General features: G+C 70.9%; 50 protein-coding genes and 1 riboswitch. Of the genes, 17 read left to right on the forward strand and 33 right to left on the reverse strand.

The genetic code is table 11. From position 1 onward, the window contains the following. Window positions 1-171: 171 nt before the first annotated feature. From ACFWYS_RS19150 to ACFWYS_RS19175, 6 genes are all read right to left on the reverse strand, one after another. Entirely contained in the window at window positions 172-912 is a 741-nt protein-coding gene (locus ACFWYS_RS19150; protein ID WP_384769878.1) for an SDR family NAD(P)-dependent oxidoreductase, read from the reverse strand. 38 nt (window positions 913-950) lie between these two features. Next, the gene (locus ACFWYS_RS19155) at window positions 951-2,537 is read right to left on the reverse strand and encodes a Na+/H+ antiporter (protein ID WP_384770172.1); all 1,587 of its coding nucleotides are present in this window, start codon (window positions 2,535-2,537) and stop codon (window positions 951-953) included. Window positions 2,538-2,624: 87 nt separating this feature from the next. Continuing rightward, window positions 2,625-3,041 (reverse strand): GNAT family N-acetyltransferase, encoded by a 417-nt coding sequence (locus ACFWYS_RS19160; RefSeq protein ID WP_384770175.1) that lies wholly within the window; start codon window positions 3,039-3,041, stop codon window positions 2,625-2,627. Window positions 3,042-3,106: 65 nt separating this feature from the next. Further along, window positions 3,107-4,051 (reverse strand): RluA family pseudouridine synthase, encoded by a 945-nt coding sequence (locus tag ACFWYS_RS19165; protein ID WP_384769881.1) that lies wholly within the window; start codon window positions 4,049-4,051, stop codon window positions 3,107-3,109. Between the two features lie 74 nt (window positions 4,052-4,125). Beyond that, entirely contained in the window at window positions 4,126-4,722 is a 597-nt protein-coding gene (lspA, locus tag ACFWYS_RS19170; protein ID WP_384769882.1) for a signal peptidase II, read from the reverse strand. 70 nt (window positions 4,723-4,792) lie between these two features. Next, complete coding sequence (locus tag ACFWYS_RS19175; protein ID WP_384769885.1) at window positions 4,793-5,821, reverse strand: TraR/DksA C4-type zinc finger protein; 1,029 nt, start codon at window positions 5,819-5,821, stop codon at window positions 4,793-4,795. Window positions 5,822-6,424: 603 nt separating this feature from the next. Here ACFWYS_RS19175 and ileS point away from each other — a divergent pair. Continuing rightward, window positions 6,425-9,562, forward strand: a complete 3,138-nt coding sequence (gene ileS, locus ACFWYS_RS19180; RefSeq protein ID WP_384769888.1) for an isoleucine--tRNA ligase — start codon at window positions 6,425-6,427, stop codon at window positions 9,560-9,562. Between the two features lie 209 nt (window positions 9,563-9,771). Here ileS and ACFWYS_RS19185 read toward each other — a convergent pair whose 3' ends face one another. The 16 genes from ACFWYS_RS19185 to rsmH form a co-directional block, all read right to left on the reverse strand. Beyond that, the gene (locus tag ACFWYS_RS19185; RefSeq protein WP_384769890.1) at window positions 9,772-10,917 is read right to left on the reverse strand and encodes a DivIVA domain-containing protein; all 1,146 of its coding nucleotides are present in this window, start codon (window positions 10,915-10,917) and stop codon (window positions 9,772-9,774) included. Window positions 10,918-10,972: 55 nt separating this feature from the next. Then, window positions 10,973-11,260: a YggT family protein gene (locus ACFWYS_RS19190; protein ID WP_004001943.1), complete on the reverse strand. Its 288-nt coding sequence runs from the start codon at window positions 11,258-11,260 to the stop codon at window positions 10,973-10,975. A gap of 58 nt (window positions 11,261-11,318) precedes the next feature. Further along, the gene (locus ACFWYS_RS19195; RefSeq protein WP_019755606.1) at window positions 11,319-11,960 is read right to left on the reverse strand and encodes a cell division protein SepF; all 642 of its coding nucleotides are present in this window, start codon (window positions 11,958-11,960) and stop codon (window positions 11,319-11,321) included. A 125-nt stretch (window positions 11,961-12,085) separates the two neighbouring features. Further along, window positions 12,086-12,805 carry a YggS family pyridoxal phosphate-dependent enzyme gene (locus ACFWYS_RS19200; RefSeq protein ID WP_384769893.1) on the reverse strand — a complete coding sequence of 240 codons (720 nt, stop codon included), beginning with the start codon at window positions 12,803-12,805 and terminating at the stop codon, window positions 12,086-12,088. Window positions 12,806-12,811: 6 nt separating this feature from the next. Further along, window positions 12,812-13,540, reverse strand: a complete 729-nt coding sequence (gene pgeF / locus ACFWYS_RS19205) for a peptidoglycan editing factor PgeF (RefSeq protein WP_384769896.1) — start codon at window positions 13,538-13,540, stop codon at window positions 12,812-12,814. Between the two features lie 10 nt (window positions 13,541-13,550). Beyond that, complete coding sequence (gene ftsZ, locus ACFWYS_RS19210) at window positions 13,551-14,756, reverse strand: cell division protein FtsZ (RefSeq protein ID WP_384769899.1); 1,206 nt, start codon at window positions 14,754-14,756, stop codon at window positions 13,551-13,553. Between the two features lie 287 nt (window positions 14,757-15,043). Then, window positions 15,044-15,841, reverse strand: coding sequence for a cell division protein FtsQ/DivIB (locus ACFWYS_RS19215; protein WP_384769902.1), 798 nt, complete (start codon window positions 15,839-15,841; stop codon window positions 15,044-15,046). Between the two features lie 23 nt (window positions 15,842-15,864). Continuing rightward, the gene (murG, locus tag ACFWYS_RS19220) at window positions 15,865-16,959 is read right to left on the reverse strand and encodes an undecaprenyldiphospho-muramoylpentapeptide beta-N-acetylglucosaminyltransferase (RefSeq protein ID WP_384769905.1); all 1,095 of its coding nucleotides are present in this window, start codon (window positions 16,957-16,959) and stop codon (window positions 15,865-15,867) included. A 6-nt stretch (window positions 16,960-16,965) separates the two neighbouring features. Then, the gene (ftsW, locus tag ACFWYS_RS19225) at window positions 16,966-18,327 is read right to left on the reverse strand and encodes a putative lipid II flippase FtsW (protein ID WP_384769908.1); all 1,362 of its coding nucleotides are present in this window, start codon (window positions 18,325-18,327) and stop codon (window positions 16,966-16,968) included. 103 nt (window positions 18,328-18,430) lie between these two features. After that, a complete protein-coding gene (gene murD / locus ACFWYS_RS19230) occupies window positions 18,431-19,855 on the reverse strand; it encodes a UDP-N-acetylmuramoyl-L-alanine--D-glutamate ligase (protein ID WP_384769910.1) in 1,425 nt (474 codons plus the stop codon). After that, complete coding sequence (gene mraY / locus ACFWYS_RS19235) at window positions 19,837-20,910, reverse strand: phospho-N-acetylmuramoyl-pentapeptide-transferase (protein WP_384769912.1); 1,074 nt, start codon at window positions 20,908-20,910, stop codon at window positions 19,837-19,839. Before mraY ends, murD begins: the two co-directional genes overlap by 19 nt. Beyond that, window positions 20,907-22,337: a UDP-N-acetylmuramoyl-tripeptide--D-alanyl-D-alanine ligase gene (gene murF, locus ACFWYS_RS19240; RefSeq protein ID WP_384769915.1), complete on the reverse strand. Its 1,431-nt coding sequence runs from the start codon at window positions 22,335-22,337 to the stop codon at window positions 20,907-20,909. The genes mraY and murF overlap by 4 nt, the downstream gene beginning before the upstream one ends. Before the next feature lie 4 nt (window positions 22,338-22,341). Next, complete coding sequence (locus ACFWYS_RS19245) at window positions 22,342-23,868, reverse strand: UDP-N-acetylmuramoyl-L-alanyl-D-glutamate--2,6-diaminopimelate ligase (protein WP_384769918.1); 1,527 nt, start codon at window positions 23,866-23,868, stop codon at window positions 22,342-22,344. A gap of 183 nt (window positions 23,869-24,051) precedes the next feature. After that, window positions 24,052-26,004: a peptidoglycan D,D-transpeptidase FtsI family protein gene (locus ACFWYS_RS19250; RefSeq protein ID WP_384769920.1), complete on the reverse strand. Its 1,953-nt coding sequence runs from the start codon at window positions 26,002-26,004 to the stop codon at window positions 24,052-24,054. Window positions 26,005-26,009: 5 nt separating this feature from the next. Next, window positions 26,010-26,591: a septum formation initiator family protein gene (locus ACFWYS_RS19255; protein ID WP_384769923.1), complete on the reverse strand. Its 582-nt coding sequence runs from the start codon at window positions 26,589-26,591 to the stop codon at window positions 26,010-26,012. Between the two features lie 79 nt (window positions 26,592-26,670). Next, window positions 26,671-27,627: a 16S rRNA (cytosine(1402)-N(4))-methyltransferase RsmH gene (rsmH, locus tag ACFWYS_RS19260; protein WP_384769926.1), complete on the reverse strand. Its 957-nt coding sequence runs from the start codon at window positions 27,625-27,627 to the stop codon at window positions 26,671-26,673. Between the two features lie 420 nt (window positions 27,628-28,047). On the opposite strand from rsmH, the gene ACFWYS_RS19265 reads away from it, so the two are divergent. The 4 genes from ACFWYS_RS19265 to ACFWYS_RS19280 all read left to right on the forward strand — a co-directional run bounded on the left by ACFWYS_RS19265 (window position 28,048) and on the right by ACFWYS_RS19280 (window position 33,628). Further along, a complete protein-coding gene (locus ACFWYS_RS19265) occupies window positions 28,048-28,596 on the forward strand; it encodes a beta-class carbonic anhydrase (RefSeq protein WP_384769929.1) in 549 nt (182 codons plus the stop codon). Between the two features lie 237 nt (window positions 28,597-28,833). Next, the gene (locus tag ACFWYS_RS19270; RefSeq protein WP_384769932.1) at window positions 28,834-29,874 is read left to right on the forward strand and encodes an AAA family ATPase; all 1,041 of its coding nucleotides are present in this window, start codon (window positions 28,834-28,836) and stop codon (window positions 29,872-29,874) included. Next, complete coding sequence (locus tag ACFWYS_RS19275; RefSeq protein WP_384769934.1) at window positions 29,874-31,247, forward strand: DUF58 domain-containing protein; 1,374 nt, start codon at window positions 29,874-29,876, stop codon at window positions 31,245-31,247. The genes ACFWYS_RS19270 and ACFWYS_RS19275 overlap by 1 nt, the downstream gene beginning before the upstream one ends. Further along, the gene (locus tag ACFWYS_RS19280; protein ID WP_384769936.1) at window positions 31,244-33,628 is read left to right on the forward strand and encodes a DUF3488 and DUF4129 domain-containing transglutaminase family protein; all 2,385 of its coding nucleotides are present in this window, start codon (window positions 31,244-31,246) and stop codon (window positions 33,626-33,628) included. Before ACFWYS_RS19275 ends, ACFWYS_RS19280 begins: the two co-directional genes overlap by 4 nt. A 105-nt stretch (window positions 33,629-33,733) precedes the next feature. Here the strand turns inward: ACFWYS_RS19280 and ACFWYS_RS19285 are convergent, their stop codons facing one another. From ACFWYS_RS19285 to ACFWYS_RS19295, 3 genes are all read right to left on the reverse strand, one after another. Further along, a complete protein-coding gene (locus ACFWYS_RS19285; RefSeq protein WP_272119311.1) occupies window positions 33,734-34,126 on the reverse strand; it encodes a DUF3040 domain-containing protein in 393 nt (130 codons plus the stop codon). Between the two features lie 289 nt (window positions 34,127-34,415). Then, window positions 34,416-35,240: a class I SAM-dependent methyltransferase gene (locus ACFWYS_RS19290; RefSeq protein WP_384769940.1), complete on the reverse strand. Its 825-nt coding sequence runs from the start codon at window positions 35,238-35,240 to the stop codon at window positions 34,416-34,418. A 203-nt stretch (window positions 35,241-35,443) separates the two neighbouring features. Then, complete coding sequence (locus ACFWYS_RS19295; RefSeq protein ID WP_384769942.1) at window positions 35,444-36,028, reverse strand: SAV_6107 family HEPN domain-containing protein; 585 nt, start codon at window positions 36,026-36,028, stop codon at window positions 35,444-35,446. Between the two features lie 166 nt (window positions 36,029-36,194). Here ACFWYS_RS19295 and ACFWYS_RS19300 point away from each other — a divergent pair, with 166 nt between their 5' ends. The 5 genes from ACFWYS_RS19300 to ACFWYS_RS19320 all read left to right on the forward strand — a co-directional run bounded on the left by ACFWYS_RS19300 (window position 36,195) and on the right by ACFWYS_RS19320 (window position 42,260). Then, the gene (locus ACFWYS_RS19300) at window positions 36,195-36,947 is read left to right on the forward strand and encodes an ATP-binding cassette domain-containing protein (protein WP_384769945.1); all 753 of its coding nucleotides are present in this window, start codon (window positions 36,195-36,197) and stop codon (window positions 36,945-36,947) included. Beyond that, a complete protein-coding gene (locus tag ACFWYS_RS19305; RefSeq protein WP_384769948.1) occupies window positions 36,919-39,003 on the forward strand; it encodes a YhgE/Pip family protein in 2,085 nt (694 codons plus the stop codon). The genes ACFWYS_RS19300 and ACFWYS_RS19305 overlap by 29 nt, the downstream gene beginning before the upstream one ends. A 23-nt stretch (window positions 39,004-39,026) precedes the next feature. After that, window positions 39,027-39,656: a TetR/AcrR family transcriptional regulator gene (locus tag ACFWYS_RS19310; RefSeq protein ID WP_384769951.1), complete on the forward strand. Its 630-nt coding sequence runs from the start codon at window positions 39,027-39,029 to the stop codon at window positions 39,654-39,656. Between the two features lie 410 nt (window positions 39,657-40,066). Then, window positions 40,067-40,693, forward strand: coding sequence for a DUF4126 domain-containing protein (locus tag ACFWYS_RS19315; RefSeq protein ID WP_384769954.1), 627 nt, complete (start codon window positions 40,067-40,069; stop codon window positions 40,691-40,693). A gap of 55 nt (window positions 40,694-40,748) precedes the next feature. Then, window positions 40,749-42,260, forward strand: coding sequence for a phytoene desaturase family protein (locus ACFWYS_RS19320; protein ID WP_384769957.1), 1,512 nt, complete (start codon window positions 40,749-40,751; stop codon window positions 42,258-42,260). Between the two features lie 30 nt (window positions 42,261-42,290). On the opposite strand, the gene ACFWYS_RS19325 is transcribed toward ACFWYS_RS19320, so the two are convergent. The 6 genes from ACFWYS_RS19325 to ACFWYS_RS19350 form a co-directional block, all read right to left on the reverse strand. Further along, window positions 42,291-43,271, reverse strand: a complete 981-nt coding sequence (locus ACFWYS_RS19325) for a hypothetical protein (RefSeq protein ID WP_384769960.1) — start codon at window positions 43,269-43,271, stop codon at window positions 42,291-42,293. Between the two features lie 57 nt (window positions 43,272-43,328). Continuing rightward, entirely contained in the window at window positions 43,329-44,252 is a 924-nt protein-coding gene (metF, locus tag ACFWYS_RS19330; protein WP_384769963.1) for a methylenetetrahydrofolate reductase [NAD(P)H], read from the reverse strand. A 175-nt stretch (window positions 44,253-44,427) separates the two neighbouring features. Then, window positions 44,428-45,090 (reverse strand): thiamine phosphate synthase, encoded by a 663-nt coding sequence (gene thiE, locus ACFWYS_RS19335; protein ID WP_384769966.1) that lies wholly within the window; start codon window positions 45,088-45,090, stop codon window positions 44,428-44,430. Window positions 45,091-45,335: 245 nt separating this feature from the next. Continuing rightward, window positions 45,336-45,701: an Rv2175c family DNA-binding protein gene (locus ACFWYS_RS19340; protein WP_384769968.1), complete on the reverse strand. Its 366-nt coding sequence runs from the start codon at window positions 45,699-45,701 to the stop codon at window positions 45,336-45,338. A 78-nt stretch (window positions 45,702-45,779) separates the two neighbouring features. Continuing rightward, window positions 45,780-46,943, reverse strand: a complete 1,164-nt coding sequence (locus ACFWYS_RS19345) for an NAD(P)/FAD-dependent oxidoreductase (RefSeq protein WP_384770178.1) — start codon at window positions 46,941-46,943, stop codon at window positions 45,780-45,782. Window positions 46,944-47,029: 86 nt separating this feature from the next. Continuing rightward, a complete protein-coding gene (locus ACFWYS_RS19350) occupies window positions 47,030-47,380 on the reverse strand; it encodes a hypothetical protein (protein WP_384769971.1) in 351 nt (116 codons plus the stop codon). Between the two features lie 52 nt (window positions 47,381-47,432). Further along, window positions 47,433-47,544, forward strand: a riboswitch (TPP riboswitch). Between ACFWYS_RS19350 and thiO the strand changes: the two genes are divergently transcribed. The 6 genes from thiO (at window position 47,542) to ACFWYS_RS19380 (ending at window position 53,273) form a co-directional block, all read left to right on the forward strand. Beyond that, a complete protein-coding gene (thiO, locus tag ACFWYS_RS19355; protein WP_384769974.1) occupies window positions 47,542-48,708 on the forward strand; it encodes a glycine oxidase ThiO in 1,167 nt (388 codons plus the stop codon). (Overlaps the previous riboswitch by 3 nt.) Next, a complete protein-coding gene (gene thiS, locus ACFWYS_RS19360; RefSeq protein WP_384769977.1) occupies window positions 48,705-48,905 on the forward strand; it encodes a sulfur carrier protein ThiS in 201 nt (66 codons plus the stop codon). Before thiO ends, thiS begins: the two co-directional genes overlap by 4 nt. 3 nt (window positions 48,906-48,908) lie before the next feature. Continuing rightward, on the forward strand, window positions 48,909-49,703 hold the full coding sequence (locus ACFWYS_RS19365) for a thiazole synthase (RefSeq protein ID WP_384769979.1): 795 nt from the start codon (window positions 48,909-48,911) through the stop codon (window positions 49,701-49,703). Between the two features lie 100 nt (window positions 49,704-49,803). Further along, window positions 49,804-51,747: a Stk1 family PASTA domain-containing Ser/Thr kinase gene (pknB, locus tag ACFWYS_RS19370; protein WP_384769982.1), complete on the forward strand. Its 1,944-nt coding sequence runs from the start codon at window positions 49,804-49,806 to the stop codon at window positions 51,745-51,747. Between the two features lie 57 nt (window positions 51,748-51,804). Further along, window positions 51,805-52,698, forward strand: coding sequence for a deoxyribonuclease IV (locus ACFWYS_RS19375; RefSeq protein ID WP_384769984.1), 894 nt, complete (start codon window positions 51,805-51,807; stop codon window positions 52,696-52,698). Window positions 52,699-52,787: 89 nt separating this feature from the next. Next, window positions 52,788-53,273, forward strand: a complete 486-nt coding sequence (locus ACFWYS_RS19380; protein ID WP_384769987.1) for a DUF4396 domain-containing protein — start codon at window positions 52,788-52,790, stop codon at window positions 53,271-53,273. Window positions 53,274-53,283: 10 nt separating this feature from the next. Here ACFWYS_RS19380 and ACFWYS_RS19385 read toward each other — a convergent pair whose 3' ends face one another. Then, window positions 53,284-53,916 carry a sulfite oxidase-like oxidoreductase gene (locus ACFWYS_RS19385; protein WP_384769990.1) on the reverse strand — a complete coding sequence of 211 codons (633 nt, stop codon included), beginning with the start codon at window positions 53,914-53,916 and terminating at the stop codon, window positions 53,284-53,286. A 177-nt stretch (window positions 53,917-54,093) separates the two neighbouring features. Here ACFWYS_RS19385 and bfr point away from each other — a divergent pair, with 177 nt between their 5' ends. After that, window positions 54,094-54,570, forward strand: coding sequence for a bacterioferritin (gene bfr / locus ACFWYS_RS19390; RefSeq protein WP_384769993.1), 477 nt, complete (start codon window positions 54,094-54,096; stop codon window positions 54,568-54,570). Here bfr and ACFWYS_RS19395 read toward each other — a convergent pair. Next, window positions 54,567-54,800: a bacterioferritin-associated ferredoxin gene (locus ACFWYS_RS19395; RefSeq protein WP_272119364.1), complete on the reverse strand. Its 234-nt coding sequence runs from the start codon at window positions 54,798-54,800 to the stop codon at window positions 54,567-54,569. The genes bfr and ACFWYS_RS19395 overlap by 4 nt on opposite strands. Between the last annotated feature and the right edge of the window lie 107 nt (window positions 54,801-54,907).

A 54,907-nucleotide genomic window follows, 5' to 3' on the forward strand; every position in this document is an offset into this window, starting at 1 on the left:
ACCCGCGGGCGCCCCGCCGGCACCGCCCATGACGGGGGGGGCAGGCCCGCGCCCCGCCGTTCAGGGGCGCGGGGCTGTTTCGATCTGCGGCTCCGCCGCGCGGGCGCGACCAGCCACAACGCCGCCGCAGACAACCGACGGCCTGCCTGTCGCGGCCCTGTGGCGGAGCGCCTAGTGCCCGCGCTCGGCCCCGCCGTTCACCTGGATGATCTGCGAGGTGATGTGCCCGGCGCCGTGGGACGCCAGCCAGTGCAGGGTCGCGGCGACGTCCCCGGGCGTACCGGCGCGCCCGGTCGAGGTCTCCGCGACCAACCGGGCGCGCCGCTCCTCGTCCATCCCGTCGCCGAAGAACTCGGTGTCCTCGATGTAGCCCGGCGCGACCACGTTCACGGTGATCCCGCGCGGCCCCAACTGCCGGGCCAGATCATGGGCGTACGGATGCAGCGCGGCCTTGGACGCCGCGTACGCCCCGCTGCCGGAGCCCCGGAAGGCGGCGATGGAGCTGAGGAACAGCACCCGCCCGCCGGGGTCGGCGAGCCGGTCCTTCAGGGCCTCGGTGAGCAGGGCCGCGGTCAGGGTGTTGAGGCCGAAGTTGAGGGTCCAGTTGTGCAGGACGACGTCCAGCGGCTCGTCGCTGTCCACCTTGGGCTCCAGATACCCGGAACCGCCGGCGCTGTGGATCAGCACGTCCACGGTCCCGAACTCCGACGCCACGAACCGCTCCACGCCGCGCACCCCGCGCGTCCTGCTCAGATCCGCCGCGTAGGTGAGGGCTCCGGGCACAGCGGCCTTCTCCAGCACCTCGGGGCGTCTGCCGAGCAGCAGCACCCGGTCCCCGTCCGCCGCGAACAGCTGTGCCGCCGCGAGCCCGATCCCCGTACCGCCTCCACTGATGACAATGTTGCGAGCCATGATCAGATCGTACGAAACGACAGCGGTCGGCGGCTAGATCACCTCAGACTGCGCACGTCCAAATGCCGCAGCACCCGGTCCACCACCTCCGGATCGGCCCCCGGCTCACTGCGTGCCGCCAGCACCTCGTGCCGGGCCGCGCTCAGCAGCTCGTTCTGGATCCGCCGCACCCGCTTGAGCCGCCGCACCCGCTGCTGATGCGCCTCCCTGCGTTCGTCCTCCCCCATGTCGGGGCTGATCCGCACACCGATCTCGAACGCCCGGCGCAGCATCTGCTCGGCCAGCTCCTCGGGCAGGTCCTCGACCTCCTCGATCTCCCTCAGCCTGCGCTTCGCCGCCTTCGCCGCGCGCACCGCCAGCTCCTTCTCGAACTCCTTCTCCCGCTCGCTGTCGGCCCGCACCCCGAGCCGCTTCACCAGCCACGGCAGGGTCAGCCCCTGCACCACCAGCGTCGCCATGATCACCCCGAACGCGATGAACACGATCTCGTTGCGGTCGGGGAAGGGATCACCCGCGTCGGTCTCCAGCGGAATGGCCAGCGCCAGGGCCACGGACGCCACCCCGCGCATCCCCGACCACCACATCACGACGGTCTCGCGCCAGCTCATCGGGACCTCCTCGTCGTAGTCCCGTCTCGCATGCATGCGCCTGGTGAGCCAGGTGGCCGGCAGCAGGTACAGCAGCCGCACCAGTACGACGACGCCGACCACCGTGGCCGCCCAGCCGAGCATCTCGTCCCAGCGTCCGGACGCCGTGCGCACCGCGATGTGCAGTTCGAGCCCGATCAGCCCGAACGCGACACCGGTGACCAGCGTGTCGACGATGTCCCAGAAGGTGTGCCCGGCCAGCCGCGTCATCACGTCGTCGGCGTCGGTGGCGTACTCGGCGAGGAACAGGGCGGTGACGAGCACGGCGAGCACACCGGAGCCCTGGAGCTCCTCGGCAAGCACATACGAGGCGTACGGCACGAGCAGCGAGAGCCCGATCTGCAGGGTCGGATCCCCGAGCATGTCCATCAGCTTGTTGGCGCCCCACCCGAGGGCGAGCCCGACGGCCAGCGCGACGACGGCGGAGAGCACGAGATCGAGTCCCGCCTCCCACGCGGTGAAGCTGCCGCTCACGGCGGCGGCGATGGCCACGTGGTACAGCACGATGGCCGTCACGTCGTTGAAGAGCCCCTCGCCCTCCAGGATGGACACCAGGCGCCTGGGCAGCCCGAGTTGCCCGGCGACGGCGGTCGCGGCGACCGGATCGGGCGGTGCGACGAGCGCGCCCAGCGCCACGGCGGCGGCCAGCGGCAGCCCCGGCACGATCGCGTGGGCGACCGCGGCCACGCACAGCGTCGTGACGAACACCAGCGCCACGGCGAGCAGGAAGATGGGCCGCACATTCGCCGCGAACTGCCGCCAGGAGGTCCGTCGTACGGCCGCGTAGAGCAGGGGCGGCAACAGCAGCGGCAGGATCAGATCCGGCGGTACGTCGACGTTCGGCACGAAGTCGAGCAGCGCGAGCACGATCCCGAGCAGGGTCATCAGCACCGGCGCGGGCAACCCGAACCGGTCCCCCACCGGGACACTCACCACGGCCCCGAGCAACAGCACGAACAGCAGGGCCAACTGATCCACGGTCAGCGCTCCGGTGATCTCGGCTTCCACAAGGCAGACCTCAAGCCTGCCACGCCGCCCTTCTCACCAGCGCCTGCGCGACCCCGGCTACAGAGCGCGCCGCATCGCCCGGTGCGGCATCCCCGCGTCGGGGAACTCCGGCCCGTACGCCACGTACCCCAGCCGTTCGTAGAACCCCAGCGCCTGCGTCTGCGCGTGCAGGTCCACGGCCACCAGGCCACGCGTGCGTGCCGCGTCCTCGATGGCCCGCACCAGCGCGGCCCCGACGCCGAGCCCACGCGCCGCCTGCGTCACGGCGAGCCGCCCCAGCGACCCCACGGCCGGATCACCGCCGGCCTTCGCCGCGGCCGCCTCCCCGTGCAGCAGTCGGCCGGTCCCGAGCGGCACGCCGTCCTCCCGGACCGCCAGCACATGCACGGCGGTGGCGTCGTAGGCGTCGTACTCGATGTCCTCCGGCACCCCCTGCTCGCCGACGAAGACGTCCTTGCGCACCGCGAGGCACATCTCACGGTCGGCGGGATCGTCGGCGACCCGCACGGCATACGACGGCGACGCCGACGGCGGCACGCTCACGCGTATGTCTCCTCACGGACCTGGTCGAGGGCTTCCTGCAGGTCGGCCGGGTAGTCGCAGGCGAACTCCACCCACTGGCCGTCCCCGGGGTGCTCGAAGCCGAGCCGGACGGCGTGCAGCCACTGGCGGGTCAGCCGGAGCCGCTTGGCGAGGGTGGGGTCGGCGCCGTAGGTCAGGTCGCCGACGCAGGGGTGGCGGTGGGCCGCCATGTGCACGCGGATCTGGTGGGTGCGCCCGGTCTCCAGCTTCACGTCGAGCAGGGAGGCCGCGCGGAACGCCTCGATGAGGTCGTAGTGCGTGACGGACGGCTTGCCGTCGGCCGTGACCGCCCACTTGTAGTCGTGGTTGGGGTGGCGGCCGATGGGCGCGTCGATGGTGCCGCTGGTCGGGTCGGGGTGGCCCTGGACGAGCGTGTGGTACCGCTTGTCGACCGTGCGCTCCTTGAACTGGCGCTTGAGCGACGTGTACGCGTACTCGGACTTGGCTACGGCCATCAGCCCCGAGGTGCCCACGTCGAGCCGGTGCACGATGCCCTGACGCTCGGCGGCCCCGGACGTGGAGATGCGATACCCGGCGGCGGCCAGCCCGCCGATGACCGTCGGCCCGGACCAGCCGGGGCTCGGGTGCGCGGCGACGCCGACCGGCTTGACGATCACCACCACGTCATCGTCGTCGTGCACGATCTCCATGCCCTCGACCGGCTCGGCGACGATCTGCACCGGCGCGGGCGCGCCCGGCATCTCGACCTCCAGCCAGGCCCCGCCGTGCACCCGCTCGGACTTTCCGACCACCGAGCCGTCGACCGTGACCTTCCCCGCCGCGGCGAGCTCAGCGGCCTTGGTGCGGGAGAAGCCGAACATGCGGGAGATGGCGGCGTCGACGCGCTCGCCCTCCAGGCCGTCCGGCACGGGCAGGGTACGGATCTCGGGAATCGTGCTCACCCGACGAGTATGCCGGACGGGGCCGACGCCCCCGGACGGAGCCTGTGGACAACTGCCACGGCCCCTTGTGGGAATCAGTCCTTGTGCACGGTGCCGTCGGGGTCCAGCCCCCGGAACGACAGCAGCACGATCAGGATGCCGCCGCACACGATCGCCGAGTCGGCGAGGTTGAACACGGCGAAGTGCTTGGGTGCGATGAAGTCCACGACCGCGCCCTCGAAGACACCCGGCGAGCGGAAGATCCGGTCGGTGAGGTTGCCGAGCGCACCGCCGAGCAGCAGGCCGAGCGCGATCGCCCAGGGCAGGCTGTACAGCTTGCGGGCGAGCCGGGCGATCACCACGATCACGGCCGCCGCGATCACCGTGAAGATCACGGTGAAGGCCTCACCGAAACCGAAGGCCGCGCCCGCGTTGCGGATCGCCTCGAACTTCAGCCAGTCCCCGATGATCTCGATCGGCGCGTGGTGCTCCAGCTTGGCGACCACGATCATCTTGCTGACCAGGTCCAGGGCGTACGCGAACGCGGCGACTCCGAACAGCACGGCGATCCGGCGCTTGCCCCGGGGCCGCTCGGACCCGGTGTCCGTCGCCTGCTCCTCGGACTGCTCCGGCTCGGCTCCCGCCGCCTCTGGGGTGTCCGGCGTACCGATGATGCGCTCCGCCTCTGCCACGTGAGTCCCTCGACCTAGGTACCTGACTGAGCACGAGAGTACGGCACGTCCGGCGGCACCCGCCTACCGGTCAGTACCGGCGTTCCTGCTTCTGCTTGCACTCCACGCAGAGGGTCGCGCGCGGGAAGGCCTGCATCCTGGCCTTGCCGATCGGGTTACCGCAGCTCTCGCACAGACCGTAGGTACCCGCGTCGAGCCGTTCCAGGGCCCGCTCGGCCTGGGTGAGCATCTCGCGCGCGTTGGCGGCGAGCGCCAGCTCGTGCTCGCGCGTGATGTTCTTGGCGCCGGTGTCCGCCTGGTCGTCGCCGGCGCCGTCCCCGGAGTCCCGCATCAGGCCGACGAGCGACTGCTCGGACGACGTGATCTCATCACGCAGGCGCACGACCTCGGACATCAGCTCGGCCCGTGCCTCCTCGACCTCCTCCGGGGTCCAGGGGTCCTCGCCGGGGCGTACCGCGAGCTCGCCGGGCTCCACCGCCGCGGCGATGCGTGCCTTGGGAACGGCGGTCTTCGCCGCCGTGGCCGTGCCAGGAGTCTTCTTCGCAACCACCGTCGTGGCTCCCGTCTGCTCCGCGGCCTGCGCCGCGCCCGCCTTCTTGGCCCTGCTCTTGGCGACCGCACTCTTCCTGGCCGCCTTCTTGGGGACCGCTTCCTCGGTCACGGCCTTCTTGCCCGCGCCCTCCTTGGCCGCGCTCTCCTTGGCCGCCCTGCCCTTGGACACGGTCTTCGCGGTCTTCCTGGCCGCCGTCTCCTTCGAGGGAGCCCCCTCGGCACCGGCCGCCTTCTTGGCCGCGGCCGCCTTCCCGCCGGCCGCCTCGGGACCCGGGGTCTTGGCGGTGACGGCCTTCTTCGTGGCCGTCCTGGCGGCCGCCGCCGTCGCCTTCTTGGCGCCCGCCTTCGCCCCAGCCTTCGCCCCCGCCTTCTTCTCGGCCTTCTTCGCCGCGCTCCCCGTGGAATCGCTCCCCTTGGACTCGCTCCCCTTGGACTCGCTCCCCTGCGCGCTCTTCCCGCTCACATCCTTGGCCGCACCACCGGAGGCGTCCGCATGGGTGGACCTGCCCGACGCCGACTGCTGTTCGGCGGTCTTCTTCGCCACCATGCCGCGGCCCCTTCACATATTGTGATCTTGCTCGCGAATCGTGCTGGGACGATAAATCGACTTGAGTCCCGCGGCAACGGGGCACACCGCCCGATTCGCCCGCCTCGCGCATGCCGCGGGGCAGACATGCAAGCGTTGTGCCCAGCTCCCCGCGGGGTATGCCGCCGAGCCGGACGTCCCAGAATCCGAACGCACGTACCGCACCATTCGGGTCATCGAGTCCAGAACACGACCCCCGCCCCCGCGCCCCGGGAATCCGGTCGGCCGCTGTCCGTGCGGAGCCGTACACTGGGCGGAGCGAAAAAGCGTGGATGGGGACGAGTAGCGACGTACGCAGCCCAGAGCGACCCGGGGACGGTGGAAGCCCGGGGGCGAGCGCGACGTGAAGATCACCCCGGAGCCGCCGGAAGAAAGCCGCAGCCGAAGCGCAGCGGCGAGTAGAGCCGGCATCGCGACCCCAATGAGGGGGCTCGCCGACGCACACCCCGCGTCGGAGGGCCAAGGAGGGTGGTACCGCGGGAGCGCGCCGAAACCGGCGTACGGAAAGTTCGGCTCTCGTCCCTCCGGACGGAAGGCAGCAAGTCCGCCGGAGGAAGCTCGCTGATGACAACGCCGACGTACCGCCAGGTGCCCGCCCAGGTCGACCTGCCCGCGCTTGAGCACGCGGTGCTCGACTTCTGGCGTGAGCAGAAGATCTTCGCCAAGAGCCTGGAGCAGTCCGAGGGCCGCCCCGAGTGGGTGTTCTACGAGGGCCCGCCCACCGCCAACGGCATGCCCGGCGCCCACCACATCGAGGCCCGCGTCTTCAAGGACGTCTTCCCCCGCTTCCGCACCATGCGCGGCTACCACGTCGCCCGCAAGGCCGGCTGGGACTGCCACGGCCTCCCGGTGGAGCTCGCGGTGGAGAAGGAGCTCGGCTTCTCCGGCAAGAAGGACATCGAGGCGTACGGCATCGCCGAGTTCAACGCCAAGTGCCGCGAGTCCGTGACCCGGCACACCGACGCCTTCGAGGCCCTCACGACCCGTATGGGCTACTGGACCGACCTCCAGGACCCGTACCGCACGATGGACCCCGAGTACATCGAGTCGGTCTGGTGGTCGCTGAAGGAGATCTTCGACAAGGGCCTGCTGGTCCAGGACCACCGCGTCGCCCCCTGGTGCCCGCGCTGCGGGACCGGCCTCTCGGACCACGAGCTCGCGCAGGGCTACGAGACGGTCGTCGACCCCTCGGTGTACGTCCGTTTCCCGCTCACCTCCGGTCCGCTGGCCGGTGAGGCAGCGCTCCTGGTGTGGACGACCACGCCCTGGACCCTGGTCTCCAACACGGCCGTGGCCGCGCACCCCGAGGTCACCTACGTCGTCGCAACGGACGGCGAGGAGAAGCTCGTCGTCGCCGAGCCGCTCGTCGCCAAGGCGCTCGGCGAGGGCTGGGAGACCACCGGCCAGACCTTCACCGGCGCCGAGATGGAGCGCTGGACGTACCAACGCCCGTTCGAGCTGGTGGAGTTCCCGGCTCCGGCCCACTACGTGGTCAACGCCGAGTACGTCACGACCGAGGACGGTACGGGTCTGGTCCACCAGTCCCCCGCCTTCGGTGAGGACGACCTCAAGGTCTGCCGCGCCTACGGCCTGCCCGTGGTGAACCCGGTCCGCCCGGACGGCACCTTCGCGGAGGACGTCCCGCTGGTCGGCGGCGTCTTCTTCAAGAAGGCGGACGAACAGCTCACCGAGGACCTCCAGCAGCGCGGCCTCCTCTTCCGGCACATCCCGTACGAGCACAGCTACCCGCACTGCTGGCGCTGCCACACCGCGCTCCTCTACTACGCGCAGCCCTCCTGGTACATCCGCACCACGGCCGCCAAGGACCGCCTCCTCCAGGAGAACGAGAACACCAACTGGTTCCCGGAGACGGTCAAGCACGGCCGGTACGGCGACTGGCTGAACAACAACATCGACTGGGCGCTGTCCCGCAACCGCTACTGGGGCACCCCGCTGCCGATCTGGCGCTGCGAGGACGACCACCTCACCTGCGTCGGCTCCCGCACCGAGCTCACCGAGCTGACGGGCACCGACCAGTCGGGCCTGGACCCGCACCGCCCGTTCATCGACGACGTCACCTTCGCCTGCCCCCAGTGCGAGAAGCCGGCCACGCGCGTGCCGGAGGTCATCGACGCCTGGTACGACTCGGGTTCGATGCCGTTCGCGCAGTGGGGCTACCCGTACAAGAACAAGGAGCTGTTCGAGGCCCGCTACCCGGCGCAGTTCATCTGCGAGGCCATCGACCAGACCCGCGGCTGGTTCTACACGCTGATGGCCGTCGGCACCCTGGTCTTCGACAAGTCGTCGTACGAGAACGTCGTCTGCCTCGGCCACATCCTCGCCGAGGACGGCCGCAAGATGTCCAAGCACCTGGGCAACACCCTGGAGCCGATCCCGCTGATGGACCGGCACGGCGCGGACGCGGTGCGCTGGTTCATGGCGGCCGGCGGCTCCCCGTGGGCGGCACGCCGCGTGGGCCACGGCACGATCCAGGAGGTGGTGCGCAAGACCCTCCTCACCTACTGGAACACGGTCGCCTTCCAGGCCCTGTACGCCCGCACGTCCAACTGGGCGCCCAGCGCGGCCGACCCGGCCCCCGCCGACCGCCCGGTCCTGGACCGCTGGCTGCTCTCCGAACTCCACGCGCTCACCGACCAGGTGACCCAGGCCCTGGAGGCGTACGACACCCAGCGCGCCGGCAAGCTGCTCTCGGCGTTCGTCGACGACTTGAGCAACTGGTACGTCCGTCGCTCGCGTCGCCGTTTCTGGCAGGGCGACAAGGCGGCGCTGCGCACCCTGCACGAGGTCGTCGAGACGGTCACCAAGCTGATGGCCCCGCTGACCCCGTTCATCACCGAGCGGGTCTGGCAGGACCTGATCGTGCCGGTGACCCCCGGCGTCCCGGAGTCGGTCCACCTCGCCTCCTGGCCGGAGGCGGACCTGTCGGCGATCGACCCGGAGCTGTCGAAGCAGATGGTCCTGGTCCGCCGGCTGGTCGAGCTGGGCCGTGCCACGCGCGCGGAGTCGGGTGTCAAGACCCGCCAGCCGCTGTCCCGGGCCCTGGTGGCGGTCGCGGGCTTCGAGACCCTCGACCCCGAGCTGCACACGCAGATCACCGAGGAGCTGAACGTCTCGTCGCTGGCGTCGCTGTCCGAGGTGGGCGGCAGCCTGGTGGACACCACCGCCAAGGCCAACTTCCGCGCCCTGGGCAAGCGTTTCGGCAAGCGCGTCCAGGACGTGGCGAAGGCCGTCGCGAACGCGGACGCGGCGGCGCTGTCCCTGGCCCTGCGCGAGGGCACGGCGTCGGTGGAGGTCGACGGTGAGACGGTCACGCTCGCGCCCGACGAGGTGATCATCACGGAGACCCCGCGCGAGGGCTGGTCGGTGGCGTCCGACTCCGGTGCGACGGTCGCCCTGGACCTGGAGATCACGGAGGAGCTGCGCCGCGCGGGCCTGGCCCGTGACGCGATCCGCCTGATCCAGGAGGCCCGCAAGAACAGCGGCCTGGACGTGGCCGACCGGATCGCCCTGCGCTGGACGGCGACGGACCCGGCGACGGTCGCGGCCCTCGGCGAGCACGCCGAGCTGATCGCCGACGAGGTCCTGGCGACGGACTTCGCCCAGGGCGAGGCGGACGGCACGTACGGCTCCGCCTTTGTGGACGAGGGGCTGACCCTGACGTTCCGCCTGCGCAAGCAGTAGCGGGACTCGGCCGGGCGACCGAAGGCCCGGGACCACCAAAGAATCTTGGTGGTCCCGGGCCTTCGGCGTTGTGTACGTCGGACACCGCCCCCAGGGCCGAACAAACACCGCAAACTCCATGAACACGCGTAGCAAAAGGGCGGGGCCCCGGATCGAAATCCGGGGCCCCGCCCTGAACGCTGCCGACGCCTGAGGCGTACTACCAACCGTCAGTTGTCGTCCTCGTCGATCAGGAACCCACGCATCGGCGAGGGAGCCTGACCCATCGGGCCCGGACCCTGCGGACGCACGGGCGCCATCGGCTGGGTCATCGCCGGGGACATCTGCTGCTGACCGCCATAGGACGGAGCAGCCGGAGACGGGGCGCCGCCCATCGTCTGGTTGCCGCCGTACGACGGGGCGCTCGCGCCGGCCGGTGCCATGGAGGGCGCCGGGGACGGCGGGAGAGACGCCGCAGCCGGGGTGCGCGGCGGGGCGAGCGAGTCGTCCGCCTGGGTCTCCAGCTGGCGCAGCTGGGACTCAAGGTAGGACTTCAGCCGCGTGCGGTACTCGCGCTCGAAGCCGCGCAGGTCCTCGACCTTGCGCTCCAGCGTGGCGCGGGCGGACTCCAGGGAGCCCATCGCGACGCGGTGCTTCTCCTGCGCGTCCCGCTCCAGGGCGTCCGCCTTGGCACGGGCGTCCCGCTCAAGACCCTCGGCACGCGAACGCGCCTCGCCGACGATCTTGTTGGCCTCGGAACGGGCCTCGGCGATCGCCTGGTCGGCGGTCTGCTGGGCGAGCGACAGAACGCGCGCGGCGCTGTCGCCACCGGGGCCGCCCTGACCGGGACCGCCCATCGGGCCACCCATAGGACCGCCCATCGGGCCGCCCATCTGCTGCATGGGGGGCTGGCCCATCGGCCCCGGACCCTGGCCCATCGGACCGGGACCCTGAGGGCCACCCTGACCGCCGGGACCGGCGGGCAGCTGCGGGGCACCGCTCGGCAGCTGGGGCGGACCACCCATGGGGCCACCCATCTGCTGCTGCGGCGGGCCCGATATCCCGGCGGGGACGGGAGCCCCGGGACCGCGCATGCCCTGCTGCGGCATTCCGCCCTGCTGGGGCATGCCGCCCTGCTGCTGGTCCTGCGGTCCGCCGGGGCCCTCCGGGGGCTTGCGCATGTTCTGCTGGTTCTGGGCAGCAGCACGCGTGGCGGCGGCCAGCTTGGCGCGCAGGTCCTCGTTCTCGCGGAGCAGGCGGGTCAGTTCGGCTTCGACCTCATCGAGGAAGGCATCGACCTCGTCCTCGTCATAGCCTTCTCGGAGGCGGACGGTCGTGAACTGCTTGTTCCGCACGTCCTCGGGGGTCAACGGCATCTCTTCACCTCAACGTAGTCGTCGGCAGTCGGCAAGACCGTATCTGTCACATCGCTCACATCGCGCTCCGCACGAGCGTGATCAGGATGTAGACGATGATCATCAGTACGAAGAAGGACAGGTCGAGCGCCACGCCCCCGAGACGCAGCGGCGGAATAACCCGCCGCAGAAGCTTCAGCGGTGGATCAGTGACAGTGTAGGTGGCCTCCAGAACGACCACCATCGCCTTGCCGGGTTGCCATGAGCGGGCGAACTGGAACACGTAGTCCATGACCAACCGGAAGATGAGCACGATGAGGAACACCATCAGCGCGATGTAGAGAACCTGCAGGACCACGCTCATGACTGGTGCTTCCCTCTCCCCTGTTCCTTGTTCCGTGCGTTTCTTCCGGTGGTGCGTCTCAGCTCTGGTTGAAGAACCCGCCCTCTGCGATGCGGGCCTTGTCCTCCGCCGTGACATCGACGTTAGCAGGAGACAACAGGAACACCTTCTGGGTCACCCGCTCGATGCTGCCGTGAAGACCAAACACCAAACCCGCCGCAAAGTCGACAAGTCGCTTGGCATCTGTGTCGTCCATCTCAGTCAGATTCATGATCACCGGAGTACCTTCACGGAAGTGTTCCCCGATGGTACGGGCCTCGTTGTAGGTCCGCGGGTGAAGCGTGGTGATCCGATAAGGCTCTCGTTCCGACACGACCTTGGGCATGATCACCGGTGCGTTCTTCTCCAGGCTTGCGCGTTCTTGTGTGATGGACGCCACGGGCGCGATACGTGCCGGGCGGCTGGATTCCGCGGCTAGCGAAGTCGATCGGGCGACCGGTTCACGCGGCGCGGGCGGCTGTACGATTCGCACCTCTTCGTCCCTTTGGGACTGATGTGCACTGTGCGACTGGTGCGACGGCTCATGCCGTCGATGGTCCCGCTCGGGCTCCGGGTCCAGTTCGGGCTCGAAGTCGTCATCGGGGTCGAACCCCCGGCCGTCGTACCCATCGTCCTCCACGAGGCCGAGGTAGACCGCCATCTTGCGCATCGCGCCGGCCATGCTCTGAGTCCTCCGCTCTGTGGTGGATCGGCGACTGCCAAGTGCCCGCCATCCACGCGGTCGTTACGCCCGCCTTTCGGCGACATTGACCATATTTTCTGCTGTGGTCCGACTTCCTGGCGACGTTACCCGAGCCTGGGGCGGACTCCGAGTACCGCAGTGCCGACGCGCACATGTGTCGCACCCGCCGCCACCGCCTCTTCGAGATCCGCACTCATTCCTGCCGACACCATGTTCGCAGCCGGATGAGCTCGGCGCAGGTCGGTCGACAAATCCATCAACCGCTCGAACGCCGCCCGTTGGCGCCCCGCGTACTCCCCGGTGAGCGGAGCGACGGTCATCAGCCCGTCGAGCCGCAGCCCCGGCGCCTTCGCCACGAGGTCGGCCAACTCTTCGATTCCGCCCGGAGCCACACCGCCCCTCTCGCCACGCGCGCTCGCTCCCGCGTCCAGCGCCACCTGGACGAGGCAGCCGAGCTCGCGCTCCTGCCGTACGGCCTCCTTCGACAGGGCCGTCACCAGCTTGGAACGATCGACGGACTGCACAAGATCCGCGTAACCGACCACGGATCGCACTTTGTTGGTCTGCAACTGGCCGACGAAGTGCCAGGCGAGGGGCAGGTCCGAACATGCGGCGGCCTTGGGTGCCGCGTCCTGGTCGCGGTTCTCGGCGACATGGCGCACCCCGAGCTCCGACAGGACCCGCACATCGCTCGCGGGGTAGGTCTTGGTGACCACGATCAGGGTCACTTCCTCGCGAGGGCGCCCGGCGGCCGCGCAGGCGGCGGCGATACGGTCCTCCACCTTCGCCAGGTTCGCGGCGAGTTCGTCCTTACGGTCCGTCATGTCCATTCAGTCCAGCCAGACGTAGCCGGCGAGCCGACCGGTGGTGCGGTCGCGGCGGTACGAGAAGTGGTCGCCCGACTCCAGGGTGCACACCGGCGACTGCTCCCGGTCACCCACCCCGAGGCGCGCGAGCTGGGCGTGCACTCCGGCGGCCACATCCACCGCCGGCGTGCCCCAACTCGTCTCGGCGTGCGCCGTCGGCTCCCTGGTCGCGACCTCGGCCCGCATCGCCTCCGGCACCTCGTAGCACCGGCCGCAGACGGCGGGGCCGGTGCGGGCGACGATCCGGGCCGGGTCGGCACCCAGTTCGGTCATCGCGCGTAGCGCGGCCGGGACGACCCCGGCGACCATGCCCGGCCGCCCCGCGTGGGCCGCCGCGACGATCCCGGCGACCGGGTCGGCCAGCAGGACCGGCACACAGTCGGCCGTGAGGACGGCGAGGGCGAGACCCCGCCGCGCCGTGACGATCGCGTCGACGTCGGGCACCGGACGATCACGCCACGGTCCGTCGACCACGGCGACGTCCGCCCCGTGCACCTGGTTCATCCAGACCACGTCACCCGGACCGAGCCCGAGCGACTTGGCGGCGAGCTCCCGGTTGGTCAGTACGGCGTCGGTGTCGTCGCCGACCGCCCCGCCGAGGTTGAGCTCCGCATACGGAGCGGCGCTCACCCCGCCCCACCGGTCGGTGAAGGCGAAGTGCGCGCCGCTCACTGTGTCGCGCTGTGCTATCACGTCAGAAGGATCACTTAAGGAAGTCCGGGACGTCCAGTTCCTCCGCCGCGCTGTCGGCGTAGGACCGGGACGGCGGGACCGGCGGGGCGACCGGGATGTCGGCCACCGGCTCCGGTGCGGCGGGCTCCGGCTCCTCCTTCGGCGTGACGCTGCCGAGCGAGCCGAACGACGGGCGGGACTCGGTCTGCCGTACCGGAGTGGGCTCCTCGCGGCGGGCCGGGGCCGAGTTCGAGGTCGAGCCCAGGACGGTGTCCCGGCGGGCCGGCGGCTGGCCGCCGTCGAAGCCGGCCGCGATCACGGTGACCCGGACCTCGTCGCCGAGGGCGTCGTCGATGACCGCGCCGAAGATGATGTTGGCCTCGGGGTGGGCGGCCTCGCTGACCAGCTGGGCCGCCTCGTTGATCTCGAACAGGCCGAGGTCGGAGCCGCCGGAGATGGAGAGCAGCACGCCCCGGGCGCCGTCGATGGACGCCTCCAGGAGCGGCGAGGAGATCGCCATCTCGGCCGCGGCCACCGCGCGGTCGTCGCCGCGGGCCGAGCCGATGCCCATGAGGGCCGAACCGGCCTCGGACATGACCGACTTGACGTCGGCGAAGTCGAGGTTGATCAGACCCGGCGTGGTGATGAGGTCGGTGATGCCCTGGACACCGGAGAGCAGAACCTGGTCGGCCGACTTGAAGGCGTCGAGCACCGAGACCTGGCGGTCCGAGATGGACAGCAGCCGGTCGTTCGGGATGACGATGAGGGTGTCGACCTCTTCGCGGAGCTCGGCGATGCCGTCCTCGGCCTGGTTGGCGCGGCGGCGGCCCTCGAAGGTGAAGGGGCGGGTGACCACGCCGATGGTGAGGGCGCCCAGGTTGCGGGCGATGTTGGCCACGACGGGCGCGCCGCCGGTGCCGGTGCCGCCGCCTTCACCGGCCGTCACGAAGACCATGTCGGCCCCCTTGAGGACCTCCTCGATCTCCTCGCGGTGGTCCTCGGCGGCCTTGCGGCCGACGGCCGGGTTGGCTCCGGCGCCGAGTCCGCGGGTGAGTTCGCGGCCGACGTCGAGCTTGACGTCGGCGTCGCTCATCAACAGCGCCTGCGCGTCAGTGTTGATGGCGATGAACTCGACACCCTTGAGACCGACCTCGATCATCCGGTTGATGGCATTGACACCACCGCCGCCGACACCGATGACTTTGATGACTGCGAGGTAGTTCTGCGGTGCTGCCACGTCGAAGGCCTCTCGCCTCGATTTACGGGTCGTCGGATCGCGGGGAGCGACGTGCTTCGCGAACCGGCGACTGATGCCGAATGGGACGGTCCGTAGCGCCGACCCGAACCCTAACCCTGAAGTTTAGGGTTACCAGTGTGTCTGTTCCTTGAAGTCTTCTGAACAGGACACTAAGTCGACAAGTGGCGCACGTTCAACGAACACGCCGAACCTCCCGTTTTTCTTTTCACCCTATGTGATCAGCCATGTCGCCGCCCAACCAGGGTGCTGGCCTGCGCGAATGTGCGTCAACTCCGCGCTGACGCAGGGGCGGTGGGAACGCTGACGTCGAAGTACCGCGCATCCGGCGAGGCTTTCATGAGAGCGGTGAGTGTGCGAGCCTTCGCGGCGCCCTTCTCGCCACTCCCCCAGCGAACGGTCCGGCCGTCGCCCAACTCCAGTGAGATGTCGTCGTAGGAGCGGACCTTGACGACCTCGGTTGACCGCGCAACGGCGGCCGGAATGGCCCGGGCGACCCGCACCGCCTCCCGCACCAGTCGGCCCTCGCCGAAGCGGCGCAGGCTCGCGGCGGCGGAGCTCGACCGGGACACCGACAATTCCAGTGCGGGAACGCCTTTCGGGGCTTCAGAAACTGTGGCGAAACGGACACCTTCGTCATCCACTTCGATGAAGTTTCCGCCCTTTTGGACAATCAGAACCGGAGTACGCTCCACCACTTTCAGGCCGATTCCATGCGGCCAGGCACGGACTACGTCAACCGCGTCAATTCGGGTCAATTTCCGGCGCAGTCGTGCCTCAATCGCATCGGTCTGCACGGAAATAAGCGGGGCCCCGACGGGGACGTCGGCGGCCTCAAGGACCTGTTCGGACGTCAGAACCCGGGCCCCGGAGACGGATACACGCTCGACGCGCAGCCACTTGGAGCCGTACAGCAGCCAGACGGAGCCCACGGCGAGGAGTGCCAGGACGACGGCAAGGATGATGATCGTACGAAGGCGTGTCAGCCTCAACCGCCGCCGGGCGAGGGGCGGGTCGGACGACTCCTGCTGGCGTTCACCGCGCTCGGCGGTCGTCGGTCCGGCCACGCTCCCTGCCCTCCGTCATCCGGTTACTGGCGGCGGTACGAGGCGATCGCCTCGTACACCATGCCGACGAGCAGGTCGTCGGCGTCCCGGCGGCCGAACTCGCTTGCCGCGCGGGACATCTCGTACAGCCGGTGCGGGTCGGCGAGCACGGGCAGCACGTTCTGCTGCACCCACTCGGGCGTGAGTTCCGCGTCGTCGACCAGCAGGCCGCCGCCGGCCTTGACCACCGGCTGGGCGTTCAGCCGCTGTTCGCCGTTGCCGATGGGCAGCGGTACGTAGGCGGCCGGCAGTCCGACGGCGGAGAGTTCGGCGACGGTCATCGCGCCCGCGCGGCAGAGCATCATGTCGGCAGCGGCGTACGCGAGGTCCATCCGGTCCAGGTAACTTACCGGGATGTACGGGGGCATTCCCGGCATCTGCTGTACGTGCGGCAGTTCGTTCTTCGGGCCGACCGCGTGCAGGATCTGGATGCCGGCCTGCTGGAGCCAGGGCGCGACCTGCTGGACGACCTCGTTGAGGCGCCGTGCGCCCTGTGAGCCGCCGGAGACCAGCAGGGTGGGCAGGTTCGGGTCGAGCCCGAACATCGCGCGGGCCTCGGGGCGGACGGCGGCCCGGTCGAGGGTGGCGATGGTGTGGCGCAGCGGGATGCCGATGTAGCGGGAGTTGCGCAGCTTGCTGTCCGGGGTGGCCACGGCGACCTGGGCGGCGTAGCGCGAACCGATCTTGTTGGCCAGGCCCGGACGGGCGTTGGCCTCGTGGATGATGATCGGCACTCCGAGGCGCTTGGCGGCGAGGTAGCCGGGCAGGGCGACATAGCCGCCGAAGCCGACGACGGCGTCCGCCTTGGTGCGCTCCAGGATCTGCTCGGTCGCCTTGATCGTGCCGCGCAGCCGGCCCGGGACGGTGATCAGCTCGGGCGTCGGTTTGCGCGGCAGGGGTACGGCGGGGATCATCGCGAGCTCATAGCCTCGCTGTGGGACGAGCTTGGTCTCCAGGCCACGCTCCGTGCCCAGGGCCGTGATCCCCACGCTCGGGTCCTGCCTGCGCAGGGCGTCCGCGAGGGCGAGCGCGGGCTCGATGTGGCCGGCGGTCCCCCCACCGGCGAGTACGACATGCACCGAAATTCACCGCTCTCCGGACGAACGCGCCGCCGAGGCACGCCGTCGCATCGTGTTCCATCTCCGAGGCCCCCGACTCTGCGCGGCGCCTCCCGCACGCTTTCTACCAAAGCGGGGTTGCCGCGCAGAAAGCGCCGCCCGCGCAGCGGGCTCGTCGCGCGCGAACGCGATCAGCAGCCCGATGGCGAACATGGTCGGCAGCAGGGCGGACCCTCCGTAGGAGAACAGCGGGAGGGGAACGCCGGCGATCGGCAGCAGACCGAGCACCGCACCGATGTTGATCACGGCTTGCGCGGTGATCCAGGTGGTCACGCCTCCCGCGGCATACCTCACGAAGGGGTCCTCCGTGCGTCCGGCCACGCGGATACCCGCATAGCCTAGAGCCGCGAAGAGGGCGAGCACCGACAGCGTCCCCGCCAGGCCCAGTTCCTCACCGGTGACGGCGAAGATGAAGTCGGTGTGGGCTTCAGGGAGTTGGCCCCATTTCTCCACACTCGCACCCAGCCCGGATCCGAAGATTCCGCCGGACGCGAGCGCGTAGATCCCGTGCACGGCCTGCCAGCAGTCGACGGGGCCGGACTGGGGCTCGGTGGCGCCGAGGCACTGGAGGCGGGCCATCCGGTTCTCGCTGCTCTTGATGAGGAGCACACCGATCACGCAGGCGAACGACAGGACCCCCACGAACAGCCGGGTCGGCGCCCCCGCCAGCCACAGCAGGCCGAACAGGATCGCCGACAGGATGATCGCCGTACCCATGTCGCCGCCGAGCATGATCAGCCCGAGCAGCATGAAGGCGACCGGCACGAGCGGCACCAGCATGTGCTTCCACTGCGTCAGCAGCTTCTTGTCCTGTTTGCGGGCGATCAGGTCGGCGCCCCACAGCACCAGCGCGAGCTTGCCGAACTCGCTGGGCTGGATCTGGAAGGAGCCGCCGAGGGCGATCCAGTTCTGGTTGCCGTTGACCGCTACTCCTATCCCGGGGACCTGCACCAGTGCCATCAGGAAGACGGCTCCGGCGAGGATCGGGTAGGCGAGCGCCCGGTGCAGCTTGACGGGCATCCGGGAGGCGGCGAGCAGCAGCCCGGTGCCGATCACGGCGGCGAGCAGCTGCTTGCGGAAGAAGTACGACCCCGGCAGCGACATCTGCAGCGCGGTGATCTGGGAGGCCGAGTACACCATCACCAGACCGAGCACGGTGATCAGCAGGCTGCCGCCGAGGATCAGGTAGTAGGCGGTCAGCGGCCGGTCCCACGCGCGGTACACGCGCGTGTAGAACCGCTGGACCGCGTTCTCGTCCCGCTGCTGGGAAGGAGAGGGCCGTCGAACGGCCCGCTGCACGGGAGGCCCTCCCGTACGGCTACCGGGCATCGGCGCTCACCGCCCCGCCGTGGGCGTACGTACTGGCCGGCCGCATCCGAGTCACGCGTCCCTCCAAGGGTCCCGAAGCACCCGCAGTGGCCGAGACCCGGCGTCAGGCGCCCGCGCCGAGTTCGCGAACCGCCTCCGCGAACGCGTCACCGCGCTGGTTGTAGTTGGCGAACATGTCCATGGAGGCACAGGCCGGGGCAAGGAGCACCGTGTCGCCGGGCCGTGCGAGGCCCTTCGCCTCCTGGACCGCCGCGAGCATCGCCCCAGTGTCGGTCCGGTCGAGGTCGACGACGGGTACTTCCGGCGCGTGTCGCGCGAGGGCTTCCCGGATCAGGCCACGATCGGCGCCCATGAGCACGACCGCGCGCAGCCGCTCGGCCGACTCGGCGACCAGCTCCTCGAAGACGGCGCCCTTGGCGAGCCCGCCCGCGATCCAGACGATGGAGTCGTACGCCGCCAACGACGCCTGCGCCGCGTGGGTGTTGGTGGCCTTGGAGTCGTCGACGTAGGCGACCCCGTCCAGGTCCGCCACGTGCGCGATGCGGTGGGCGTCCGGGGCGAAGGCCCGCAGCCCGTCGCGTACGGCCCTGGGGGGCACCCCGAAGGCCCGGGCGAGGGCCGCCGCCGCAAGGGCGTTGGCGATGTTGTGCGGGGCCGGCGGGTTGACGTCGGAGACCTCGGCGAGCTCCTGGGCGTTCTTCCGCCGGTCCTCGACGAAGGCGCGGTCGACGAGGATGCCCTCGACGACGCCGAGTTGGGACGGGGCCGGGGTGCCGAGGGTGAAGCCGATGGCCCGGCAGCCCTCCTCCACGTCGGCCTCGCGGACCAGGTCCTCGGTGGCCTTGTCGGCGGCGTTGTAGACGCAGGCGACGCGGTTGCCCTCGTAGATACGGCCCTTGTCGGCGGCGTACGCCTCCATGGAGCCGTGCCAGTCGAGATGGTCGGGGGCGAGGTTCAGCACGACCGCCGAGTGGGCGCGCAGCGAGGGCGCCCAGTGCAGCTGGTAGCTGGACAACTCCACGGCGAGGACGTCGTACTGCTCCTCGCCGAGCACCGCGTCGAGGAGCGAGACGCCGATGTTGCCGACGGCCGCCGTGCGCAGGCCCGCCGCCTTGAGGATGGAGGCGAGCATCTGGACGGTCGTGGTCTTGCCGTTGGTGCCGGTGACGGCGAGCCAGGGGGCGGCGTCGGGGCCGCGCAGTCGCCAGGCGAGCTCGACGTCGCCCCAGACCGGGACGCCGGCCTGCTCGGCGGCGGCGAACAGCGGCTTGTCCGGCTTCCAGCCGGGCGCGGTGACGATCAGTTCGGTGCCGTCGGGCAGGGTCGCTCCGTCGCCGAGGCGGACGGTGATGCCGAGTGCCTCCAGGTCCTCGGCCTGGGCACGCGCGCGTGCGTCGTCGCCGTCGTTGACGACGGTGACGTGGGCGCCGAGACCGTGCAGCACCTTGGCCGCCGGGATCCCGGAGACGCCGAGCCCGGCGACGGTGACGTTCTTCCCCTGCCAGTCGGTCACTTGTCCGCTGCCCATCCCGCGTAGAAGAGGCCCAGTCCGACGATCACACAGATGCCCTGAATGATCCAGAAGCGGACCACGACAAGGACTTCTGACCAGCCTTTGAGTTCGAAGTGGTGCTGGAGTGGCGCCATGCGGAAGACGCGTTTGCCGGTGAGGCGGAAGGAGCCGACCTGGATGACCACCGACATGGTGATCAGCACGAACAGGCCGCCGAGGATGGCGAGCAGCAGCTCGGTGCGCGAGCAGATGGCGAGACCGGCGAGCGCGCCGCCGAGGGCCAGCGAACCGGTGTCACCCATGAAGATCTTGGCGGGCGACGTGTTCCACCACAGGAAGCCGAGGCAGGCGCCCATCAGCGCGGAGGAGACGACGGCGAGATCGAGTGGATCACGCACTTCGTAGCAGGCGTTGGGGTTGGGCAGGATCTGCGCGTTGGCGCAGGACTCCTGGAACTGCCAGACGCCGATGAAGGTGTAGGCGCCGAAGACGAGCACGGAGGCGCCGGTGGCGAGGCCGTCCAGACCGTCCGTCAGGTTCACGCCGTTCGACATGGCGAGGATCATGAACAGCGCCCAGACGACGAACAGCACCGGGCCGATGGACCAGCCGAAGTCCTGCACGAAGGAGAGCTTGGTGGAGGCCGGGGTGTTGCCCCGGTTGTCCGCGAACTGCAGCGAGAGCACCGCGAAGGCGATGCCGCCGAGGAGCTGGCCGGCCATCTTGGCCTTGGCCCGCAGACCCAGCGAACGGCGCTTGACGATCTTGATGTAGTCGTCCAGGAAGCCGACCAGACCCATGCCGGCCATCAGCCCGATGACCAGGACGCCGGAGAACGTCGGCGGCTTGCCGGTGATCAGCTTGGACAGGAAGTACGCGGCGACCGTGGCCAGGATGAAGGCGATACCGCCCATCGTCGGCGTACCGCGCTTGGCATGGTGCTCGCGCGGGCCGTCGTCCCGGATGTACTGGCCGTAGCCCTTGCGGGCCAGCAGCTTGATCAGCAGCGGGGTGCCGATCAGGGTCAGGAAGAGGCCAATGACTCCTGAGAACAGGATCTGATTCATCATCGGGCGGCAACCTCACCCTCGGTGCCGCCCGCGAGCAGCGCCTCGGCGACGCTCTCCAGACCGACCGAACGGGACGCCTTCACGAGTACGACGTCCCCCGGGCGCAGCTCGCTGCGCAACAGGTCGATCGCCGCCTGTGCGTCGGACACGTGCACCGACTCCTCACCCCACGAACCCTCGTTATATGCGCCCAGTTGCAGCCAGGACGCTTCCCTGCCCCCGACCGCGACGAGCTTGCTGACGTTGAGCCGGACGGCGAGCCGTCCGACCGCGTCGTGCTCGGCGAGCGCCTCGTCCCCGAGCTCGGCCATCTTGCCGAGCACCGCCCACGTACGGCCCCCCGTTGCCCGTGAGGCGCCGCCCATCGCGGCCAGCGCACGCAGAGCGGCCCGCATGGACTCGGGGTTCGCGTTGTAGGCGTCGTTGACGATCGTCACGCCGTCCGGGCGCTCGGTGACCTCCATCCGCCAGCGGGAGAGGGAGCCCGCCTCGGAGAGCGCGGTGGCGATCTCTTCCGCGGACATGCCCAGCTCATGGGCGACGGCGGCCGCGGCGAGCGCGTTCGACACGTGGTGCTCACCGTACAGGCGCATGGTCACATCGCTTGCACCGGAGGGTGTGTGAAGGGTGAAAGCAGGCTGTCCGCTGTCCGTGAGTCTCACGTTCTCGGCGCGTACGTCCGCTTCGCCTGACTCTCCGAAGAGGATCACCTTCGCCTTCGTACGGGAGGCCATGGCCCGTACGAGGGGATCGTCGGCGTTGAGAACCGCGGTGCCGCCCTCCGCCTGAGACGGCAGCCCTTCGACGAGCTCGCCCTTGGCCTGCGCGATCTGCTCGCGGCCGCCGAACTCACCGATGTGGGCGGTGCCGACGTTGAGCACGAGGCCGATCCTCGGGGGCGTCAGATCGGAGAGGTAGCGGATGTGGCCGATGCCGCGGGCACCCATCTCCAGGACGAGGAACCGGGTCTCCTCGGTGGCGCTGAGGGCGGTGAGCGGCAGTCCGATCTCGTTGTTGAGCGAGCCCGGCGTCCACACGGTGGGCGCCTTGCGCTGCAGCACCTGGGCGATCAGGTCCTTGGTGCTGGTCTTGCCCGCCGAGCCGGTCAGCGCCACGAGGGTCGCGCCGAGCCGCTGGACGACATGACGGGCGAGGGCGCCGAGGGCCTTCTGGACGTCCGGCACGACGATCGCGGGCACGCCCACGGGCCGCGAGCCGAGGACCGCGACCGCACCGGCCGCGACGACGGCCTGCGCGAAGTCGTGGCCGTCGACGCGTTCCCCGACGAAGGCGACGAAGAGGCTGCCGGGCTCCACTTCACGGGAGTCCCGGACGACGGATCCGGTGACCTGGACGGACGGATCCGGTATGTCGTGCGTCTGCCCGCCGACGACTTCTGCGATCTCGGCGAGAGAGAGGGCGATCACAAGTTCATCCCTGGGTCTTCTGGATAGCTTCGCGAAGCACCTGGCGGTCGTCGAAGGGACGGACCACCCCGGCGATGTCCTGGCCCTGCTCATGCCCCTTGCCTGCCACCAGCACGGTGTCGCCGGGCTGTGCGCGGGCGACGGCTGCGGCGATCGCGGCGGCCCGGTCCTCGAAGACCTGGACCTCGCCACGCTCGTGTACTGGCACGGACGCCGCGCCCTGGAGCATGGTTGCGAGAATCGCGAGGGGGTCTTCGGAGCGGGGGTTGTCGGAGGTCAGTACGGCGGTGTCGGCGAACCGGGCCGCCGCGGCGCCCATCGGTTCGCGCTTGGTCCGGTCCCGGTCCCCGCCGCAGCCGAGCACGACGTGCAGGCTGCCCTCGGTGACCTTGCGCAGCGCCTTGAGCACCGACTCGACGGCGTCGGTCTTGTGGGCGTAGTCCACGACCGCGAGATACGGCTGCCCGGCGTCCACCCGCTCCAGCCGGCCCGGCACGCCCGGCACGGCGGCGATGCCGTCGGCGGCGGTCTGGGCGTCGAGGCCGGCGGCGGCCAGGGCGACGATGGCGGCGAGGGTGTTCGCCACGTTGAAGGTGCCCGGCAGCGGGGCCTTGGCGCCGATGCGCTCGCCCTTGGGGCCGATGACCGTGAACGTGGAGTCCAGCTGGCCGATCTCGACGTCCTCGGCACGCCAGTCGGCGTCGGGGTGGCCCTCGGCGGAGTAGGTGACGACCGGGACGGTGGCCTCCTTGGCGAGCCTGCGGCCGTACTCGTCATCGAGGTTGACGACGCCGAATTTGCTGCGTTTCGGGGTGAACAGCTGCGCCTTGGCCCGGAAGTAGTCCTCCATGTCGGAGTGGAACTCCATGTGCTCCGGGCTGAGGTTGGTGAACACGGCGAGGTCGAAGACGCAGCCGTCGACCCGGCCGAGCACCAGCGCATGGCTGGAGACCTCCATGGCGACCGCCTCGACGCCGCGTTCGCGCATGACGGCGAACAGGGCCTGCAGGTCGGTGGCCTCGGGGGTGGTCCGCTCGGACTTGATGCGCTCGTCGCCGATGCGCATCTCGACCGTGCCGATCAGACCGGTGGAGCGGGTGCTCTTGAGACCGCCCTCGACCAGGTACGCGGTGGTGGTCTTGCCGGAGGTGCCGGTGATGCCGATCTGGAGCAGATCGCGGCCGGGGTGGCCGTAGATCGTGGCCGCCAGTTCGCCCATCCGGCCGCGCGGATCCTCGACCACCAGGACCGGCAGGCCGGTCGCGGCGGCGCGCTCGGCGCCGGTCGGATCGGTCAGCACGGCGGCCGCGCCGAGGCCGGCGGCCTGCGTCACGAAGTCGGCACCGTGCAGACGGGCGCCCGGGAGGGCGGCGTACAGATCGCCGGGGCGGACGGCGCGCGAGTCATGGGTGATGCCCGTGACCTCGGCGGATTCGGCGCGCTCCGGCGTGGTGGCCCCCAGCTGACCGGCGAGTTCCGCGAGGGGTGTGGCGGAGACCTGGGCCGGCCTGGGCGGTCCCGGATATGTCACGGGATGCCCCTTCTGGGTGGTTTGGGACTGATCAGCGTGTGGCACGGCGGTGAGCGTACCGGGCGTACCGGCTTCGGAGCGAAGTGAGGGGCGGGGCTCCCTCTGGTTCCCGGCGTCTGGAGTGATCGTTGTCACGAGGTGGTTCCTGGCTGCTCGGTGCTGATCAGTGTGGTCAGGTGGGGGTCAGGGTCGGTAGCCGACCGGGAGCTTCGCGGGCTTGGCCCCGGTGGGCGGGACCTGGAGGGTCTTCAGCGCGAACTCCATGACCTTCTTGTAGATGGGCCCGCAGATCTGGCCGCCGAAGTAGTTGCCCGCGGTGGCGTTCTGGATGGCGCAGTAGACCGTGACGCGGGGCTTGTCGGCGGGCGCGAAACCGGCGAACGACGACGTGTAGCCGCGGTACCTGCCGGTGGCCGGATCCACTCGGTTCGCCGTCCCCGTCTTGCCCGCGACCCGGTAGCCGGGGATGCGCGCCTTGGCGCCGGTGCCCTCCTCGTCGTCCACGACCGACTCCAGCATCTGGGCGAGGGTCCTCGCCGTCTTGGCACTGACCACCCTGGTCTTCTTGGGCGTCTTGGCGGGCGTGAACTGCCCGTCGGGTCCCTTGGTGCCGCGCACGAGGGTGGGCTCGACGCGTACGCCGCCGTTGGCGATCGTCGAGTAGACGGAGGCCGCCTGCATCGCGTTGATGGACACGCCCTGGCCGAAAGGAATCGTGTACTGCTGCGAGGTGGACCAGGTGTCCGGGGCGGCGAGGATGCCCGGGGTCTCACCCGGGTAGCCGAGCCCGGTGTAGCCGCCGAAGCCGAACTTGCGCAGGTAGCTGTAGAGGACCCGGTTGGCCTGCCGCTGTGTCTTGCCCAGCTGGCCGGTGGCCAGGATGGTGCCGATGTTGCTGGACTTGGCGAGCACGCCGTTGAGCGTCAGGTACCAGGTCGGGTGGTCGATGTCGTCCTTGAAGAGCCGGTCGCCGCGGTGCAGCCGGTTGGGCACCACGACACTCGTGGTGGGCACGGCCACGCCCTCCTGCAGCACGGCGGCCATCGAGATGACCTTCGCGGTGGAGCCGGGCTCGTAGGCGTCCTGGACGGCCGCGTTGCCCATGTTCGCGGCCCTGGCCTCGGAGAGGTTGTTCGGGTCGAAGCCGGGCGAGTTGGCCATCGCGAGGACCTGGCCGGTCCGGGTGTCCTGGACGATCACATAGCCGCGGTCCGCCTTGGACTTCGCGACCTGCTCGGAGATCGCGTTCTGCGCGGCCCACTGGATGTCGCGGTCGATGGTGAGCTCGACGTCGCTGCCGGGCACGGCGGGCGTCTCGGTGGAGTTCACGGTGGGGACCTGGCGGCCGCCGGACTGGGCGTAGCGGATCTCGCCGTCCTTGCCGGTCAGCTCCTTGTTCAGCTGCTGCTCGACACCGCCGCCGCCCTTGCCGTCGGCGTTGACCCAGCCCAGTATCCCGGCGGCGAGGTCGCCGTTGGGATACACGCGCTTGCTGCTGGCGACCGAGAGGACGCCGGCGAGGACGTTGACCGTGGTCTTGTCCTTCTGGGACTTGGTGCCCAGCGCGTTCTTCAGGTCCTTGATCTGCTTCCAGACCTGCGGGGTCTGGCGGCTCGCCAGCAGGGTGTAGCGCTGGTTCTTGTTCGCCGGCCGGAGCTTCTTGACGATCGCCTGCTGGTCCTGGCCGAGGATCGGGGCCAGAAGGGCGGCCGCCTGTTCGGGGCCGTCGTCGATCTTCAGCTGCTCACGGCTGAACAGTGTGGGGTCGGCGGTGATGTCGTACGCGTCCACGCTGGCCGCCAGTGCCACGCCGTTGCGGTCGGTGATGCCGCCGCGCTCGGCGGCCAGGGTGTAGCCGACGTAGCGGTTCTTCTCGGCCTTGGCCGCGTAGGTGCTCGCGTCGACGCCCTGCACCTGGAGCAGGCGCACGACGAAGGCGAGCAGGACCAGGGTCAGGGCCAGGCTGACCATGCGCAGCCGGGGGCGGGGCCTGCCGAGCCGGATACGGACCACGGGACGCGGCACCGGACGGCGGGCGGGGCGGGCGCCGGGGCCCGGGCGGCGCTGGGCTCCGCCGGAACGGGCGGGCTTCGCGGGTCCGGGCACACGGCGGCGCGGCGCTTCCCTGTCGGACACTTCCGTCACCTGCCGGGGGTCGGGTACGTGGAGGACTGGGCGGACGGGATGGACTGCTGGGCCGGGGGCGCGTACTGCGGCACGGCGGGAGTGGCCCCTGGGGCCGGTGTGACGGACATCGGGCTCGGTGCCGAGCCGGCCGCCGGGACCGCAGCGGGCTCGCTGAGGGGGGTCGCGGGGGTGAGGATGAGCGGCGTGTAGGCCGCGCCCTCGCCCCAGGACCGGGACGCGGGGCTCGGGACGCCCTGGACCTTGCCGTCGGGGTTGAGGAACGCCGGGTCGCCGCCGGGGACCATGCCGAGCTCTCGGGCGCGGCGCTGGAGGGCGTCGGGTTCGGCGTAGGCGTCGATGTCCCGCTGGAGGGACTGCTCCTCGTCGGTGAGGGACTTCGTCCCCCTCTTCAGGTCGTCCAGCTTGAACGCGCCCTCACTCAGGGCGGAGTTCAGCACGAGGAGCCCGATGAGGCCGCCGCCGAGGAGCAGGACGACAAGAAGGACGAAGGGGGTGCGGGCGGCGCGTGCGCGTCCGGCGGGGATGAGCCGCGCGAGTCGGGCGGCTCGCCCCTTCAGTTCGGGTTTCCTACTCACTGGACCTCCCCCGGGTCCGGTTCTCCAACTGATGGGTTCGGATCCTGGACCCGGACGCCCGCCCCTGCCCTCTCGCCCCTCATTCGATGGACTCCCTGATGCGCTCGGCGCCACGCAGGCGCGCAGGTGCCGCGCGCCGGTTCTCGGCGACCTCTTCCTCGGTGGGAAGTTCGGCACCGCGCGTCAGCAGCTTGAGCCGCGGCTGGTACTGCTCGGGGACGACGGGCAGCCCGGGTGGGGCGGTGTTGGCGGCGCCGGCCGCGAAGACCTGCTTGACCAGCCGGTCCTCCAGCGAGTGGTACGACAGGACGGCGATCCGCCCGCCGACGGCAAGGGCCTCCACGGCGGCCGGGATCGCCCGCTCCAGGACGGAGAGCTCGCCGTTGACCTCGATGCGCAGCGCCTGGAAGGTGCGCTTGGCCGGGTTGCCGCCGGTGCGCTTGGCGGCCTGCGGCAGCGCGTCCCGGATCAGCTCCACCAGCCGGGCGCTGTTGCTGAACGGCTCCTTGTCGCGCTCGCGCACGATGGCGGACACGATCCGCTTGGCCTGCTTCTCCTCGCCGTAGGCGCGCAGGATGCGGACCAGCTCACCGGCCGGGTACGTGTTGAGGACCTCGGCGGCACTCATGCCGGTCGTCTGGTCCATGCGCATGTCGAGAGGGGCGTCCTGGGCGTAGGCGAAGCCGCGGTCGGCCTCGTCGAGCTGCATGGAGGAGACGCCGAGGTCGAACAGGACGCCCTGCACGCGCGCGATGCCGAGCCGGTCCAGGACCTCCGGGAGCTCGTCGTAGACGGCGTGCACGAGGTCGGCGCGCTCGCCGTAGGGCGCGAGACGCTCGCCGGACAGGCGCAGGGCCTCCTTGTCGCGGTCGAGGGCGACGAGCCGGGCCTCGGGAAACTGCTGGAGGAGCGCCTCGCTGTGGCCGCCGAGCCCGAGGGTGCAGTCGACGACCACCGCTCCGGGCCGCTGCAGCGCGGGGGCCAACATGTCCAGGCACCGCTGGAGCATCACCGGGACATGTCGACTCTGGCTCAAGGGGCCCTCTCAGATCCGGCGGGGCGATACGCACCGCCGGGTCCCCGCCCGCTCGTGAAGGGGAGGTCTGCCGGCGCCGGGAGCGTCAGCCGACCGGGAGCGGGAGGAGGCCGAGCCGTACGTACGCGCCGCGCACGCGGGGAGATCTCCGGAAAATCGCCGGGGTCTCCGGGAAAATCAGTGCAGCAGGGAGAGCCGCCCCTCCCGCTTCGCGTCACTTTAGTCCACCGTGTCGCGCGGTCAATCAACCGGCCTGCGCGTCGCCGATTCGGGTTCGGACGAAGCCGCGCGGTGCGGAAAATCGCTCGTATGGGCGCACTCACGCCACCCCTGTGGGTTAGCTCACAACAAGGTCTGATGGCGTTCTTTGTCCCCTCTCACGACGGGACCGCTCGGGACGTGACCAGTACCGTCATGGGTATGACGACTTCTGCATCGGTTCCCGCTGGTCCCGAGGGCGCGATAGTCCGCGACGGCACGGTCACCGACCGTCTCGTCGACGCGAACGAACGGTACGCCGCCGCCTTCACCGATCCCGGCATGGACGCCCGTCCCGTGCTCCATGTCGCCATCGTCGCCTGCATGGACGCCCGTCTCGACCTGCACGCCGCGCTCGGCCTGGAGCTCGGCGACTGCCACACCATCCGCAACGCCGGCGGTGTCGTCACCGACGACGTGATCCGCTCGCTCACCATCAGCCAGCGCAAGCTCGGCACCCGCAGCATCGTGCTGATCCACCACACCGGCTGCGGTCTGGAGGCGATCACCGAGGACTTCCGCACCGAGCTGGAGATGGAGGTCGGCCAGCGGCCCGCCTGGGCGGTGGAGTCCTTCCGGGACGTCGACCAGGACGTACGGCAGTCGATGCAGCGGGTGCGCACCTCGCCGTTCCTGCTGCACACCGACGACGTGCGGGGCTTCGTCTTCGACGTGCGGACGGGCCTGCTGCGCGAGATCGATCCCGCGTAACCATCCACCGGACCTGTCGTTCGGCTGTCAATCTGCGCTTGGGCGTGCCCAAAAGGCCGTAAGACCCGACATAACGCAGGCAGTTGTCCACAGGCGAGTGACACGAATCGGTAACGGCAGCAAGAATGCTGGGGTGGCAACACGCGGAACCTTTCACGCGTGGTGTCCGTGTTCCAGGGGTGGGCCGGTCCGCGTCGTAGAGCGTCGGCCCGGATAGAACGGGCCGAGGAGGGCCGGGTGACGACCTATGACGATCGAGCGAGCCTCACTGATCTGACCGCCACTGTGGAGCGTGTCCGCAGTTCGGTGGAGGGTGTGATCGAGGGCAAGCCCGAGGTCGTACGGCTTTCGCTGACCGTGCTGCTCGCCGAGGGACATCTTCTGATCGAGGATGTTCCCGGCGTGGGCAAGACGATGCTGGCGAAGGCGCTGGCGCGGTCCATCGACTGCTCGGTACGGCGTATCCAGTTCACGCCGGACCTGCTGCCGTCGGACATCACGGGTGTGTCCATCTGGGACCAGCAGCGCAAGGACTTCGAGTTCAAACCGGGTGCGATCTTCGCGCAGATCGTGATCGGCGACGAGATCAACCGCGCGTCGCCGAAGACGCAGTCCGCGCTGCTGGAGTCCATGGAGGAGCGCCAGGTCACGATCGACGGCCAGACCTATGAGCTGCCGAGCCCCTTCATGGTGGTGGCCACGCAGAACCCGGTCGAGATGGAGGGCACCTATCCGCTGCCCGAGGCCCAGCGCGACCGCTTCATGGCCCGTGTCTCCGTCGGCTACCCCAGCGTGGAGGCCGAACTGCAGATGCTGGACGTGCACGGCGGCGCCTCGCCGCTGGACGACATGCAGCCGGTGGCGCACGCGCACGACATCGTCAAGCTGATCGACGCCGTGCGCGGGGTCCACGTCGCCGAGCCGGTCCGCCGGTACGCGGTCGACCTGGTCTCGGCCACGCGCACCCACCCCGACCTCAGACTCGGCGCCTCCCCGCGCGCGACGCTGCATCTGCTGCGCGCCGCGAAGGCGTCGGCGGCCCTGAGCGGCCGGGAGTACGCGCTGCCGGACGACGTGCAGGCCCTCGCCGTGGCCGTTCTGGCCCACCGTCTGCTGCCCACCGCACAGGCCCAGCTGAACCGCCGTACGTCCGAGCAGGTCGTCCAGGAGATCCTGCAGCGCACCACCGTGCCCGCCGCACCCCACCAGCAGAGCGGCTTCGGCGGCCTGGGCCGGGGCGCCGGAGCCTACGGCCAGCAGCCGCCGCGGAGGCTGTGATGACCTCCGGCAGTACCGGCCAGGCCGAGGCGGACCGCGGTGAGAAGAGCGGGCTGCGCACGGCACTGGCCGGTCTGACCACCCGTGGCCGCTCCTTCCTGGCCGCCGGTGTCGCGGCCGCCGTCTGCGCCTACGTCCTCGGCCAGAGCGACCTGCTGCGCGTCGGACTGCTGCTCGCCGTGCTGCCCCTGGTCTGCGCGACCGTGCTGTACCGCACCCGCTACCGGGTCGCGGGCAGCCGCCGGCTCTCCCCAGCGCGCGTGCCCGCGGGCAGCGAGGCCCGCGTCCATCTGCAGATGGACAACGTCTCCCGGCTGCCCACGGGCCTGCTGATGCTGCAGGACCGGGTGCCGTACGTCCTCGGCCCGCGCCCCCGCTTCGTGCTGGACCGGGTGGAGCCGGGCGGCCGCCGCGAGGTGTCCTACCGGGTGCGCTCCGACCTGCGCGGCCGCTATCCGCTGGGCCCGCTGCAGCTGCGCCTGACCGACCCGTTCGGCATGTGCGAGCTGACCCGCTCCTTCTCGACGTACGACACCCTCACCGTCATCCCGCGCGTGGAGCCGCTGCCGCCGGTGCGCTTCAGCGGGGAGGCCAAGGGGTACGGCGACGGCCGGCAGCGCTCGCTGGCGCTGGCCGGCGAGGACGACGTGATCCCGCGCGGGTACCGCTACGGCGACGACCTGCGCCGCGTGCACTGGCGCTCCACCGCGCGCTACGGCGAGCTGATGGTGCGCCGCGAGGAGCAGCCGCAGCGCGCCCGCTGCACGGTGCTGCTGGACACCCGGGGCCTGGCCTTCCAGGGCGCGGGCCCCGACTCGGCCTTCGAGTGGGCCGTGTCGGGCACGGCGTCGGTGCTGGTCCACATGCTGGAGCGAGGCTTCTCCGTACGGCTGCTGACCGACACAGGCAGCTCGGTGCCCGGCGAGGGCGCCGACGGGTTCGCGGGCGCTAGCCAGGAGTCGGCGGACGCGGCGGGCCTGATGATGGACACCCTCGCGGTGATCGACCACTCCGACGGCACGGGCCTGTCGCGGGCGTACGACCTGCTGCGCGGCGGCAACGAGGGGCTGCTGGTGGCCTTCTTCGGCGACCTCGACGAGGAGCAGGCGGCGGTGGCCGCCAAGATGCGGCAGCGCAGCGGCGGCGCGGTGGCCTTCGTGCTGGACAGCGGGGCCTGGGTGCGGGAACCGACCGATGTGGCCGGTCCGTTGGACAGGGGCGAGGAGCGGCTGCGGATGCTGCGGGAGGCGGGCTGGACGGCCCTGAGCGTGCCGCGCGGCGCCTCGCTGAACGAGCAGTGGCGCCAGGCGGACCGCGCGCGTACGGACGCCGTCGCGAGCAGCGGCGCGCGGGGCGAGGGGGGACCGGTATGAGCGGGCGGACACGGATGGCGCTGAGCGCCGCGGCGGCCACGCTGCTGGCCTCGTGCGCCCTGCTGCCGCTGGTCTCCCCGGCCACCTGGCTGCTGCAGGCGATCTTCCTGCTGGCGATCCAGACCGGCGTGGGCATGGCGACCCGGCGGGTGCCGCTGGCGCGGCCCCTGACCGTGGGGGCGCAGGCCCTGGTCGCGCTGATGCTGCTGACGCTGACCTTCGCCAACCGGCAGGCGATCCTCGGGGTGATTCCCGGCCCGGAGGCCTTCCGTCACTTCGCCGACCTGTTGCAGGCGGGCGCGGACGACGTCAGCCGGTACTCGATCCCGGCGCCGCTGTCGGACGGCATCCGGCTGATGCTCATCGGCGGGGTCCTGATCATCGGCCTGGCGGTGGAGACCCTCGCGGTGACCTTCCGCAGCGCCGCCCCGGCCGGGCTGCCGCTGCTGGCGCTGTACTCCGTGGCCGCCGGGCTCTCCGAGGGCGGCTCGGACTGGGTGTGGTTCCTGATCGCCGCCGCGGGCTATCTGATGCTGCTGCTGACCGAGGGACGCGACCGGCTCTCGCAGTGGGGCAGGGTCTTCGGCGGAGCGCCGCGGACGCCGGGCGGGGAGCAGAGCGGCGCGGTGGCGCCGGTCCGCACCGGACGGCGGATCGGCGTGGTCGCCCTGGGGATCGCCCTGGTGGTGCCGCTCGCCCTGCCCGCCATGAACGGCGGTCTGCTGGACGCGGCCGGCGCGGGCGTGGGCTCCGGGAGCGGCGGCGGGGGCACGATCTCGGCGGTGAACCCGCTGGTGTCGCTGCGCGACAGTCTGAACGTGGACGAGGACCGGCAGGTCATGTCCCTGAAGACCAACTCGGAGGACGTCTCCGACCTGTACCTGCGGATCGTCTCCCTGGACGACTTCGACGGCACCACCTGGCAGCCGTCGAAGCGCAGCATCCAGGCCGTGCCGGGCGAGTTCCCCACGCCCATCGGCCTCGGCCCCGAGGTCCGGCGCGCGGACGTCGAGACGACCATCTCGGCCGCGAACTGGTACGCCCAGAACTGGCTGCCGATGCCGTACCCGCCGAGCAGCGTGCAGATCGGCGGAAACTGGCGGTACGAACCGCTGGGCATGACGGTCGTCGGCGACCGCCGCCAGACCACACGCGGGGTGACGTACACCGTGCGCAGCCTCGATGTGCGGCCGACGGCCGACCAGCTCGCGAACGCGCCGGAACCGCCCGGCGCGCTGAAGCGCGAGTTCACCGAGCTGCCGGACTCGCTGCCCGCGGTGGTCGCCAAGACCGCGCGCGATGTCACCGAGGGCGCCACCAGCCACTACGGCCAGGCGGTCAAGCTGCAGGAGTACTTCGCCGTGAACGGCGGATTCCAGTACGACACCAACGTCAAGGTCGGCACCGGCCGGACGGCGATCGCCCGGTTCCTGAAGGACAAGCAGGGCTTCTGCGTCCACTTCTCCTTCGCGATGGCGGCGATGGCCCGCTCGCTGGACATACCGGCCCGGGTCGCGGTGGGTTTCGCGCCCGGAACCCCGCAGGGCGACGGTTCGGTGTCGGTGGGGCTGAGGGACGCGCACGCCTGGCCCGAGCTGTACTTCGAGGGTGTGGGCTGGACCCGCTTCGAGCCGACGCCGACCCGTGGCTCGATTCCGACGTACACCCAGTCGGACACGCCCGGCTCCACGCTTCCGGATGTGACCCGGCCTTCGCAGTCGGCGAGCACCGGGCCCTCCGCCGCGCCCTCGGCGAGCGAGAGCTGCGTCGGGCAGAACCGGGAGCTGTGCGCGACCGAGTCCCCCGAGGCCGCGCTGGCCGCAGGGGACGACGGCCCGAGGTGGCCCGCCCTGCTGCTGTGGACGCTCGGCGGGCTGGTGGCGCTGCTGATCCCGCTGACGCCGATGCTGTTGCGGATGCGGACAAGGGCGGTACGGCTGGGGGCGCACGGCCGCTCCGAGGCGGACATCGCGCCGCACACCCTGGCGGTCTGGCGGGAACTGACCGACACCGCCTGGGACTTCGGCATCCACCCGGACGAATCCCAGACCCCCCGCAAGGCCGCCGCCCGCATCGTCCGGCTCGGCCACCTCGACCCACCGGCCGCGGCCTCGGTGCACCGGGTCGCCGACGCGGTGGAACAGACCCTCTACGCGCCCAGTCCGCGCCCGGTGGCCGGCCTCGCGGAGGATGTCCGCCGCGTGCTGTCCAACCTGGAGTCCAAGGTCAGCTGGACGACGAACGTGCGCGCCCTGCTGGCCCCGCGCTCCAGCGTGCGGATCACCTGGGCCCTGATGGACTGGTGGACCGGCCTGAAGCAGCGCGTGGCCGCAGCCCGGCCGACGTGGCGCAGGCCGTCCACGCCGGGGCAGCGGGGGTGACACCCCGCCGACGCGGGATGTGAGAGCGGGCCGGGAAACGCGTCAGGGGGTGACCACCCATCCGGTGGTCACCCCCTGACGTATGTCCAGGAGCTGTTCGTCGCGCTAGTGGCCGCCCTGCTCGTCACGGCGGCGCTGCCAGCGTTCCTCGATGCGGTCCATCATGGAGCGCTTCTGGCGGGGCTGACGGCGGGCGTGCGGGCCGCTCGCGGGCTGCTCGCCCGGCTTGGGGGCCTTGCGCCATCCGGTCACAGCGAGTACCGCGCAGCCCAGCATGACGAGGAATCCCACCACGCTCAGCCAGACCTGCTTGGCGACCATTCCAGCCATGAGGAGCGCGATACCTACGAGGAAGCCCGCGACCGCCTGGTAGACCCGTCGCCGGGTGTACGTACGCAGCCCGCTTCCCTCAAGCGCTGTCGCGAACTTGGGATCTTCGGCGTACAGCGCTCGCTCCATTTGCTCGAGCATTCGCTGCTCGTGCTCCGAGAGCGGCACGGAGTCCTCCTCATCGTGCAGTCGCCGGGGCGACCCGGGGGGTCCCTTCAGGATAGGCAGGGAATCGCCCCCGTGAAACCCGCCCCTCTACGCCAATTGGCCAACCGGGCTCCGGCATGGAGGCCCGGCTCGCTGAGATCTTCATTCCCCAGCAGCCGACCCGTCATGCCGGAACGGTCTCCCTCGATCATACGGCGCTGAGCGCTCGATCGGGGGGCCTGTGGCGTACTCCATGTGCGGCCAAGTCCCTGATCAAGGCCCACCCGCACGGTGCGCTCACAGCGGGAGCTCAGCCCTGCGAGGTCTCCCCCGTCTCACCGAGTACATGGAGCTGGGTGGCCACCGAGTGGAAGGCGGGCAGCTCGGCCGCCGCCTCCTCCAGCTTCAGCAGCGCCTCCAGCGCCCCGGGCTCGGTGTCCACCAGCACACCGGGGACCAGGTCGGCGAAGACCCGCACGCCGTGCACGGCGCCGACCCGGAGGCCGGCCCCCTCCACCAGCCCGGTGAGCTGCTGGGCGGTGAAACGGCGCGGCACCGGGTCGCCCTCGCCCCAGCGGCCGTCCGGGTCCTCCAGGGCCTGCTTGGCCTCCTTGAAGTGACCGGCGAGGGCCCGCGCCAGCACCGCACCGCCCAGCCCGGCCGCGAGCAGGCTGAGGACGCCCTCGTCGCGCAGGGCGGCGACCGTGTTGCGGACGCCCTCGGCGGGGTCGTCGACGTACTCCAGGACGCCGTGGCAGAGCACGACGTCGTACCCGCCGCGCTCGACCACGTCGAAGAGGCCGTGGGCGTCGCCCTGCACGCCCCGCACCCGGTCGGCGACGTCGGCCTCGGCGGCGCGGCGCTCCAGGGCGAAGAGCGCGTTCGGGCTGGGGTCGACGACGGTGACGCGGTGGCCGAGGCGGGCGAGGGGCACCGCGAACCTGCCGCTGCCGCCGCCGGTGTCGAGGACGTCCAGCGCCTGCCGGCCCGTGGCCTTGACCCGGCGGTCCACGGCGTCCTGGAGGACCTCCCACACCACGGCGGTGCGGAGGGAGGCGCGGGGCCGGGAGGGGTCGGAGCGCAGCGACGTCTGAGCGTGGTGATGGGAGACGGGCGGGCGCATCGGGTCCGACACGGCAGTTGACTCCTCGGCGCGGCGCCACCGCTTGCGCGGCGGAGCGAACGGGCTGCCTCCCCGGCGCCCGGGTCACAGGAGCAGGGAGGCTTCAGGCGCCCTCCACCCTATTGCCTACGGCACCCCACCCGGCCATCGGCGGCGCGAGCCCCGCACCACCGAGAGCGCGCCGTCGGCCGTGGCCCCGCGACCTGCCGTCGGCGTCACCCCGCGTCCGGCATGTCCTCCCGGTCGTGCCGTGAGGCGCCCGGCGTCTCCCTGCCCGTGCCGGTGTCCGCGTCCGGGCGTGGCTGGGGCAGGACCGGCTGGAGTACCAGCATCCGCTCGACGAGGCGCAGGAACATCGCCACGTCGCGTATCAGGTCGTCGGCGTCCCGGCGACTGGCCGCGCCCTGGATGCCCGCCTCGGCCCGGGCGCGGCGCCGGGCGCCGGAGGCGAACAGCGCGCTCCACTCGGTGAGTTCGGGAGCTATCTCGGGGAGCACTTCCCAGGCGCTCCTGATCCGGGCCCGGCGCCTGGGCGAGGGCTCCGGGCGCCCCCGTGCGGCGAGCACGGCGGCGGCGGTGCGCAGGGCGGCGAGGTGGGCGGTGGCATAGCGCTCGTTCGACGTTTCCAGCACGGCGGCCTCGTCCAGTGCGGCACGGGCCTGGGCGAGCAGGTCGAGGGCGGCGGGCGGGGCCGTGGTCCGGCGGAGGACCGGGTGAACGTCGCTCGCCGGACCGGTCAGTGAGGGGGCAGGGCCGGTGGCGCGGCGCCGACGGGCGGCGGCTGCGTGGTAGCTGGCCATGACGAACCTCCTGTCGTCTGTGTGACGGCATGCCCGATACGGGATGCCGTATGTGCCCATCGTGAGGTATGGCACTGACAATCCGTTCTGACCTGCGCCTTTGCTTCGCTCGCGAGTTCGGACTAACTTTTGCACTGACCAGTCAGTTCAATTACGGAGGGGCAGCATGGGGGGAACCGTGGCCGGAGTCGGCGTCACGGCCCAGGGTCTCGGGCTCGAAGGGCCACGCGGGTGGGCGTTCCGCGGGGTCTCGTTCGAGGCGGAGCCCGGCTCGCTGATCACGATCGAAGGACCGTCAGGCACCGGCCGTACGTGCCTGCTGCTGGCGCTGACGGGGCGGATGAAGCCCACCGAGGGAGCCGCCACCGTGGGCGGCAGCGCGCTGCCCAAGCGCATGGCCGCGGTACGACGCGTCAGCGCCCTGGCGCACGTCCCCGGCGTGACCGACCTGGAGCCGGCCCTGACCGTCGCCGAGCACCTTCACGAACGGGCGCTGCTGCAGCGGCGGTTCGGCGACTCGCTGCGCGGGCTGCTGCGGCCACGTGCCGAGCGCAAGGGCGAGGGACGGCTGCTGATCGACGCCGCGCTGAGTGCGGCGGGCCTCGACCTGGCCTCCCTGCCCAAGGGCTCCCGTACGGCCGTACGGGATCTGGAGCGGATGGAGGCGCTGCGGCTGTCCATCGCGCTGGCCCTGATCGGGCGTCCCCGGCTGCTCGGCGTCGACGACACCGACCTCAAGCTCTCGGACGCCGAACGGGCCGAGGTCTGGGCGCTGTTGAAGTCGATCGCCGAAGCCGGGACGACGGTCGTCGCGGTGTGCAGCGAGGCTCCCGACGGCACGGTCGAGGTGTCCACGAACTCCCAGGAATCCGACGGAAAGGAGGCCGCCGATGCGCTCGCCGAGGCTGGCCGCTCTTGAGCTGAGGCGCTTCGGACGGGGGAAGCTGCCGCGTGCCGCTCTGGTCGCGCTGCTGGTGCTGCCCCTGCTGTACGGCGCCCTGTACCTGTGGTCGTTCTGGGATCCGTACGGCCGTCTCGACCGCATCCCCGTCGCGCTCGTGAACGACGACAAGGGCACGGCCGTCGAGGGGAAGAAGCTCACGGCCGGCGCCGACATCACCGAAGGGCTGCGCGACAGCGAGGTCTTCGACTGGCACGAGGTGAGCGCCGCCGACGCCGAGAAGGGCGTCGAGAACGGCACCTACTACCTGTCGCTGACCATGCCGGACGACTTCAGTGAGCGGATCGCCTCCAGCGCGGGCGCCTCGCCGGAGACGGGCGCCCTTCAGGTGCGTACGAACGACGCGAACAACTACATCGTCGGGCAGATCTCGCGGACGGTGTTCAGCGAGGTGCGCGAGGCCGCGTCCACGAAGGCGTCGCGGTCGTTCCTGGACCGGATCTTCGTGTCGTTCTCCGACATCCACGGCGCGACGGTGCAGGCCGCGAACGGCGCCGACAAGCTCGAAGGCGGCATCGGGAAGGCGGAGAAGGGCTCCAAGGACCTCGCGGACGGGCTGAAGAGCGCCAAGGAGGGCAGCGGCAAGCTGTCCACGGGCCTGAAGAAGCTCAACAAGGGCGCGGCCGGGGTGGAGGACGGCACCAGGCGGGTCGCGGAGGGCACGCAGACGCTGGCCGACAGGGTCAACGGCATCAACAAGAAGGTCGGCCCGTTCGTCAAGGGCAACGAGAAGACCATCGGCGACACCGCCCAGCTGGTCGCCGACGCGTCGGGAGCGATGCGCGACAACCTCGACGACCTGGTGGAGCGGGCCCCGGCCGCCGCCAAGGGCGCCCATACGGCGTCCGACGCGCTGAACGTCATCTACAAGGCGCGCTGCGAGGACGCCGTGCTGGACGACCCGGCCTGCTCCGACCTGAAGAAGGCGAAGGAGTCGGCGGCGGACGTGGCGACCATCGCCGACGACCTCAACACGCTGATCACCGACCAGAACGGCGACCTGAAGAAGCTCGACCAGCACCTCGCCACCCTCCAGAAGCAGTCCCAGGCGCTCGCCGACCGCGCGCCCAACCTCTCCGAGGACCTCGACGACGCCGTCACCCGGATCAACCAGCTGAACGACGGGGCCACCAAGGTCGCCGCGGGCGCCAAGAAGCTGCACTCGGGGATCGGCTCGGCCGGCACCGGCGCGGTGAAACTGGACTCCGGTGTGGGCGAGCTGAAGACCGGCGCGTACGACCTCAACGGCGGTATCTACAAGCTGGTCGACGGCTCCGGGAAGCTCTCGGACGGGCTGCACGACGGCGCGAAGCAGATCCCCGACTACGACAAGAAGGACCGCGACCAGCGCACGGAGGTCATGGCCGACCCCGTCCAGCTCGCCTCCAGGGACCTGCACAAGGCACCCAACTACGGCACCGGTTTCGCCCCGTACTTCATCCCGCTGTCCCTGTGGGTGGGCGCGATGGTGGCGTACATGCTGATCTCGCCGATGAACCGGCGCGCGCTCGCCGCGGGTGCCTCCGCATGGCGGATCGCGCTGGCCGGCTGGCTGCCCGTGGTGGCGATCGGCGTACTGCAGACGGTTGCGCTGATGTCGGTGCTGCACTGGGCGATCGGGCTTGAGATGGCGCGGGCGGCCGGGACGGTGGGCTTCCTGTGCCTGGTGACGGCGTGCTTCGCGGCGATCATCCAGTGGCTGAACGCCCGCTTCGGAGCGGCGGGCCGGATCCTCGTCCTGGCCCTGCTGATGCTGCAGTTGACGTCCGCGGGCGGCACCTACCCGGTGCAGACCAGCCCCGCCTTCTTCAACGCGCTGCACCCCTTCCTGCCGATGAGCTACGTCGTGGGGGCGCTCAGGCGGCTCATCACGGGCGGCGGTCTGGGACCGGTGTGGCACGCGTGCGTGGTGCTCGTCGCCTTCACCGCGGGCGCCGTGGCACTGACCGCGCTGTCGGCCCGTCGCCGGCAGGTGTGGACGCTCGACCGGCTGCACCCGGAGCTGAGCCTGTGAGCGCGCACGGGACAATCAGCCCCATGGAAAGCAGCAGCGCCGCGTCGGGCGGCAGCACGCGCCGTGAGGCCACCCGGCAGAAGCTCTACGAGGCGGCCGTCACGCTCATCGCCGAGCAGGGGTTCTCCGCCACCACGGTCGACGAGATCGCCGAGCGGGCCGGGGTGGCGAAGGGCACGGTCTACTACAACTTCGCCAGCAAGTCGGTCCTCTTCGAGGAACTGCTGCGGCACGGAGTGGGCCTCCTGACCGCCTCCCTGCGCGAGGCCGCCGAGCAGACCGCCCGGGAAGGCGGCGGCAAGGTGGACGCCCTGGACGCGATGATCCGCGCGGGGCTGGTCTTCATCGACCGCTACCCGTCCTTCACCCAGCTCTACGTCGCCGAGCTGTGGCGGACGAACCGGGCCTGGCAGTCCACGCTGATGGTGGTCCGGCAGGAGGCCGTGGCGGTCGTCGAGGGGGTGCTGCGCGAGGGCGTGGAGAACGGCGAGTTCAGCGAGGAGATCGACATCCAGCTGACCGCCGCCGCCCTGGTCGGCATGGTCCTGGTGGCCGCGCTGGACTGGAAGTCCTTCCAGCCGGAGCGCTCCCTGGACGATGTGCACTCGGCGCTGTCCCGACTGCTGCAGGGCCGGGTGAGCGGCCACCGCTGACCCGGCCGGTGTCACGCGCGCGTGTGGGAGAGCACGCGCGCGTGCATGAGAAAGCGCCGGTCCGAAGTGGCCGCGTCCCCCGCGGGCCACTGTCGAACCGGCGCCCTCTCGTACTCCCCCGTTTTCCCCCGTGTTCCCCCGTCGGACCCCCGTTCGGTCGTTCCCCCGGGTCCCCCGGTCTCACTCCCGCCGACGCCAGGCCGGCGGAAGGAGCGGATCCGGGGCCGCTCCGTTCCGGCGCCCCGTGTCGCCGGTGCGGAGCCGCTCCCCTTCTCCGTGCCTCCACTCTCTCGTTCACGCAGGTCGGCCCCCATCCGCGCGCGTACTCATCTCACCGACTAGGTACGCGTACTCAGAGCTGCGCACTCATCCCCAGGACCGTCCGTTGCCGACTGGTTACGATCACGTCCGTGTCTGTACTCCCCTTGGTGTTCACAAGCGGCTGGGCCAGCGGCGTCAACGCGTACGCGGTGGTCCTGCTCCTCGGCATATTCGGCGCGACGGGACTGAGCGACGAGGTGCCCGCGGCGCTGCAACGGCCCGACGTCCTGATAGCCGCCGGTGTGCTGTTCCTCTGCGAGGCCGTCGCCGACAAGATCCCGTACGTGGACTCGGCCTGGGACGCGGTGCACACCGTGATCCGGCCGATCGCGGGCGCGGTCGTCGCGGCGCTGCTCGCCGGGCAGAGCGGGTCGGTGCCGGAGCTGGCGGCGGGCGCGGTCGGCGGTTCGACGGCGCTGCTGAGCCACCTGGTCAAGGCCGGGACGCGGATGGCGGTCAACAGTTCGCCCGAGCCCTTCAGCAACATCGTGGTGAGCCTCGCCGAGGACCTCGGGGTCGCGGCGATCATCACCTTCGCGATCTTCAACCCCGTGGCGGCGGCCGTCATCGCGGGCGCTCTCCTGGTCGCCGGCCTGTTCCTGCTCTACTTCCTGGTCTCCCGGATCCGCCGCTTCCTGCGGCGCCGGGCCGAGCGACGGGCGGAGCGCCGGGCGGGCAAACGCCTCCCGCAGCCTATGGCGCAGGGCCCCGGCTGAGCCGTCGTCCGAGGTCAGTGCGCCGTTGTCAGTGGGGGCCGATAAAGTCCCACGCATGGCACGGATTGCGGTGATCGGCGCCGGGATGGGCGCGATGGCGGCCGCTGCCCGGCTGGCCGTCGCGGGCCACCGGGTGGCGGTGTACGAGCGTACGGAGACGTACGGCGGAGCGGTGCGCCGCTTCGAGCGCGACGGCTTCGGCTTCGACACGGGACCGGGACTGCTCCCGCTGCCCGCCGTGTACCGCGATCTGTTCATCAAGACCGGCAAGGAGCCGCTGGAGGCGTGCGTCGAGCTGGTCCAGGTCGATCCGTCGGCGCGGCACGTCTTCGCCGACGGCACCGAGGTGTCGCTGCCGAACGCCTCGCGCGCGGGTGTGGTGGCCGCTCTGGACGAGGCCCTCGGCGCCGGGACCGGCGACCGCTGGGGGGACTTCCTGGTCCGCGCCCGCGAGGCCTGGGACCGGACGCGCAGACCGCTGCTGGAGGAGCCCCTGTGGCCCAACTGGCAGGTGCTGGCCGAGCGCGAGCCCTATCCGTCGGTCCCGCACAAGCGCCTCCTGCGCACCCGCCGGGCCGGCACGCTCGCCGAGGTCGGCGCCTGGGAGCTGCGCGACCCCCGGCTCATCGCCCTGCTGGAGGGCCACGCGCTCGCCTGCGGCCTGGATCCCCGTGCCACCCCGGCGAGCGCGGCGGTGCTGCCGTATCTGGAGCACGCCTTCGGGATCTGGTATGTGCGCGGCGGCATACGGGAGTTGGCGCGGGCGGTGTACGAGCGGTGCGTGGCCAGGAGGGTCGAGTTCCACTTCGGTGCGGAGGTCACCGGGGTCGTGGAGAAGGACGGCCGGGCGGCGGGGCTGGAGCTGGCCGACGGCGCGGTGGCGGAGGCCGACATGGTCGTCGGCAACGGGCCGTGGCGCCTGAGCGGCCTGACGCGCGGCCGTGAGCTGTACGCGGCGGAGGAGATCGAGCCGGGCCCCGAGGGCATGTCCCCGGGCCGGGCGGTGGTCTGCCTGGCGCTGCGCGGGGCACGGGACGCGGGCGCCGCTCACCGCACGGTGGTGCACACCCCGGACCGGCAGGCCGAGCTGGACGCCCTCGGGCTCGGCGAGCCGCCCGCACACCCGACGGTCCGGATCGACCGCCCGGACGACGCGGCCCTGCGCCCCGACGAAGCGCACGAGTCCGTGGTGCTCACGGCCACGGTGCCGTCGCAGACGCGGTACGACTGGACCGCGGCGGGTGCCGCCGACGCCTTCGCGGACCGGATGGTCACCGCCGCCGAGCGTGCCCTGCCCGGTCTGCGTGAGCGCGTGCTGTGGCGCGAGGTCCGTACACCGGAGCACACCCGGCAGGAGACGGGGGCCGAGGGCGGCGGGGTGCCGACGCCGGCGCTGGCCGCGGCGGAGGGGAGCTTCCTGCGCCCGTCCAACAGCACCCGCGTACCGGGCCTGTTCACCGTCGGCGGCTGGTCCCACCCCGGTGGCGGTCTCCCCCACGCCGGTATGTCGGGCGCGCTGGTGGCCGGGCTGATCGTGGAGGGGCCGGAGTTCCGGGGCTCGCAGTGATCCCCGGCCAGGCCGAGTTCGGGTAAGCCGTCAGAACCGGTACTGCTCGTCGTACCCCTGGCCCTGCCCCTGCTGGCCGTTGCCCTGGTACGGGTACGGCTGCTCGGGCGGGAGGTCGCCGCCGTAGGCCTCGTCGGTGCGCTGCTGGGGGACCCAGACGCCGCCGGGCGGGGTCGTCTCGCCGTAGGTGCCGGTGGCGTACTGGTCCTGGCCGTAGCCCTGCTGGCCGTACTGCTGCTGCTGACCGTATGCGTCGTAGCCGGCGCCGCCGTAGGTCTGGGCGCCGATGTACGGGTCGGAATAGGCGGCGTACTGCTGCTGGCCGTTGGCGTCGTAGCCGTACTGCTGCTGGTCGTAGCCGGAGTAGCCGTCGTATCCGTAGCCCTGGTCCGCGGTCGCGTACTGGTCCTGCGGCTGGCCGGCGGCGGCGTAGTCCTGGTTGGCGGCGGCGTAGGCGTTGTCGCTGTATATGCCGTAGGAGCCGGTGTCCTCCGGCATGGGCTGCGGCTCGTAGACGGAGGTCGTCTCGGCGGCGGTGGGCTGGGCCTGGCGCGAGGGGGTGAAGACGTCGTCGCGGTCGTAGTCGTCCTGGCCGTAGCCGACGCCGTCCTGGGCGTACCTGCGGTCGTCGTGACCGTATGGGTCGTCGCCTCCGCCGAATCCGCCCTCGGACGCCTCAAGGTCGGAGACCTGGAGGGTCGGCTCCTGGCGCTCCGGTTCGTCGCGGCGGCGCTTGGTGGCCAGGGGGCCAAGGGCCGGTGCGGAGACCGCCCAGCCCGCCGAGAAGCCGCGGCGGAACGACAGCGTGACGTAGGTCTGGCCGACGGCGAAGGCGGCCGCGCCCAGTCCGATGACGACGACCTGCGAGATCAGCACCCCGGCCACGACGCCGAGGAAGCCGAGGAAGGCGAGCAGCCGCCAGCGCAGGCGCGCCTTGTACTGCAGCAGCACCTCGCCGAGCAGCCACAGCGCGACGACGCCGAACGCGATGTAGAGGACCGTCCAGCCCATGTACGCCCCTCTCCCATTGGCCGCCTACGCAGTGTGACGTATACCAGTACGGCCGGTCTAGGCCTGCGGTGGGTGGTGCAGGCCCAGGTTTTCGTAGATTTCCAGGGTCGCCGTGGAGTTGTTGAGCGTGATGAAGTGCAGTCCGGGCACTCCCTCGGCCAGTAGCCGTGCGCAGAACTCCGTGGCGAACTCGATCCCGATCGAGCGTACAGCCGCCGGATCGTCCTTTGCTGTGAGGATCCGCTCTTTCAGAGCGGCCGGGAAGGTCGCGTTGGTGAGGGACGGGATCCGCTCCAGCGTCTTTACGCTGGCAATCGGCATGATCTCCGGGATGATCGGGGTGTCGCAGCCGGCGGCCGACACGCGGTCGCGCAGACGCAGGTAGTCCTCCGGTTCGAAGAACATCTGCGTGATCGCGTAGTCCGCGCCGGCCCGGCACTTGTCGACGAAGTTGCGGACGTCGCTCTCCCAGTCCGCCGAGCGCGGGTGCATCGCGGGGAAGGCCGCGACGCCCACGCAGAAATCGCCGGACGTCTTGATCAGTTCGACGAGTTCGGCGGCGTAGGCCAGGCCCTGGGGGTGCGGCACCCACTCGCCGAGCGGGTCCCCGGGCGGGTCGCCGCGCAGGGCCAGCATGTTGCGGATCCCGGCGTCGGCGTACTGGCCGATGATGTTGCGCAGGTCGGCCACCGAGTGGTCGACGGCGGTGAGATGGGCGATCGGTGTGAGCGTGGTGTCCGAGGCGATCGCCTCGGTCGCCTTGACCGTGCCGGCGCGGGTGGAACCGCCCGCGCCGTAGGTCACGGAGACGAAGTCGGGCCCGACGGCCTCGACCCGGCGCAGCGCGTTCCACAGATTCCGCTCGCCCTTCGGGGTCTTGGGCGCGTAGAACTCGAAGGAATACGTCGTCTTGCCGGTCGCGAGCATCTCGCGCACGGTACGAGCGTGGTCCGACCTGATGGATGCGGTGCCGAGGGCCATACTCGCAGGTTAACCAGGGCCCCCCGGTCCCCCAACCGAACATCGGACATTTGCCCGATTTGTCGGGCTGTTGTCCACTCCTTGGACAAGGAACGGCCAAAACAAGAGTGTTTTCCCAAGGGGACCGCGACGGGGCCGACCGCCGACTGAGACGGGCGGCCTCGGTCTGCCGCGGCTACATCTGCCGCAGCCGCTTCGCGAACTCCGCCGACGCCGCGCCCGGGTCGTCCGCCTCCGTGATCGCCCGTACGACGACGACCCGGCGGGCGCCTGCCTCCAGCACCTCGTCGAGGTTGCCGAGGTCGATGCCGCCGATGGCGAACCAGGGGCGGTCGGTGCCCAGGGCCGCCGTGTGGCGGACCAGGTCGAGGCCGGGGGCGTGGCGGCCGGGCTTGGTGGGGGTGGGCCAGCAGGGGCCGGTGCAGAAGTAGTCCACGCCGTCCTGGGCGGCGGCCGCGTCGGCCTCGGAGTCGGAGTGCGTGGAGCGGCCGATCAGGACGTCGTCGCCGAGGACCGCGCGGGCGGCGGGGACCGGGAGGTCGCCCTGGCCGAGGTGCAGGACGTCGGCGCCGGCGGCATGGGCCACGTCGGCACGGTCGTTGACCGCGAGGAGCTTGCCGTGCCGGGCGCAGGCGTCGGCGAAGACCTTCAGGTGCTCCAGCTCCTCGCCCGCCTCCATGCCCTTGTCCCGCAGCTGCACGATGTCCACCCCGCCGGCCAGCACGGTGTCCAGGAACTCCGCGAGGTCGCCCTGCCGCCTGCGGGCGTCGGTGCAGAGGTAGAGCCGGGCGTCGGCGAGCTGGCTATGGGCGGTGGCTGCGGTGACGGTGTCGGACATGCGGTACCCCCTGGTGGTCGGGTTGCCGGGCGGGTGACGTCGGGCTGGTGCCGGACCCCGGGCACGGTAGCCGGAGCGGCGCGCACGGGCGGTACCGGCCGGCGGCCCGCGGCGGCGCTGTCGTCGAGGGCGTACGGGCCCCGGCGAGCGCGGTCGGCCACGGCCGTGGGGCCGTGCTCGACCGCGGCCGTGGCCGACCGGCCCCGGCCCGTACGCCGAACGGTGTTCGGATCCGGGTGTTCAGATCAGACGGCGAGCGCCTGGGCGCGGCGCTTCACCTCCGTGCCGCGATTCTCGCTGAGGGCCTGTGCGGGGGTACCGGGCAGGCTCTCGTCGGGGGTGAACAGCCACTCCAGCATCTCTTCGTCCGTGAAGCCGTCGTCCCGCAGCAGCGTCAGGGTCCCGGACAGGCCCTTGACGACCTTGTCCCCGTCGATGAAGGCGGCAGGGACGTGCAGCGCGCGGTTCTCACCACGGCGTACGGCGATGAGCTGGCCCTCCTTGACCAGCTGCCGGACGCGCGTCACCTCGACGCCGAGCTGTTCGGCGATGTCGGGCAGGTTGAGCCAGGCGGGGACGAGAGCATCGATCTTTGCGTCAATCTCGGTCACAGGAACAAGCCTGCCATCTGCCACTGACAGTCGGAAGCCAGGCCGGTCCACCCGGGAGGATCCGTCGCCCCCGACGCGCTACGCCGTCGCCGCCTTCAGGGGCCGCGCCGGGTCCACCAGCAGCTGCGCGTCCATCGGTGTGCCCGACTCGATCAGCCGCCGCCCCTGCGCCAGATCCCTCGGCCGGCCCACCGCCAAGAGGGCGACCAGGCGGCCGTCCCGCAGCCAGCAGACCGTCCACGCCGGGCCCGACGGGTCGCCGCGCCACAGGGTCGTGTCGGCGGCGGCGTGGTGGCCGGCGTACTGGACGAAGCGGCCGAACTGCTCGGACCAGAAGTACGGCACGGGGTCGTAGACCGCGGGTGTCTCGCCGAGGATGTTCGCGGCGACCGTGCGCGGGCCCTGGAGGGCGTTGTCCCAGTGGTGGACCAGCAGGCGCTCGCCGTACCTCCCCGAGGGGAAGGACGCGCAGTCGCCGACCGCGTAGACGTCCGGCACGGATGTCCGCAGATGGTCGTCGGCCACGACCTCCCCGTACGCGCCGAGCTCGATGCCCGAGCCCGCCAGCCAGGCCGTCGCGGGCCGCGCCCCGATGCCGACCACGACGGCGCCCGCGGGCAGCCGCGTACCGTCGTCGAGGAGCACCGCGCCGGGCTCGACGCGCGCCACGCGCGTGTGCGTGCGCAGTACCGCCCCGCTGTCCTCGTACCAGCCGGTCATCGGCGCCGCCACCGCCGCGGGCAGCGCCCCCGCGAGCGGCCGGTCGGCGGCCTCCACGACCGTCACCGCGCAGCCCGCCTCGCGCGCGGCCGTGGCGAACTCCGCGCCGATCCAGCCCGCCCCGACGACCACGATGTCGTGCTGCCGGGCCAGCACCGGCCGCAGCCGCTCGGCGTCGTCCAGGGTGCGCAGCAGATGCACCCCGGGCACCCCCTCCGCGCCCGGCAGCCGGATCGGTTCGGCACCGGTCGCGAGCACCAGGACGTCGTACGGCGCGGGCCCGGACTCGGTGTCCAGCTCGCGGTCGGCGGTGCGTACGCCCAGCACCTCGCGGCCCAGCCGCAGGTCGATGCCGAGCGCCTCGAAGTCGACGTCGAAGGCGGAGCCCTCGGCCTTGCCGAGCAGCACGGCCTTGGACAGGGGCGGCCGGTCGTACGGCTGATGGGGCTCGGCGCCGATCAGCGTGATGGTGCCGGTGAAGCCCTGTTCCCGCAGGGCGACCGCCGTCTGCACTCCGGCCATGCCGGCGCCGGCGACGACCACTTTCCGCTGCGACTGCGTCGTCTGCTCGCTCACCTGATCACCATAGACAACTGACAATTTGTCAGTCAGGAGTCGTGCTCAGTGACCTGCTCCACAACGCTGGTTCCCGAGCCTTCCTGCGACTCCCACTCCCAGGTCTCCTCCAGCCGCACCCGCCCGTCGGCGAGTTCGGTCACCGTCGACACACAGTGGCCGGACGACGTGGTGCCGTCCCGCTTCAGCTGCACATACCGGAAGTCCAGCCGGTCACCGTCCCGGGTGCCCACGAGATGCCCGCGTACGACGTCGCCGCCCGTGTACTCGGCCCAGATCTCGCCGTTCTTCTCGTGGTACCTGAACCGGGTCCGGGTACCCACCTGACCTGGGGCTTGGTCCGCGACGGGGGCGAGGACGAGACCGTCGAGCGAGCGGGCCATGGGCACAGGCTCCCTTACTGAGACGTGTGGGGGCGGGCTAGGGTGGCCAACGTAGAGCACTCGCGGGAGCCCGGACGCACCGGGCTGAGAGGGAGGCTGGCGGCCTCCGACCGTACGAACCTGATCCGGGTCATGCCGGCGAAGGGAGGGGCTGGACGCCCATGTCGCGTACGCGAACGTCAGACGTCCTTGTCATCGGGGGCGGAATCATCGGCCTGGTCACGGCGTGGCGGGCCGCGCAGCGCGGGTTCACGACGGCCGTCGTGGACCCCGAGCCGGGCGGCGGGGCCGCCCAGGTGGCCGCCGGGATGCTGGCCGCCGTCACGGAACTGCACTACGGCGAGCAGACCCTGCTGGGCCTGAACCTGGAGTCGGCACGGCGTTACCCGGACTTCGCGGCCGAGCTGTCCGACCTCACCGGCCATGACCTCGGCTACCGCCAGTGCGGCACGCTCGCCGTCGCGCTGGACGCCGACGACCGCGCCCATCTGCGCGAACTGCACGCCCTGCAACGCCAGTCGGGGCTGGACTCCGAGTGGCTGTCCGGGCGGGAGTGCCGGCGCCTGGAGCCGATGCTGGCGCCGGGCGTGCGCGGCGGGCTGCGGGTGGACGGGGACCACCAGATCGATCCGCGCAAGCTCGCCGGGGCCCTGGTGGTCGCGTGCGAGCGGGCCGGTGTGGTCTTCCACCGCACCTGGGCCGAGCGCCTCGATGTCGCAGGGGACCGGGTCGCCGGTGTCACCACGACCGACGGCACCGCGCTGGGCGCGGACCAGGTGGTCCTCGCGGCCGGGAGCCTCAGCGGGCGGCTGCCCGGAGTCCCGGACGACGTACTGCCGCCCGTGCGCCCCGTGAAGGGGCAGGTGCTGCGGCTGACCGTGCCGAAGCGGTACGCACCGTTCCTGAACCGGACCGTGCGGGCCGTGGTGCGCGGAAGCCAGGTGTATCTGGTGCCGCGCGAGAGCGGGGAGCTGGTCGTCGGGGCGACGAGCGAGGAGCTGGGCTGGGACACGACGGTGACCGCGGGCGGCGTGTACGAGCTGCTGCGCGACGCCCATGAGCTGGTGCCGGGCATCACCGAACTGCCGCTCACGGAGACCCGGGCCGGTCTGCGCCCCGGCTCCCCCGACAACGCGCCGATGCTCGGCCCGACCGAGCTGGCGGGGCTGTCGCTGGCCACCGGGCACTACCGCAACGGTGTGCTGCTGACGCCGGTCACCGGGGACGCCATGGCGCACGCCCTGGCCACCGGTGAACTCCCGGACGAGGCACGGCCGTTCACACCGAGGCGTTTTTCTCCCGCCGCACTCACGGAGCAGTCCGCATGAACATCTCCCTCAACGGGGAGCGGCGAGAGGTCGCTCCCGGTACGGCGCTCGACGCCGCCGTACAGATGCTCACCGCGGCGCCCTCCGGGGTGGCCGCCGCCCTCAACGAAACCGTCGTCCCGCGCGGACAGTGGCCGTCGACGTCCCTCTCCGAGGGCGATCGCGTCGAGGTCCTCACCGCCGTCCAAGGAGGCTGAACCATGGCCGACGATCCCTTTGTCATCGGCGGTACGTCCTTCACGTCCCGGCTGATCATGGGCACGGGCGGGGCGCCCAGCCTGGAGGTGCTGGAGCGGGCGCTGGTGGCGTCCGGGACGGAGCTGACCACGGTCGCGATGCGGCGGGTGAACCCGTCGGTGCACGGCTCGGTGCTGTCCGTGCTGGAGAAGCTCGGGATCCGGGTGCTGCCGAACACCGCGGGGTGCTTCACCGCGGGCGAGGCGGTGCTGACGGCCCGCCTCGCGCGCGAGGCGCTCGGCACGGATCTGATCAAGCTGGAGGTCATCGCCGACGAGCGGACGCTGCTGCCGGATCCGATCGAGCTGCTGGACGCCGCGGAGACGCTGGTGGACGACGGGTTCACCGTGCTGCCGTACACCAATGACGACCCGGTGCTGGCGCGGAAGCTGGAGGACGTCGGCTGCGCGGCGATCATGCCGCTCGGCTCCCCGATCGGGTCCGGGCTCGGCATCCGCAATCCGCACAACTTCCAGTTGATCATGGAGCACGCACGTGTGCCGGTGATTCTGGACGCGGGTGCCGGTACGGCGTCCGACGCGGCGCTCGCCATGGAGCTGGGGTGCGCGGGTGTGATGCTCGCCTCGGCGGTGACGCGGGCGCAGGAGCCGGTGCTGATGGCCGACGCGATGCGGCATGCCGTGGAGGCGGGCCGGCTGGCGTACCGGGCGGGGCGGATTCCCCGACGGCACTTCGCTGAGGCGTCGTCCCCCGTGGAGGGGCTGGCGAGGCTGGATCCGGAACGGCCCGCTTTCTGACGGCCCGGCTGCGTGGTTTGCGTCACAGCTCGGCTGCAGTACCGCCCCGATCACAGCCGGGCCGTCAGCTGTGTCGGTGACGGCTCGTAGACTCGCCTGCGTGGATACGACCCTTCAGGACCCTCTGGTCGGGCAGGTGCTCGACGGCCGGTATCGCGTCGACGCGAGAATCGCGGTCGGCGGGATGGCCACGGTCTACCGGGCCCTGGACACCCGCCTCGACCGCGTTCTCGCGCTCAAGGTGATGCATCCCGCGCTGGCGGTCGACGGAGTGTTCGTCGAGCGGTTCATCCGTGAGGCGAAGTCCGTCGCCCGGCTCGCGCACCCCAATGTCGTGCAGGTCTTCGACCAGGGCACCGACGGGTCGTACGTGTATCTCGCCATGGAGTACGTCGCCGGGTGCACCCTGCGTGACGTCCTGCGCGACCGGGGCGCGCTGCAGCCCCGGGCCGCCCTCGACATCCTGGAGCCGGTGCTCGCCGCGCTCGGCGCCGCGCACCGCGCCGGTTTCGTGCACCGGGACATGAAGCCCGAGAACGTGCTGATAGGGGACGACGGGCGGGTCAAGGTCGCCGACTTCGGGCTCGTGCGGTCCGTGGACACCGTGACCAGCACCACCGGCGCCGTCCTCGGCACCGTCTCCTATCTCGCGCCGGAGCAGATCGAGCAGCCCGGCGCAGCCGACGCCCGGGTCGACGTGTACGCGTGCGGTGTCGTCCTGTACGAGATGCTCACCGGCGACAAGCCGCACGACGGGGACTCCCCCGCCGTGGTGCTCTACAAGCACCTCCACGAAGACGTCCCGCCGCCCTCGGCGGTCGTGCCGGGGCTGGCGTACGAGCTCGACGAGCTGGTCGCGTCGGCCACCGCGCGCACCCCGGGCATCCGCCCCTACGACGCCGTGGCGCTGCTCGCGCAGGCCCGCGAGACGCGTGCCGCGCTGAGCGCGGACCAGCTGGACCTGATGCCGCCGCAGGCGCTCTCGGCGGAGCACAGCAACGCCGACGACCGTACGAGCGTGATCCCGCGCGCGCTGAATCTGCAACGGCCGCTGCCGGTGAACGAGGACGAGCCGGATCCCGCGGCCGTCTTCAACCGGACCAGCCGGCTGGAGACCCCGCCGCCCCTGCCGCCCCGGCGCCGGGCGGGTGGCTCGCGTGCGCCGCGCGGTCCGCTCGTCATCGTCGCCGCCGTGCTGCTGGCCCTGGGCCTCGGTGTCGGCGTCTGGTACATCAACTCCGGCCAGTTCACCAAGGTCCCGCCGCTGCTCGCCAAGACCGAGGCGCAGGCCAAGGAGCGGCTGGGGGACGCCGGGCTCGACGTCGGCAAGGTCTCCCGCGCCTACAGCGACACCGTCAAGCGCGGCACCGTCATCAGCACCGACCCGAAGACCGGCGCCCGTATCCGGAACAACGACTCGGTGTCGCTGGTCATCTCCAGAGGACCGGAGACCGTGAAGGTGCCCGACCTCCAGGGCTACAAGCTGGACAAGGCGAAGTCCGTGCTGAAGGACAGCGGTCTCGAACCGGGCATGGAGACCGAGGAGTTCAGCGACGACGTCAACCAGGGCTTCATCATCTCCGTGAACCCCGGCAAGGGCACGAAGGTCCGCTCCGGCTCCGCGATCGAGCTCACCGTCAGCAAGGGCAGCCCGGTGGACATCCCGGATGTCACCGGCGAGAGCCTCGCCGACGCCAGGGCCGACCTGACGGAGGCCGGTCTGAAGGTGAAGATCGCCTCCGCGCGGGTCAACTCCGAGTTCGACGCGGGCCAGGTCGCCCAGCAGTCGCCGACGGAGGGCAGGCAGGCCGCCGAGGGCGACACCGTGACGCTGACGCTGTCCAAGGGCCCCGAGATGATCGAGGTCCCGGACGTGGTCGGCGACAGCGTCGACGACGCCAGGGCAGCGCTGGAGGGCGCCGGTTTCGAGGTGGACGAGGACCGAGGGCTGCTGGGGCTGTTCGGCGACACGGTCAAGAAGCAGTCCGTGGAGGGCGGGGAGACGGCTCCCAAGGGGTCGACGATCACGATCACCATCCGGTGACTTGAGCCCTCATTGACCGGTGGCCGGGCGGCCCGGACCGCATGACACCCTGAACAGGTGAGAAACCAGCAGTCCGGCACCGCCCTCACGGGCCCCTCCCGCAACCCCGTCGGCGGCCATGTCCCCGTGGCCGGCGGCCTTCACTCCGTCGGGATCGGCTACGCCCACGACCTCAAGGCCGAGACCGTCCAGGTCTTCGTCGCCAACCCGCGCGGCTGGGCCACACCGGCCGGGAACCCGCGGCAGGACGAGGAGTTCCGCGCGGTGTGCGAGGCCGAGTCGATCCCGGCGTATGTGCACGCGCCGTACCTGATCAACTTCGGCTCGCACACCGAGGCGACCGTCGAGAAGTCGGTGGAGTCGCTGCGGCATTCGCTGCGGCGCGGGCGGGAGATCGGGGCGCTGGGCGTCGTCGTGCACACGGGCAGCGCGACCGGCGGCCGGGAACGCTCGGTGGCCCTGAAGCAGGTGCGCGAGCACATGCTGCCGCTGCTGGACGAGCTGACCCACGACGACGACCCGTTCCTGCTGCTGGAGTCGACGGCGGGGCAGGGCTCCTCGCTGTGCTCGCGCACCTGGGACTTCGGTCCGTACTTCGAGGCGCTGGACGCCCATCCGAAGCTGGGCGTGTGCCTGGACACCTGCCACATCTTCGCCGCCGGCCATGACCTGACGGGCCCGTCCGGCATGCACCAGACGCTCGACCTGCTGGTGGACACCGTCGGCGAGGGCCGCCTGAAGCTGATCCATGCCAATGACTCCAAGGACGTCGTCGGCGCCCACAAGGACCGGCACGAGAACATCGGCGCAGGTCACATCGGCGAGGACCCGTTCCGGGCGCTGATGACGCACCCGGCCACCGAGGGCGTACCGCTGATCATCGAGACACCCGGCGGGAAGGAAGGCCATGCGGCGGACGTGGAGCGGCTGAAGAAACTTCGGGACGCATAGCCGGATTCGGAAACCGGATGGGGAATACCCCCTGGGGGTATACGGTTCTTGCTCGGTGCAGGAACCGTAGCCTGGCATTGGGGGCAGTCATGCAGCACGAGGCACACGCGACCCACGCCCACCACCACGAGGTGGCCGTCACCAGCACCTGGGCGATGGCCGCCCGGGCCACTCTGCACTGCCTCACCGGCTGCGCCATCGGCGAGGTGCTGGGCATGGTGATCGGCACCGCGCTCGGCTGGGGTGCTGTGCCGACGCTGATCCTGGCGATCGTCCTCGCCTTCTTCTTCGGCTACGCGCTCACCCTGCGCGGGGTCCTGAAGGCCGGCGTCGGCATGCGTGCCGCGCTCAAGGTGGCGCTGGCCGCGGACACCCTGTCCATCGCCGTGATGGAGCTGGTCGACAACGGTGTGATCGTGCTCTGGCCGGGCGCCATGGACGCCGGGCTCGGTGACCCGCTGTTCTGGTGGGTGCTGGCGATCGCGCTGGCCGTCGCCTTCGTTCTCACGACGCCGGTGAACAAGTGGATGATCGGCCGCGGAAAGGGGCACGCGGTGGTCCACCAGTACCACTGAGGACCAGGAGTCAGAGCTCGGGGCCTTCCCCGGGCCCCTCCTGGTACGAGTAGCGCTGTTCCTTCCAGGGGTCGCCGACGTTGTGGTAGCCGCGCTCCTCCCAGAAGCCCCGACGGTCGGCGGTCATGTACTCCACGCCGCGGACCCACTTGGGCCCTTTCCAGGCATACAGATGGGGGACGACCAGACGGAGGGGGAAGCCGTGCTCCGCCGTGAGGAGTTCGCCGTCCTTGTGGGTCGCGAAGATCGTGCGCTCGGAGGCGAAGTCGGCGAGGCGGAGGTTGGAGCTGAAGCCGTACTCCGCCCACACCATCACATGCGTGACAGCCGGGGCGGGCGGGGCGATCTCCAGGATCGTACGGGCCGGGATGCCACCCCACTCCGCGCCGAGCATGCTGAACTTCGTGACGCAGTGGAGGTCGGCGACGACGGTGGTGTACGGCAGGGCCGTGAACTCGTCATGGGTCCAGCAGTGCTTCTCGCCGTCGGCGGTGGACCCGAACACCCTGAACTCCCAGCGTTCGGGGCGGAACTTGGGGACCGGGCCGTAGTGCGTGACGGGCCAGCCGCGCTGTACCCGCTGTCCCGGCGGAAGCTCGGAGTATGCGGTTTCTCCAGTTTCACGCTCCACCGGCTGACCCATGACTCCATCCTGACAGACCGGGAGCAGTGCACCTGACCACACCCATCCACAATCCGCAACAAAGCGTACTAAGCATGCCCTTACTTACTAAGTGAAGACTTACTGGACGATCTACGTCACCGGTGCAATCATGCGGCGCAACCAGCCAGTTCCCCCCGCGTGGAAGGAGCCTCTGCGATGCAGGGCGACCCCGAGGTCCTCGAATTTCTGAACGAGCAGCTGACCGGCGAGCTGACGGCGATCAACCAGTACTGGCTGCACTACCGGATCCAGGACAACAAGGGCTGGACGAAGCTCGCCAAGTACACGCGTGAAGAGTCCATCGACGAGATGAAGCACGCGGACAAGCTCACCGAGCGCATCCTCATGCTGGACGGCCTGCCGAACTACCAGCGGCTGTTCCATGTGCGGGTCGGGCAGACGGTCACCGAGATGTTCCAGGCCGACCGGCAGGTCGAGGTCGAGGCGATCGACCGTCTCAAGCGCGGCATCGAGGTGATGCGCACCAAGGGCGACATCACGTCCGCGAACATCTTCGAGTCGATCCTTGAGGACGAGGAGCACCACATCGACTACCTGGACACGCAGCTGGAGCTCATCGACAAGCTCGGTGAGGCGCTCTACCTCGCGCAGCAGATCGAGCAGCCCAGCTAGGCGGCGTCCGCCAGGTCGGTGAGCATCGGCTGACCCTGGTCGGCCAGCTCGCGGCGAGGGCACGCGCCCCTGCCCAGGAGGGCCTGAATACGGCGTACACACGACCCGCAGTCCGTGCCTGCCTTGCAGGCCGAAGCTATCTGGCGGGGGGTGCAGGCGCCGTCCTCCGCGTGCTTCTTGACCTGCTGCTCGGTGATGCCGAAGCAACTGCAGACGTACACGCGGTTCACCTCCCGGTGGGATCGATGTGCCATCCCCTTGATCGGTGAGGCTAACCTAACCTTACCCGGCTCACAGGAACCGTAAAAGTGCTGTAGGGCGCGGATCAGATGTGATC

This window comes from Streptomyces sp. NPDC059010 (assembly GCF_042740355.1).
Lineage (GTDB): Bacteria > Actinomycetota > Actinomycetes > Streptomycetales > Streptomycetaceae > Streptomyces.

Excerpts from the sequence above, each read along its gene's own strand:
- ACFWYS_RS19280 (WP_384769936.1), top strand. The coding sequence starts at position 31,244 with ATGAGCGGGCGGACACGGATGGCGCTGAGCGCCGCGGCGGCCACGCTG.
- ACFWYS_RS19350 (WP_384769971.1), bottom strand. The coding sequence starts at position 47,380 with ATGGCCCGCTCGCTCGACGGTCTCGTCCTCGCCCCCGTCGCGGACCAA.
- ACFWYS_RS19365 (WP_384769979.1), top strand. The coding sequence starts at position 48,909 with ATGGCCGACGATCCCTTTGTCATCGGCGGTACGTCCTTCACGTCCCGG.
- ACFWYS_RS19295 (WP_384769942.1), bottom strand. The coding sequence starts at position 36,028 with ATGGCCAGCTACCACGCAGCCGCCGCCCGTCGGCGCCGCGCCACCGGC.
- murD (WP_384769910.1), bottom strand. The coding sequence starts at position 19,855 with ATGGGCAGCGGACAAGTGACCGACTGGCAGGGGAAGAACGTCACCGTC.
- ACFWYS_RS19190 (WP_004001943.1), bottom strand. The coding sequence starts at position 11,260 with ATGAGCGTGGTCCTGCAGGTTCTCTACATCGCGCTGATGGTGTTCCTC.
- ACFWYS_RS19310 (WP_384769951.1), top strand. The coding sequence starts at position 39,027 with ATGGAAAGCAGCAGCGCCGCGTCGGGCGGCAGCACGCGCCGTGAGGCC.
- thiE (WP_384769966.1), bottom strand. The coding sequence starts at position 45,090 with ATGTCCGACACCGTCACCGCAGCCACCGCCCATAGCCAGCTCGCCGAC.
- thiO (WP_384769974.1), top strand. The coding sequence starts at position 47,542 with ATGTCGCGTACGCGAACGTCAGACGTCCTTGTCATCGGGGGCGGAATC.
- ACFWYS_RS19320 (WP_384769957.1), top strand. The coding sequence starts at position 40,749 with ATGGCACGGATTGCGGTGATCGGCGCCGGGATGGGCGCGATGGCGGCC.
- ACFWYS_RS19265 (WP_384769929.1), top strand. The coding sequence starts at position 28,048 with ATGACGACTTCTGCATCGGTTCCCGCTGGTCCCGAGGGCGCGATAGTC.
- ACFWYS_RS19275 (WP_384769934.1), top strand. The coding sequence starts at position 29,874 with ATGACCTCCGGCAGTACCGGCCAGGCCGAGGCGGACCGCGGTGAGAAG.
- ACFWYS_RS19325 (WP_384769960.1), bottom strand. The coding sequence starts at position 43,271 with ATGGGCTGGACGGTCCTCTACATCGCGTTCGGCGTCGTCGCGCTGTGG.
- ileS (WP_384769888.1), top strand. The coding sequence starts at position 6,425 with ATGACAACGCCGACGTACCGCCAGGTGCCCGCCCAGGTCGACCTGCCC.
- bfr (WP_384769993.1), top strand. The coding sequence starts at position 54,094 with ATGCAGGGCGACCCCGAGGTCCTCGAATTTCTGAACGAGCAGCTGACC.
- ACFWYS_RS19185 (WP_384769890.1), bottom strand. The coding sequence starts at position 10,917 with ATGCCGTTGACCCCCGAGGACGTGCGGAACAAGCAGTTCACGACCGTC.
- ACFWYS_RS19150 (WP_384769878.1), bottom strand. The coding sequence starts at position 912 with ATGGCTCGCAACATTGTCATCAGTGGAGGCGGTACGGGGATCGGGCTC.
- ACFWYS_RS19385 (WP_384769990.1), bottom strand. The coding sequence starts at position 53,916 with ATGGGTCAGCCGGTGGAGCGTGAAACTGGAGAAACCGCATACTCCGAG.
- mraY (WP_384769912.1), bottom strand. The coding sequence starts at position 20,910 with ATGATGAATCAGATCCTGTTCTCAGGAGTCATTGGCCTCTTCCTGACC.
- ACFWYS_RS19175 (WP_384769885.1), bottom strand. The coding sequence starts at position 5,821 with ATGGTGGCGAAGAAGACCGCCGAACAGCAGTCGGCGTCGGGCAGGTCC.
- metF (WP_384769963.1), bottom strand. The coding sequence starts at position 44,252 with ATGGCCCTCGGCACCGCATCCATCAGGTCGGACCACGCTCGTACCGTG.
- ACFWYS_RS19380 (WP_384769987.1), top strand. The coding sequence starts at position 52,788 with ATGCAGCACGAGGCACACGCGACCCACGCCCACCACCACGAGGTGGCC.
- ftsW (WP_384769908.1), bottom strand. The coding sequence starts at position 18,327 with ATGCCCGGTAGCCGTACGGGAGGGCCTCCCGTGCAGCGGGCCGTTCGA.
- ACFWYS_RS19300 (WP_384769945.1), top strand. The coding sequence starts at position 36,195 with ATGGGGGGAACCGTGGCCGGAGTCGGCGTCACGGCCCAGGGTCTCGGG.
- ACFWYS_RS19195 (WP_019755606.1), bottom strand. The coding sequence starts at position 11,960 with ATGGCCGGCGCGATGCGCAAGATGGCGGTCTACCTCGGCCTCGTGGAG.
- ACFWYS_RS19305 (WP_384769948.1), top strand. The coding sequence starts at position 36,919 with ATGCGCTCGCCGAGGCTGGCCGCTCTTGAGCTGAGGCGCTTCGGACGG.
- ACFWYS_RS19200 (WP_384769893.1), bottom strand. The coding sequence starts at position 12,805 with ATGACGGACCGTAAGGACGAACTCGCCGCGAACCTGGCGAAGGTGGAG.
- thiS (WP_384769977.1), top strand. The coding sequence starts at position 48,705 with ATGAACATCTCCCTCAACGGGGAGCGGCGAGAGGTCGCTCCCGGTACG.
- ACFWYS_RS19345 (WP_384770178.1), bottom strand. The coding sequence starts at position 46,943 with ATGGCCGGAGTGCAGACGGCGGTCGCCCTGCGGGAACAGGGCTTCACC.
- ACFWYS_RS19160 (WP_384770175.1), bottom strand. The coding sequence starts at position 3,041 with ATGTGCCTCGCGGTGCGCAAGGACGTCTTCGTCGGCGAGCAGGGGGTG.